The organism is Streptomyces sp. NPDC045998 (assembly GCF_056430285.1).
Genome location: NZ_JBWKLJ010000005.1, coordinates 55,319 through 111,434, shown reverse-complemented (window position 1 = coordinate 111,434; position 56,116 = coordinate 55,319). Strand labels below are relative to the sequence as shown.

Here is a 56,116-nt window from a genome sequence, read left to right as displayed (position 1 = left end):
GCCGTACACGGAATCCCGCCACACCTCGTTCCCGTTCGTCAGGTCGTAGGCGACCACCTCGCCTCCGACGTGGGTGAAGAGCTTCCCGCCGTCGACGGCCACCCTTTCCGGGCTGCCCACCGGTATACCGGCGTTGTCGCCGACGGACTCGATCAGCGCCTGACGGCGGCCGTCCGGCCCGAAGGAGACGAAGGAGTCCGTGCCGCCGCGCGACTCCGGGACCTTGACGCCGAGCACCGCCGGTTCGGCGGACACGAAACCGACGGACACGTCCGCGCCGATGGGGCGCCGGTCACCGAGGGGGACCGTCCACCGGGCCGTGCCGTCGTCCGGGTCGAACGCGGCGAGCTTCATCTCCTCGCAGGCGAGGACCGCAAGGACGTGACGGCCCGAGACGGCGACCCCGTACGGGAGGCAGCCCTTCGGTACGGTGGCCTGCCAACGCTTGGCGCCGGTACGCAGGTCGAAGGCGCCCACGGCCCGGTCGGCGGGGCCACCGAGCACGGCGAGTCCGCCGCCGACCGCGACGACGTCCTCCTTGACGACCACCGGGCCGCCGCCCGGCGTGCGGGCGGTCCGCCACAGCTCGCGGCCGTTCTTCAGATCGATCGCGGCGACGGTGGCGCAGCCCTTGCCCACGTCGCCATAGGAGATCAGCACGACGGAGTCGGCCGCGACGCGGCTGGCCGCGCAGATCTCCGCCGTCCTGGGCGGGGTGTACTCCCAGCGCCTCTTCCCCGACCCGGCGTCGAAGGCCGTGACGGCGTCGTAGCGGCTGCGGACGACGGTGTCCCCGACGAGCCAGGCGGCGTTGCCGTGCCCGGCGGCCGCGCGGTCGTGCGGGGTGTTCCAGACGCGCTCCATGGAGTCGCCGGGCATGTAGCCCAGTTCGGAGGCGATCCAGGAGGCGAGACCCGCCAAGAGGCCGAGCGGCACCACGATCACCACCGCGAGGGCGATCGCCCTCCTCCACCACCCTGGTACCGCGTCATCGGCCGTGCGCGTCGCCATACGGATCCCCACCCCTGGTCCAGCAGTTCGAAGGCCTCAGGGTAGGGGGCGGCCTACGCGCCGGCGGACGCCTCCCGCGCGACGAGGGCGCGCCAGGAGGGGGCGGGGCGCGGGGCCGCTGCCGCCGCGGCGGCCTGTCGGCAGCGCCCGCACTGCGTCTCGTCGCCGACCGGCCGGAACAGGTGCTCGTCGCCCGGCCCCTCACAGACGACCATCCGGCGCGGCCCCGCGGCGGCTTCCGCGGCGACGGGCAGCTTCTCCACCAGGCGGTGCCGCAGGAATCCCACCGCCGAGCGGACGCCACCGGGCGGCAGCCCGGACGTCAGCGCCCGGTGCAGTTCGGACGCCGACAGGCCGCGCCGCAGCCACTCGGCCGCCGCGTCGGCGAGGCCGCGTGCCTCGCGGACGCCGAGCAGCAGGTCGGGGTGCGTATGCCGCAGCGAGAGAAGTACGCGCTCGGCCTGGGTGAGCTCCGGCGCCGAGGCCGGGGCCGGGGCTTTGGGTGGGTGGTGGGGATCGTTCTTCTCTCCGTCTTCGTCTTCCGGAGGGGAGCCACCGACCACCCGGGGTGCCGATTCACCGACCGCCGGTTTCGGCGCACTCGGCGGCGCACCCGGAGGCACTTCCTCCGGAACGCCGTCCCGCACTCGCGCCGCCTCCTCCCTCGTGAGGGTGACGTTCGAGCAGAGCTGCTCCGTGGCCCACCGGCCCCGGTGGTCCTGGAACTGCCACTCGTGGACGAAACCGCCCTCGACCAGCAGCCGCTTGGCCTTCTGGTACGCCCGGGGCTTCAGCCCCAACTCGGCTGCATGCTCGCTCAGCGGCTTGCCGACCTTGCCGTCGGGGAGCCCCTGGATGTGAATGAGCAGGATCTTCGCGTCGCTGTTGAGGTGCGAATGCCGTACGACGTCGTGCGAGACCTTGGTGTAGCGCCGAACAGGCGCGATAACATGCCGAAGCATTTTCGGTGGCTGCTTCCACTGGGAGTGAAGGTCCTCGGATCGGTGTTGGCGCACCGCCGGGGACCGCTCCATTTATCCACGGAGCGTGATGACGCGGTCACCGTACCGCATCAGCCGCCATTTCGTACAACAAGTCCTTTTCGGCGGACGGCACTTCACTCCACAGCTCAGCGGACGGTCTACGCGAACTGCCCGGGCTGGTAGTCGCCGGCCGGGTTGCGGACGATGACGTTCAGGCGGTTGAAGGCGTTGATGAGGGCGATGGCCGCCACCAGCGCGGTGAGCTGCTCCTCGTCGTAGTGCTTCGCGGCGTTCGCCCACGCCTCGTCCGTGACGCCACCGGCCGCGTCGGCGATGCGCGTGCCCTGCTCGACGAGCTCCAGCGCGGCGCGCTCGGCGTCGGTGAAGACGGTGGCCTCCCGCCAGGCCGCGACCATGTTCAGGCGCAGCGGGTCCTCCCCGGCGTGGAGGGCGTCCTTGGTGTGCATGTCGACGCAGAAACCGCAGCCGTTGATCTGGCTCGCGCGGAGGGTGATCAGGTGCTGGGTCTCAGTGGGCACGGACGCGCCCTCCAGGACCTTTCCGGCCGTGGCGAGGTGCTTGACGAAGGTGGCGGCGACCGGGCTGGCGAAGAGGTTCAGTCGGGCTTCCATGGTGTGCTCCTTGGCCGTTGCTGGCGGATACACCTCTGGGACGAGTCGGCCCGGGGCGACTGTGACATGGACGGGTGTGACGTGCGTCTCCCCCGCCGGGGGCGCCGCCGCCGATGACTTTCCCCGTGACCGACGGTCGAATGACCGAGACCGACACGGAACACCGGAGGAGCCCGCCATGCGCACCCTGATCAGCACCGCCTTCGTCTCCCTCGACGGCGTCGTGGAAGCCCCGGGCGGCGAGCCCGGTTACCGGAACTCCGGCTGGACCTTCAAGCACGTCGAGTTCCTGCCCGAGGCCTTCGAGATCAAGGGCCGCGAGCAGAAGGAGGCCACCGCGATGCTGATGGGCCGCACCAGCTACGAGGCGTTCAGCGGGGTGTGGCCCGACATGGAGGACTTCGCCGACTACAAGGCGATGCCCAAGTACGTCGTCTCCACCACCCTCACCGAGGACGCCCTGGTCCCCCACTGGGGCGAGACGACGATCCTGCGCTCCGTCGACGACGTGGCCGCCCTCAAGCAGACCGAGGGCGGCCCGATCATCGTCCACGGCAGCGCGACCCTGAACCACGCCCTATCGGACGCGGGCCTGATCGACCGCTACCACCTGCTCGTCTTCCCGCTCCTCCTCGGCGCGGGCAAGCGCCTCTTCAGCGCCACGGACAAGGACGTCCAGAAGCTGGAGCTGGTCGAGCACGAGGCGTACGCCAACGGCCTCCAGAAGCAGGTCTTCGACGTCGTCCGCTGATCACCCCTAGGACGCGCGGCGGCCCGTCGTCGAGGCGAAGCCCAGCCAGGTGTGGCGGTTGCCCCACCAGCACCAGCCCACCTTCGGGGCGTCGCGCCGCTCGCGGCCGTCGCGGCCCGTGCCGTTGCTGATCCAGACGGCCGGGGTGCGGGCGTCGAAGGTGCCGTTGGCCTTGCGCAGCCGCGAACCGATCGTCATGAAGCAGTGGTTGCGCTCCAGGGCCTCGGGCTGCTGGAGCACCCAGTGGATGCCCTCGGTGAGGACCAGCGGGGTGCGGTCCTTCGCGGTGAGGGCGGGCAGGGCTTCCTCGGGGCTCCAGTTGGCCATGTCGTCGCCCCGGTCCGGGGCGGTGACGAGGTAGAGGGGCGTGTCGGGCAGCTGGACGGTGTCGAGCGGGGCGAAGTCGTCGACGTCGGGCATGTCGACCACGACGAACCCGGGCTTGTCCGCGCGGCGGAGCAGCGGCGCGAGCGCCGAGGCGGGGACGCGGCTCGGGTGGACGGCGAGCAGGACGTCACCGTCGCCGCCCACCCGGTGGGCGCCTTCGGCGTAGGCGCGCAGCTCCTCGGCGGACATCCCCGCGAGCTCGTGCACCCCGAGCTCGATCAGGCGCTCCGCCTGGGCGGCGAGCGGCGGGAGTGGCGGGAGCGTGGTCACGGTGGCGGCGGTGGCAGCGGGTACGGTTTCGGGCACAGCACTCCCTCAGTCGGCTGTTCGAAGCGGTGGCCCCGGGTCAACGACGCGCCTGCCTCGCGTGTTCCCGCCCATCCGCCGCGTGGCGCGTTCACATCACCCGGCGGGCCATGAAGAGCGCCTGTTCACCGGCCGACTGCGTACCGTCGTACAGCGTGGTGTCCAGCCCGCAGAAGGTGAAGCCCATCTTGAGGTAGGCGTGGATGGCGGGAGCGTTGATGTTGCTGACCTCAAGCCACAGGTGCCCCGCTCCGCACTCCCTCGCGAAGTCGACGGCGTGGTCCATCAGGGTGCGGCCCACACCTTTCCCCCGCCACGCGGGCGCGACCTCGATGTCGCGGATGGTCAGCCTCGCGTTCCAGGGGTCGAAGGAGGTCTCCACGAACCCGCAGAGCTCGTCTCCGTCACAGGCGACCACCGTCCGGCTCAGCTCGGGGCCGCCGCCGTCGTCCTCGTCCTCGTCCTCGTCCGGGAACACTTTGTGCAGGGGCTCCGCCAGCGGTGTCCGACGGATACCGAACCCACCTTCGGTGACGGTCACTTCGTAGACGGCGTCCGTCGTGAACGACCCGTCGAGCTCCGCCAGGGCCGCGTCGTCCTCGGGACGCGCCAGTCGGTAGACCACGGTGCCGGCCGCCGCGCCGGGCCCTCGTGCTGCGTCTGCGGTCATCTTCATGAGCCGACCGTACGTCCGATGCACCGCTGTGCCCGCCCCGCGAGGTGCCGTCGCTCAGGGGCGCTCGTCGTACGGCGTGCGGCCTCCCGGTACGCGGCCGCCGCGGACTCCCGGTCGCCGAGCAGCTCCAGCAGGTGCGCCCGCGTCGCGTACAGCCGGTGGTGGCGGGCCAGGCGGCCGTCGGCCTCCAGCTCCGCGAGCAGGTCGAGCCCGGCGCCGGGGCCGTGGACCATGGCGACGGCGACCGCGCGGTTCAGCGTCACCACCGGGTTGGGCCCGAAGTGCTCCAGCAGCTCGTACAGCGCGAGGATCTGCGGCCAGTCGGTCGCGTCGGTGTCCCGCGCCTCGTCGTGCACCGCCGCGATGGCGGCCTGCAGCTGGTACGGGCCCACCTGCCCGCGCGGCAGGGTCCGGCTGATCAGGCCGACACCCTCCTCGATGAGCCGCCCGTCCCACCGCTCCCGGTCCTGTTCCGCCAGCGGTACCAGCTCCCCGGACGGCCCGGTGCGCGCGGGCCGGCGCGCGTCGGTCAGCAGCATCAGCGCCAGCAGCCCGGCGGTCTCCGTGTCGTCGGGCACCAGCCGGTGCAGCAGCCGGGTGAGCCGGATCGCCTCCGTGGACAGCTCGGGCGCGGTCAGGTCGGCCCCGCCGGTGGCGGTGTAGCCCTCGTTGAACACCAGGTACAGCACGTGCCGCACCTCGCCCAGCCGCTCCGCGAACGCCGCCCCCTCCGGCATCGCCAACGACGCCTCCCCGGCCGCCTTGATCGCCTGCTTGGCGCGGCTAATGCGCTGCGCCATGGTCGCCTCCGGCACCAGGAACGCCGCCGCGATCTGTGCCGTGGTCAGCCCGCCGACCGCGCGCAGCGTCAGCGCGATCCGGCTCGCCGACGACAGCGCCGGATGGCAGCACAGGAACAGCAGCGCCAGCGAGTCGTCCCGGTCCCCGGCCGGTACGGCGTCGGCGGCGTGACTCAGCAGCTCCGCCTGCGGCGTGGCCAGCGCGAGGCTCTCCTCGCGGCGCCGCCGGGCGCTCTCGCCGCGTACCTGGTCCACCAGCTTCCGCGAGGCGACCGTCACCAGCCAGCCACGCGGATTCGACGGCACCCCCGCTTCCGGCCACTGCACCGCCGCCGCGAGCAGCGCCTCCTGCACGGCGTCCTCGCACGTGTCGAAGCCGCCGTACCGCCGTACGAGCGCGCCGAGGACCTGCGGCGCCAGCTCGCGCAGCAGGTCCTCGACCCCGTGGTGCCCGGTGCTCACACGTCCGCCGAAGCCGTGGACTCGTGCAGCACCGGCCACAGCTCCACCGGCTCCACGTCCGCGAACGGCATGTCCGCCGCGATCTCCTGCGCCCGCTCCAGGCTGTCGCAGTCCAGCATGTAGAAGCTGGCCAGGTACTCCTTCGTCTCCAGGTACGGCCCGTCCGTGACCGCCGGAACCCCGCCCTCACCGCGCCGCACCAACTGCGCGGCCGCCGCGTCCGCCAGCCCGTACGCCCCCAGCAGCTCCCCGCTCGCGCGGTACTTCGCGTTGAACGCCTCCTGCTTGGCGATCGCCTCCGGCCACGCCTCGGCCGGGAAGGAGTCCCACTTGGCCTGGTTGCCGTAGATCATCGCGACGTACTTCATCTCGGGTGTCCTCCCCGTCCCGCGCGCCCCGTCGGCGCGCTGTCACCCCTTGGTCGGAGCGGGGAGCGGGTCCTCGACATCCGACGACGACTTCTTTCAAGATTTTTTCGTAGGGGTGGGACGGGCAAGGCAGGCGGGCCCGGTGCGAGCGGTCTAACCCAGCGCGTCCGGCTTCCACTCCTCGGCGAGGAGCCCGAACACCACCTCGTCGAGGAACTCGCCCATCGCCCAGTGCGAGGAACGCAGCAGGCCCTCGCGGACGAAGCCGTTGCGCTCCGCCGCGCGCAGCATCGGCGTGTTGTCCACCAGCGTCTCTATCTGCAGCCGCCGCAGCCCGCGCACGACGAAGCCGTAGTGGCACAGCACGGCCACCACGTCAGTGCTGTACCCCTTGCCGCGCGCGGACGGCAGCAGCCCGAGCCCCAGGTGCGCGGACCGATGGTGGTTGTCGATGCCCCACAGCGCGGCGGTGCCGATCAGCGCGCCGCCCCGCAGCTCCACCACGGAGAACTGGACGCGCCCCTGCTCCTTGTCGTCCACGACGAGCCGCGGGTCGTTCGACCCGGGCGTGATCGGCCGCCACGGGACTCCCTCGGCCCGCGAGGCACCGGCCACGTCGTCGTAGAGCTCGGTCCGCAGGACCGGGATGTCCGCCTCGTACCGGGCCCTGAGCCCGATCTTGCCGCCTCGTAGCATGCGAATTTCCTATCCGGCCGGGCCGACCGTCGGCAAACAAGTAATCGGACACCTCGCGTTCGACGTGCCACACTTCCCCGTCGACGAAGGGGTGGGGCTGTGCAGAAGTGCAACAGGGCGGGAGGCGCCGTGGCGGCGGCGACCGTACTGATGCTCGCGGGCTGTGGGGGCGGCGACACCGACAAGGCCGCGCCGCCGGCTCCGAAGGCGAAGCCGTCGGCGTCCGCCGCCGCGTCGCCCCGAGCGGCAGAGAAGACCAGTGACGACGTGGTGGAGGACTTCCGGTACGCCACCCAGGGCCTCGCACGGGACTACCGGGAGGTACCGGTGGACCCGCGGAACCAGCACTGCGTCATGCACCTCGCCGTACTGACCCGTGCCGTTCCCGAGCGTGCGGACCTCGTGACGGTCGTCCACAAACTCCAAGAGCGCGGGTGGAGGCTGTCGATGCTCGAGAGCGAGATCCGCGCCGACGGCACCGAGATCTACCTCCGCGCGAGCCCCTGGCGGGCCATCATCGCTGGAGGGCCTGTCCCGCCGGAGCTCAAGGCCCAGGCGGCCGACAATCTCGGCGGGATCGCCCTGTCGGGCCTCGGTCGGTGCCGGCACCCCAAGCCGGTCCATCAACCTCCCACCCAGCCCAGCCACCCGTAGGCACGCCATGGGCACCTCGGGGCCGGTTGGACCGGTCAGGACCGGCTTCAGGCGACTGTGCCCGTCACCGCCCGGACCACCGTCTCATGCAGCAGGTCCGGCTCCACGAACGGCGCCTCCGCCGTGGGACGCGACCGCCAGTCCAGCGGCCACGTCAGCCCGTCGAGCGCGGGCACCCCGACGAACGCGGACTCCCGCCCGTTCCGGCTCAGCGCCCTCGCCCCCGCCGGCCAGGCGTACGCGCGTGCCGTCTGCGGCGGCAGGAGGAAGTAGAGGTTCTGCTCCCCGGCGAGCTCCCGGACGATGGGCCCCGCCTCGAAGTCGGTGAACTGCATGAGCTCGTACGCGATCTCCTCGCCGAGCATCCCGCCGATGCGTACGGCGTCGAAGTGGATGCCCGCGTGCCGCAGGGCGTGCCCGGAAGCAGGTACCCAAGAAGGCACCCTGTCAAGCGAATTGCGCTGATTCATGCGGCCAGCTTGGCCTTCCGGTTCTACTGTGACCAGCACCACAGGCGGTCTGTGAGGGGCTGTGTGAACAGGGAGGACGTACGTGAAAGTCGGGAACAAGGGAACCCCAGGCGCCGCGAAGGCGTTCGGCAGGCTGCTCCGCTTCTACCGGGAGCGAGCGAAGGTCTCGCAGGAGGCGCTGGGCCGCCACACCGGTTACTCCAAGTCCCAAGTGGCCATGATCGAGCGCGGGGAGCGGCGCCCGAGGGGCAATTTCGTGGCGCTGTCGGACGAGTTCCTGGGTGCACAAGGTGCACTGATCGAGGTGGCGCAGGAGCTGAAGGCGAGCGGCGTGGCCGCTTGGTTCGAGGACTACTTGGAGGAAGAGGCGAAGGCTGCGGGGGTTCACAAGTACGAGAACCAAGTGATCCCAGGGCTGCTTCAGACCGAGCCCTACGCTCGCGCGGTCTTCGGCTGCGCATGTCCTCCCCTGGACGACGAAGAGATCGAGGCCGGCGTCGCAGCGCGGTTGGCGCGTCAGGCGCTGTTCCACCGCAAGCCCACGCCGCTCATCAGTTTCGTCCTGGAGAAGGCAGCACTGACGAAACCGCTCGGTGGTGCGGCGGTCCTGCGAGACAACCTGCTGCACATCCTGAAGATCGGGCAGCTACGGAATGTGCAAATCCAAGTGATGCCGGAGGACCGGCAGACCCATGCCGGCCTGAACGGCCCCTTCACGTTGCTGGATACAGCCGAGCGGCGGGGACAACTGGTCTATGTCGAAGGACAGGGCGGACGGTACTTTCTCAGCGAACAACCGGACCTTGGAGACGTGTTCGCTCGGTACAGCTCCCTGCGGGCACAAGCCCTCAACCCGGAAGACTCGGCAGAACTCATCGAACAGGTGGCACGAACGCTATGAACAGCGACCTCAACTGGGTCAAGAGCAGCTACAGCGGCCCGCAGGGTGGCGACTGCGTCGAGGTCGCTCTCTGCTGGACCAAGTCCTCCTACAGCGGCGACCAAGGCGGCGACTGCGTCGAGGTCGCCGCCTGCCCCCACACCATCCACGTTCGCGACTCCAAGGACACCACCCTCCCCGCCCTCACCGTCTCCCCCACCGCCTGGTCCGCGTTCCTCGCCGCCGCCCAGGACAGCTGAGGCGAAGGCGCTCCTGACAGGGTCCGGGGCGCGCCCACATGATGCGGGCATGACCCACATCGGAGACGCGCTCTGGAACGCCACCGTCCGTCCCGCCGCGTACGCGCCCGGATACGAGCCTGGGGGTGAGCAGTACCAGGCCGCCGTACTGGAGCAGTACAAGCTGTGCGTGGAGATGGCCGACCGCACCAGCTCACGCCGCAACCTCACCAACACCTTCTTCCTCTCCCTCAACAGCGTCATCGCCGCGATGCTGACCGGCTTGGGCGGCGGGGGCCTCACCCACGCACCGCTCTGGGCGCTGCTGGGCGGGTTGGCGATCCTGTTCGCCCAGTGTGTCGCCTGGTTCGTCACCATCCGCTCCTACCGCCTGCTCACCGCGGCGAAGTACGCGGTGATCGGCGCGTTCGAGGAGCGCTTACCGGCGTACGCGTACTCCCGCGCCGAGTGGCAGGCCCTCGGCGAGGGGAGGGACTGGCGCAAGTACCTGCCGCTGACCCACGTCGAGCAGTGGGTGCCGTTCGCGTTCGCGCTGACGTACTTGCTGGGGTTCGCGGCGGCCGTCGCCTGACGCCGGACGACGGCGCTGTCAGTGGCCCCTGCCATGATGCGCGGCACCAGCGAGAGCACGGGAGCGGTCGGTCATGGTGGAGCAGGCAGTACGGGCGATAGTCGAGGCGATCGTCGCGGAAGTGCCGAGCGGCTGGGCGCACGCCGTGATGCACGGGCGGGTCGGCCGGGGTGGCATCACGGTGACCGGCGGCTACACCCCGCGGGGCAACCCCTGGGAAAACCCCATGCCCCATCCCCTGGTGGAGCTCATGATGCTGGGCGAGGCGCTGCGGCAGGAGCGGGGGTGGGAGTCCGCGAGCGTGGAGGTCCGGTGCCTGCCGACCGGCGCGTACCGGTTCGCCGCCTTCGACGACTCCGTGACGTGGGTGACGGGGTCGGCTGGCGGCTACCAGGTGGTCCTGGACCCCGACTACCGGCTTCCTCAGCCCGGCGCGCACCAGGAGTCCGGCACGGCGGCTCCGGCGGGGGAACCGGAGCTGGCCGTAACCCGCTTCCGTACGTACCTCGCACGGCGTGCCGCGATCCTCGGGCACCCGGAGGAGCTGCCCCCGCCCGCCACCGAGGCGGAGATCGCGGAGGCGGAGGGCCGCCTCGGCCGCCGCCTGCCCGCCGACCTGCGGGCGCTGTACGCGCTCGCCGACGGCGACAAGCACGTCGGGCTGTTCCGGGGCCACACCTGGCTGCCCCTGAAGAGCCTCGTCGCCGAGAGCACCGGCCGGTACGCGGTCGAGCGGCCCTGGTTCGGCTGGGACCTGGAGTGGGACGGCGTCGTCTTCGACACCACCCCCGCCGACACCGTCCGCCGCTGCGGCGCCCATCCGGGCTGGCTGCGCTTCGCCACCGCGTACGACGGCAACTACCTGGCCGTCGACACGGTCCCGGCCCGGGACGGGCGTCCCGGCCAGGTCGTCCGCACCGGCCGCGACTACGACAGGGGTCCCTCCTACGTCGCCGACTCGGTCACCTCGCTCCTCGGCCAGTACCTGGACCTGCTGGAGCAGGGCGCGTACGAGCTGCGCGGTGACAGCATCGCCCTGCTCGACACCGGCCGCGAAGCGGCACCGCGGGACATCGTCGGGGGCATCCCGGACGAGGTCCCGCCCAGCCTCCAGGTGCTCCACATCAACGACGCCCCCGGCGTCGTCGACCTCGCCCCGCTGACCGCGGCGCCCCGGCTGCGCCGTCTGCACCTGAACCGCTCCACCACCGGTGACCTGACCCCGGTGCGCGACCTGCCTGTCGAGTCCCTGCGCGTCACGCTCGCCCACGGCGATCTCGCGCCGCTCGCCGGGCACGCGCACCTCACGTCGCTCGACCTGACCACCACGGCCCCGGTCGACCTCACCCCGCTGCGTACCGTGCCCCACCTACGCGGCCTCGACCTCTCCAGGGCGGACACCCCCGACCTGACCGCGCTGGCCGGCCTGCCGGAGCTGCGCTACCTCGCGCTCACCGGTCGCCAGTGGACCGCCCTGCTGGACGCGGGCGCGGTGCCTCCCGGCCTCGCGGCCGCACGTCTCGCCGACGAGGACGCCGTCCTGGACGACGCCTTGGCCTGGGCGGCCCGCCTGGGGCTCGACACCGCGAACGCCCTCCGCGTCACGGGCACGCTCACGCCTTGACCTCAAGTGGACTTGAGTTTCTACGGTGAGTGCCACCGAACGCGAACCAACCGCGTACCACCGGGAGGGACCAGCCATGCAGTACACGCACAGCGACGCCGAACTGATCAAGCAGCCCATCGGGTACTGGAGTTGGGCCGCCTACAAGGCCGTCGTCACCCGCACCCGCGCCGCGCTCGACGAGATCGGCACCACGCAGCCCCAGTGGTGGGTGCTCGCCCAAGTGGCCCGGGCCGACAGCCCCAAGACCCGCACCGAGGTCTCGCGTCTCCTCCGGGACTACCTGGACACGGGCGCGGCGGCCATGGATGCGGAGATCGACACCACCATCACCCAGGGCTGGATCACCGAGGACCCCGAGGGCCACCTCGCCCTCACTCCGGAAGGCAGCGCCTTCTACGCCAAGGCCGCTGCCCTGCAAGACGAGTTGTGGGCGGAACGGCACGCGGACATCTCCGACGAGGAGTACCTGACGACCATGAAGGTGCTCCAGCGCTTCATCCACAACACGGGCGGCCGCTTCTGGCACCACTAGCGAGAAAGGTAGTAGGTGTCTCGCACATCCGGGTCCGAGGTGAGGAAGAACAGTGCCAGGCGTCCGGCCTTGTCCTTGGTGACCCCGAGGTCCCAGGAGGCCGCCTCAGGCGGCGGGGCGGTACGCGTTGCCGCATCGGTCGGAATCGGGGACGGGGATCCCGTCGGCTTAACGAGCTTCCCGGATGTGACGGACCTCTCGGGCTTCACATTGACGCGCACCACAGAGCCGGCGCCCACCGTATTGCCACCCTTGTAAGTGCCGGGCGCCGACAGCGACCAGGTTCCCGCTCCTGTCATGCGCCAGCCATCGTCGAAACGGAACTCCTGACCATCAAGGTCTGTGACTTCCGCGGCACCACCAGGACGCAGTGTCAGTGAGCTGCCCGCCCACCCCTTCCAAGTGCCGTACAGGTCGGCCGCCGTCACCTCGACTGGTGGAGGCGGCGGGGCGGTACGGCTGTCGACGCACGCGGATGTCCCGGTGAGGACTGCGGTGGCGAAGGCCGCGGCGGCCAGGACGCGTCGGATCGGGGTGGGCATACGCAACCTCTCTGACAGGGCAGACCGGGCGGGCGGAGACATCCTCCACCCGCCCGGCTGTACCACTCGTGCTATGGCCCGACGCTATTCAGCCGGCGGCCGTATCCGCATGGTCTCACTCCATCGGACGGTGAACTGCAGGTCCCGCTGACCGTTCGGGAAGATGGCCTTGGCGCTCTCATGCAGAGCCATGGCATTCGGGTCCTTCGCCCCGCTCTCGTACCCTTGCGGGGACACGTCACGGGTCAGCGACTCGACAGTCATCTTTTGGGTGAGCTCGTACTCGACCGTGCCAGTCCTGGTCAGGGAGTTGTAACTGGTTACGGTGGCCTTCAGGTTGAAGGAGCCGAGAGCGGCGCGGGTCGCGCCCTCCTCCGTGGCCGCGTCGGTTTTGCCGAGGAAGAACTGCGAGATCGCCGAGGACAGCTCTCCGGCCACCATGCCCTTCAGGGGCAGGTCGTACATCGCTGCACCGTTTGTCGTCTTGTAGTCGAGGCCAATAAGCGTCTCCCCCACCTTGTTCTTGCGCTGCTGCAGCACCTTGCGCACCACGTCAAGCCAAATGTGCTTCTGTACGCCGGCAGTAAACTTGTCCTCTGGGCCGAAGTGATACGCGGGCGGCGTGGCGCCCATGAACCACATCGCGACCACCTGGGTGGCGTTGGGGTTCAGATGGGTCTGGGTGATCCCAGGTGCCCCGGCGCGGTACGCCGCCGTGGCACGGCGGCCCAACTCCTGCTGACGCCGGTTCTGCTGGGAGTTCTTCTGGTAGTACTCGGCGTTCCGCTTCTCCTGCGCGACGATGGAGTCGTAGCTGTTGCCCTTGCCGACGACCTTCGTGCCGCCCTGACAGCGGTACATCCCGTTCGCGCACTCCGCCAGGGCCTCGCCCGTGGGGTCGGAGAAGGTGATCGGGTTGTTGGCGGCGTAACCGTAGCCGTTCATCGTCTGCGGCTTGTCGGCCTCCAGGATCGGGTCCACGGAGATGAAACGACCGGTAGAGGGGTCGTACTCCCGAGCACCGATGTGGGTCAGGCCCGTGTCGGTGTCCCGGATGCCGCCGATGAACCCCTTGTCCCCCGTCCAGCCGGTCGGCTGGGCGCCACGAGGTCCCCCGAAGATCGAGGTCTTGCGACGGGTGACCGTCTGCGCGGCGTCCGCGCTGATCTGCGTCGTACCGGTTCCGTGGTGGTCGGTGAAGGTGAAGCTGAGCTTGCCCTGGGTACGGACGGCCACTTGCTTTTCGCCCGCGAAGTAGTAGCGGGTGCCCGTGGCTGTGCCGGCCTTGTCGAGCTTCAGCTCGTTGCCGTTCGGCAGGTACAGGGTCGTGCCGGTGGAGTCCCTGCGGACCAGGCGCTCCCCTTCCGTGTCGTACAGGTACGCGTTGGTGGTGGTGCCTTGGGTGGTGGACTTCAGACGGCCCTCCGCGTCCCACTCCAGCGTCTGCAGGGCCGAGGTGCCGATCTTGCGGGTCTTGGTGTTGCCCGTCTCGTCGTAAGTGAAGAGCTCCTCACGCGGGTCGGCTCCGGTCTGGGTGACCTTCGGCAGCCCATGCTTGCCGGCGGCCGGCTCGGCGTAGGCACGGACGGAGTCCGTGGCCGGGCCTGAGGCGGTCTTGTGCTTCGTCTCGGTCTTACGGTTGCCGACCGCGTCGTAGGTGTACGTCGTCCAGTAGGCGTCCTGACCACCTACCGCCGAAGCCGTGGGCGCGTCGGCGCACTGGTCGGCGGTGCTGCTGGTCCAGGCCTCGGTGATCCGGCGCAGGGCGTCGGTGGTGAAGCACTGGGTGTCGGTGGTACGGGCCGCGTCCTGGCCGTAGGACGTGGAGATCGACGTGATGTTCCCGGCAGGGTCGTATCGGTAGTGGGTGTCATCCACACGCTGCGGTGCCGTGTCCCGGTCCAGGTAGCTGTCTGTCACCGCGCCGGTGTGCTCGTCATAGACGTTGGTCGTCCACACACTCTGACCGAACGCGCCGAACTGACGGCGCGCCTCGCGCCCGTAGTGGTCGTAGGTGGACCCTGAGACGAGCGGGTCGGTGCCCGCACCCACGGTGTTCAGCAGTCCGCTGACCGGGGTGTAGGTATTGGTGACCTTCTCCGCCGGCAGCCCGCCCATGGCGGGGTGCTGGACCCACATCACCTGGCCGGTGTGGAGGTTGTACGAGGTGATCCACTTGTAGACGCCCGCCAGCGTGCCCTCGCTGTCCGGGATGGTGATCTGCGTCCCGACCGGCTGGTAGAGGCTGTTGTACGAGGTGACGGCCGTCTCGTACGCCTTGCCGTCCGCGTACCGAACCGACTTGCTCAGCTGTCCCTTGGCAACCGTGTCGTACTCCCACGTGGCGAGCGTAGTCGTGCCCGACTTCAGCGCCGTGCGACGACCCAGCTCGTCGTAATCGGTGTGCAGCGTGATGTTCCGCGCGTCCGTACTGTCGGTGGGGCGATCCGCCTTGTCGAAGACGGTGCGTGTGGTTCCCTTGTCCGGGTCGTCCGTCTGGACGCGTCGGCCGCGGATGTCGTAGCCGTACGTCCACGTGACGCCGGACGGGTCGGTGATCCGCTGCAGGCGGCCGTGCCGGTCGAAACCGTAGGAGGTGGTCTGCGCCGCGGTCCGCGCGGAGTCCGTGTACTCCTTGTACTCGACGGTGCGGCCGACGGCGTCCTTGACCGTGGTGGTGGCGGTGCCGCCGCGTGGCGGGACCACGGTCGTGGTGTCGCCGGTGTAGCTGGTGGTGGTGCGCTTGACCTCGTCCCCGAAGCGCTTGGAGATGACGGCGGTGACGCGGCCGGCGCCGTCGTACTGTGTGTCGGCGGAAGCCGGGTAGTTCAGCTCCTGCCCGGTCACCAGCACCGGTTCCGCAGGGCCCTCGGCGTAGTACGTGCCCGAGGAGCGCCACGCCAGGCCACGGGTGTCGTAGAACGTCTCGCTGATGAGGCGGCCCGCGCCGTCCGCGGAGTTCTCCTGGGTCTGCCGCGGACGCAGCATGCCGTCCTGGAAGGAGTGGCTGACCTCGTACTTACTGTCGTGGGAGAGCGTCTTGGACGTCACCACGGTGGGCCCGTCGTTGCGGACGAGGTACTCGAAGACGTAGTTCGGCGAATCGGGGTAGGTGGTCGCCGAACGAGTCGGCAGCCACACCTTGGTGACCCGGCCCAGCGGGTCGTACACCGTCTTCGTGACCTTGCCGTTCGGGTCGGCAACCTGCACGGCCTGTGCCCGCAGGGGATCCACCGTCGTGGTGGTCGTGTGACCCTTCGGGTCGGTGACCTGCATCGTCGTCGGCGCCTCACCGGTGGCCGGTGTGTGAACCGTCGTCGTCACCTTCCCGAACGCGTCGGCTCCGGCGAGGGCCCGGCCGTAGCTGTCGTAGCAGAGTTGTGTGCCCGTGGACCCGCAGGTGCTGGGAACGCTGGTCTGGACGTCGTAACCAGTCCCAGTGCCGTTGATCCGCTCGGTCTTGGTGACGAGACCCGCTCCGGGGACCGCGCCCAGGGATCCGTTGTCGTAGTACGTACGGACATCGTCGATCACGTCGGCCGGGCGGGCGACGGTGGCACCGCACGGGACGGCGACCGTTTCCACGCGGCTTACCTTGTCGAGGATCCACGAGGTCGTGTTACGGGCGTAGCTGGTCGTGGTGCACTTCTCGTCGCCGGTTTTGGCGGTGTCGCCGGTCTCGGAGACCCAGTCGACCATGCCGTGGCCGTCGAAGTGATGGATCCTCTCGATGGTGCGGGTGCCACCGGTGACGGTGGTGCGGGTGGACTCCTTCTCCGTGCCCGTCTTGTACGACACCAGGTCGGGCAGTCCGGAGCGCGTGCGGGTGGCGACGGCGGCCGACCGCCACGGCGTGTAGGAGGTCGCCGAGACGAGCTTGCTCGTGTCGTCCCCGTTGTAGGTGGCCGTCTCCCGCTGCATGCCGGCGAACTGCTCACGGTCAGTGACCGCCACACCCGCGCTGTTCTGGACGGCGGCGCCATCGATACCGCGGAAGTACCGGGCCTCGGTCAGCGTCTTGAGGTCGCTCGCCGCACCGGTGCGGGTCTGGACGCGGTAGTACCCACGCGCGACGGAGTGCACGCGGTTCTCCGCCTTGGTGAACTCGTCGGTGCTCTTGGCCCAGGCGGCGCCGCCGAGGTATGAGTACGAGGTCACCTTGTCCGGCGACTCCACCAGGTTGTCACCCTCGACGACCTGCGTGACGACATACGAGTTGAACCAGTCCTGCTTAGCGGTGTCGCCCTCGTAGGCCCACTTCACGGGGTAACAGCGCGTGGTGTTCGTACCGTCAGCCGGGGGCAGGGTGGTGGCGGTGCAGTCGGGCTGCGAGTACGTCACGCCGATGGTGCCGCCGGTCTCCGTGGTGATCTGGTACAGGCGGAGGCGCACGAAGGGCGCGAGACCGTCACCCAGCTTGTCGACGCGGTTGGCCCGCTGCTCCCCCGCGAACGTCACGGCCGGCGTCTGCGCCGTGCCGCCGACCTTGCCGGTGTGCTGGATGGCCTTCAGCCACATCGGGGTGGAGATGCCGTCCCCGGAGGCCGGGAAGTCCTGCCCGAGGGTCCAGGTGTCGACGTCCTTGTAGACGCCGCCGGTCAGCACCTTTGTAGTGATCGAGGTGAGGCGCTTGCGGGACCAGAAGGTCGGAGAGTACTGATCCTTGCACTCGGTCGCACCCTCCTTGCAGTACCGGTCGAAGGGGACATCCGGCCAGTTCTTGGCGTTGGTCGCATCGAAGGTGCCGCAGTTGGACAGGCACCGTTCGTCCACGCCGAAGTGGACCTGGCCCATCGGCTTGCCGCTGTAGACGGCGTCCTTGCGCAGACCGTAGTCGATGCGCTCCAGGTAGCCGCCCCGGTCGTACGAGGTCACCGTGGCCTTGCCGGTGGTCTCACTGACGTTGCGACCGTAGTTGTTGGCCTCGGACTTCCAGTAGTACGCCATGGCGTTGCCGGTCGGCGCGACAACGTGGTCCAGCTGCCAGCGCCACGCCTGCTGGCACCAGGCCGAAGCGAAGGAAGCGGTGTAGCAGGGCTCACCGGACTGGTTACCGAAGACCGGCACGGTCCACGCCGAGTTGGTTACCGGGTCGTCGGTGGCGGTTCCGTTGTCCTTCCACCCCGGCAGTCGGTTCAGGCCGAAGAAGTACTGGGTGCCGTCGGTTGTGGTGACCTTCCAGTGCTCACCGTTGTTGTCCCCGTTGGTGGCGCCGGTGAGCTTCTCAATCTTCTCACCGGAGTCGGATGCGGGGTGCCACCCCTTGCCCTCCTCGTAGACGAGCTCGGTGCTTTTGCCGCCGAGCGAGAGGGTGGCGTTGTCGTTGAACCAGCACAGGTCGCCGACCCTGGTGGTGTTCGTGCTGTCGGTCTTGTCGTCGTTGCACAACTTGTACTTGCGCTCGATGAAGCCGGGCTCCCAGCTCCAGCCGTCACCGATCCACGAGGGCTGGTTGTTGGAGACGGCCGTACGGCCGTCCACCGACTGGGAGTTGTAGTCCAGCGAAATCTTCGGGTCCAGGCCGCCGGGGACGGTCGGAACGCTGATCGGGTGCGACCACGTGAACGCGCCGGCCGAGCCACCCGCGTTCCAAGATCCTGCCGCCGGAAGGGACGTGGCCTTGTAGTCACCCGTCGGGCCTGCCGCGTCGGCGGTCGTCGCGAGGACCATTGCGGTGCGCGCCGTCGGTGCCTGGGCCGTCACTGTGCCGCCGCGGGTGTCGTTCGTCGTCTTCAACGGCTTCTGGACCCGGCACTCGGCCAGCTGCGGTGTCGTGAGCGCGCAGGCCGGCAGCTGAACCAGGCGCAGCCGGGCCGCCCAGTCACCGCCGTACGCGCCGCGGAACGACGAGTAGTCGACCGTGACACGAGCTGGAACGGCCCCGGCGCCGCCATCTGTGCGGCGCACCGACAGCAGCAGCCCCTCGACGCCCGCCTTGCTAGCGTCCGCACGGTTCGCGACCGCCACCTTGAGTTTCGCCGGAGCGGTGTCCTTGGCTGGGCCTGCGGTCTTGCGGGCGCCCTTCGCAGTCGGGACCGCGCTGACCGACACGGGCAGCGAACCCGCACGCCCGCCCTTGTCCAGCGATATGTCAGCTGTACCCGCACCGGGCCAGCTGACCTTCGGCGTCTTCTTCCGCCACGAGTTGGCAGCAGCCGCATCGGGCCGCTTCGCACCCCCTGCGGCGACCTTCTCCACCGGAACCGCCTTCGGCTGCTTCAACTTCGGAAGCGTCACCGAATCGTCCGGCCCCGCAGCGACCGCGACACCTGGCAACACCCCGGCAAGAACCGCGGTGGCCAAGAGCGTCGGCAGGCCGCGCACGCCGAAACGTCTCACCCTGTACCCCCTCATAAAAACGCACTCAAAAAAACCAGCGCAGGCTAGCAGTACGCGCTCCCCCCACAAACGGATTTTTTCATTCCGGCCCAATCGACACGACTCATCGATGCAGGAGCCGAAATCAAATGCCGCCATGGCGCATAATTCGGACTTAGAGCTCAAGATCGACGCAAAAGCGCAGCTCACGCATGGTGGTTCCACTAAGAGGCGGATAGAGTCACGCCGCTTATCCGTCCCTGAGAGGTTTTGCGTGACACAGGAAAGACCTATTCGAAAGAGGCCGCGGGAACGCCTCGCCGCCCGGGCGATTTCCCTCGCCTTGGCAAGTGCAATTTCAGCAACCACCTTTGTGATACTGCCCTCCACTACGGCGATGGCCGTCGGCACATCGCCCGATCCTGTCGCCGAAGGCTCCAAGAGCGAAGAAGAATTCGCGCTCGAACAGGCAAAGGCAACCGGCCAGCCCTACGAACTGACCTCCGCCCGCACCGAGTCGACCGACACCTGGGCCCTGCCCGACGGCAAGTGGTCGGTCAAGCGGTACGGCACGGCCGTGCGGGTGCTGCGGGGCGGTGCCTGGGTGTCGACCGACCCGACGCTGGGCTTCACGGCCACCGGCACAGTCGCACCCAAAGCTTCCACCGTCGACGTGACGTTCTCCGGCGGTGGCACCGGTCCGCTGCTCACGGGCGTCAAAGACGGGCGCACGCTGTCGATGACGTGGCCGAACCCGCTGCCAAAGCCCACCCTCGCCGAGAACGTGGCCACCTATGCCGAGGTGCTGCCCGGTGTGGACCTGCAGCTGAAGGCGGAGGTCGAGGCCTTCTCCCAGCTGCTGGTCGTCAAGACCGCGGAGGCCGCGAAGAATCCGGCGCTCGCATCGCTCAAGTACAAGCTGGACACGGTCGGCCTCGACGTGTCGACCGACCCGGAGACGGGCAGCGTCAGCGCGGTCAACCCGGCCGGACAGACGGTCTTCACCAGTCCGTCGCCGCTGATGTGGGACTCCTCCACCAACAACGCCGGCCCAGCGCCCGCGACCACCACGTTCAGCACGGCGACCACGTCGGGCGACAACCCGGCCGGCGCGTTCGAGCCGCCGCCCGGTTCGCAGGACGCCCAGATGCCGACCACGGTGTCCGGCGACACACTGGAGATCAAGCCGGACCAAGCGCTGCTGACCGGCGCGGAGACGAAGTACCCCGTCTTCATCGACCCGTCCATGGCCTGGGGTGAGCAGCAGAACTGGACTCGGGTGTACAAGTACTACCCGAACATGTCCTTCTGGAACACCAAGGACCCCATCCGCGTCGGATACGAGGCGGAGACCGGAGGCTCCAACCGCATTAGCCGCTCCTTCGTCCAGCTCAACACGAGCGACGTTACGGACGCACAGGTCATCAGTTCTGTCTTCCGGATCCACAACATGTGGTCGTGGTCCTGCGAGCACAGGCCCGTCGAGCTGTGGCATGTGGGTCCCATCAGCAAGAAGACCACCTGGAACAACCAGCCGGCCAAGAAGGCACAACTCGCCACCGTGAACGACGCCAAGGGCTGGAGCAACACCACCCCGGGCTGCGAGGCCGGCCACCTCGAGTTCGACACCACCGACAAGATCCGCGAGGCGGCGCGCAAGGGGTGGGCGAAGATCACCCTCGGCCTGTATGCGTCAGACGAGACCGACACCTTCGGCTGGAAGAAGTTCGACGCCAAGAGCGCGACCCTGGAGACCACCTACAACAACCCGCCCAAGACGCCGGAGCGCCTGGGCACCAACCCGCGGACGCAGTGCACCGCCGGTGGTCTGATCGGCAACACGCGGGTCAGTCTCTACGCCACGTTCGACGACAAGGACGCCGGCAACCTCAGCGCCGAGTTCCAGCTGTACAAGGCGGGCACCACTACGCCCGCCGTCACGCAGATCCTCCCGGCCAACAAGGGCAAGGTGACCACGTGGGCCGTCCCGGACGCGAGCCTGCCGTCCGGTGACTGGACCTGGAAGGTCCGTGGCAAGGACCAGGACAACGCGTACTCCCCCTGGTCCACCACGTGCAAGTTCACCATCGACCGCACCCGGCCGAGCAAGCCACCGCTGATCGCGTCTGAGGGCAACAAGTTCCCGTCCGGTGAGAACGGCTGGCCGGCGGTGACCGGCAAGGCCCGCGAGACCGGCAGGTTCACGTTCTCGCCCAACGGCGTGACCGACGTGGACCACTACGTCTGGTGGACCGACTACGACCCGGACACCAACGACGCGCTGCCGGGCGTGCCGGCCTCGGTGACACCGCCCGGCTACGGCCCGCACTTCGTCTACGCGTACAGCGTGGACAAGGTCGGCAACCGGTCGGACACGACGTCCTACCTGTACTACGCGGGGCGGTCCCAGACGCGCGACGGGCCGACGGACCTCAACGGCGACGGCAACAGCGACATCTGGAGCACGGACTCCAACGGCACGCTGCTCACCTACGCCGGACAGGGCAACGGCGACTTCGCCGCGGCCACCAACGGCGGCAAGTACTTCCCCTCCACCAGTGTCGACTCGCGGGGTGACTGGGGCCAGGACGGCTACAACGATCTCGTCGCGCTGCAGTACGACAGCGTCGAGAAGAAGAAGCGGCTCTGGACCTACCCCAACAACGGCAGCGGCGTCATCAGCGACAGCTACACCGAGCTCACGGTGGCCTGCCCGGTCGTCAACGAGGAGCTGGGCTGCATCGGCGACGAGAAGTGGACCGGTGACGACCACTGGCACAACGCCGAGCAGATCGTCGCGGCCGGCGACCTCAACGGCGACTCCCAGCCCGACCTGCTGGTCAAGCAGGGCACCTTCCTGTGGGCCTACTACGGCAACCGTGCCGCGTACAGCCTCGACGTCCGCGAGCCCGTGCTCGTCGGCGGCGGCGACTGGAACAAGTTCACCGTGATCGCCCCCGGCGACCTCAACGGGGACGCCATCGCCGACCTGTGGCTGCGCGACAACGCCACCGGTGAGCTCTGGCGTTCGTACGGCAAGAAGGGCAGCAACGGCTACCTCGACCCCACGACCTGGGGCAACGTGGCGGGCCGGGTGAAGATCGGCACCGGCTTCACGGCGGCCTCCTACCCGGGCGTCGGCTCGGTCGGTGACATCACCGGGGACGGCCTCGCGGACCTGTGGGCCCGCAAGGCCGACAACACCATGGTGGGCTACCCCGGCAAGGTGCCGGCCACGGGCAGCACCATCGCCCTCGGTTCCCCCTTCGTCATCGACGGCATCGTCGGCGGCTCCCGCATCCCGTCCGGTACGACGCTGACCGGGGGGCAGTCGCTCACCTCGCGTTCCGCCAAGCTGACGATGCAGAACGACGGCAACCTCGTCGTCACCTCGAACGCCGGCAAGGTGCTGTGGTCCTCCAAGACCGCGGGCAACATCGGGGCCAAGGCCGTCATGCGCAGCGACGGCAACCTGGTGGTCTACAAGGCGGACGGCACCACCGTCGCCTGGGAGTCCAAGACCAGCGCGCCCGAGGGCTACGCCATGCTGCAGGACCGCGGCGATCTGGTCGTCTTCAACGTCAGAAGCCAGTCCCAGTGGTCCAGTGGCAGCTCGATCCGCCATGACTACAACGCCGACGGCCGCAGTGACATGGCCGACTGGTACGACTACGGCGACGGGCACGACTCGATCCACAGCTTCACCGCCGCCTCCGACGGCACGTTCCTGGCCCCAAACACCGCCTGGACCACCCCGGCCGGAAACATGACGGCCTCGGCGATGAAGCGGGTGACCGGCGATTACAACGGCGACGGCATAGGCGACGTCGCCAGTTTCTACGGTTACTCGGACGGCGCGGTCGCGCTGTTCACCTGGACCGGCAAGGGCGACGGAACCTTCAACGCGCCCTTCAAGTCCTGGAACGTCAAGGCCGGGTCGTGGACCTTCGCCCGCATGACGCCGTACAGCGGTGACTTCAACGGTGACGGGCGCGACGACGTGGCCGTCTGGTACGACTACGCCGACAAGCACGACACGATCTGGACATTCACCAGTGCGGTGAAGGGCGGCTTCAACAACCCGGTCAGCTACTGGACGGCGGTCAACAGCTGGGAGCAGTCCCGCGCCAAGACCGTCACCGGCGACTTCAACGGTGACGGCCGCGACGACCTGGCGTCGTTCTTCGGATACGGGGACGGCAGCGAGAAGATCTGGACGTTCAGCGCCACCGCCGACGGCAAGTTCGTCGCAGCAGCCTCCTGGTCGGCGACGAGCTGGGGCGAATGGGGCCGCACCTCGCTGCACGCGGGCGACTTCAACGGCGACGGCCGCGACGACCTCGCGGCCTGGTACGACTACGTGGACGGCCACGACGCCGTACACGTCTTCCCCAGCACGGCGACCGGCGCCTTCGCCTCGGTCTACGAGGCGTGGACCACTCCGGCCGGAAACTGGTGGCGGGAGAGCGTCAAGCTGGTCACCGGTGACTACAACGGCGACGGCCGCGACGACCTGGGCGCCATGTACGGGTACGACGACGGCGCGGTCCGCATGTGGACCTGGACGGCCAGGACCGACGGCAATCTGAACGGTCCCGTCGGAAGCTGGTCGGCTCCTACCGGTAACTGGACCTTCAGCAGGGTCGCGTTCCTGGAGCAGCAGAACTGACGATCACCGAGTGGTGACCGAATGAACGACTGTGGCCCGTCCTCACGTGAGGACGGGCCACGGTCGTCTTCGGGTCAGGCGCGGGACTGCAGCATCCGGTCGAAGAGATTGCTCGTCGCCGTGCGAATGCGCTGATCGACACGGCCCTCTGCACTCAGGGCGATGGGCCAGTTGAAGGTTCCCGCGGCGAACACCATGGTGCCGCGCCGGTCCACACACAGGCTGGTGTTCTGGATCTTCGTGCCCCTGCCCATGCTGTCGGGGTACGGGGAGTGGGACAGCAGGGTCTGCTCGACGTCTTGCGGCTTGGGCATCTTGGGGTCGAATCCGTCGGCCTCGATCGCCACCAGGTCGGGTATCTCATCGCCGTCACGCACACCGGTGCCCGCCCAGAGCCAGTGGCCGCTCTCCTTGACGACGAGAGGCACGGGGTCCTTCAGCATGCCGTTGTACTGGACGCCCAGCAGCCCCTGTTCGGCGCGGCGGTGGTCCTTGTCCAGGTGCCGCCATCGGATGGTGGGGCCTCCGGCGCCCGGGTTCGGGTCGGGCTCCTCCTTGTAGCAGGCGACCACGCGGCTCGCCTTGTCGCGGGTGGAGGGCTCCAGCCGGATATTGAAGTAGATGTTGTTCGCCCCCAGGAACGCCAGGTGCGTGCCCGCCTTCAAGGCCGCCTCGGTGTGGTCGCGCATCTCCTTGGACCAGTACTCGTCATGTCCCGGGAACACGATGGCCCTGTACCGGGACGGGGCTACGCGCCCCTCGTGCAGATCGACGCTGGTCGCGTAGGTGACGTCGTACCCGGACTCCTCTGCCCACCGAGCGAAGGACATGTCCATGTCGAAGACCATGGGCAGGCCGTCATGGGAGTACGGCCGGTCGAAGGAGACTTCGTAGGACCGCTCGGGGTTGGCGCCGAGCCCGCCAGTGGGCAGGTGCCCGCGATAGAGGTTCCTGCCCGTACGGCCGTCCCTGGGCCACAGGTTGTACGCCTGGTACGTCGTGAAGGGGGCCACCATCAGGATGTCCGAGGTGCGCTGCAGGTCACGGACGACGAACGGCGAGTAGCTGCGGTGGCCGTCGGCCGTGGTGAAGACGGCGAGGAAGAGGCCCGACACCCAGTCCTTCGGTATCTCGAAACTCCAGGACACCGGCCAGTCGCACGCGAGGACCCGTGAGCCCGCCGCGGCCTCGGGCGTGGGCCGCGGCTTGCCCTCGAGTCGGGGGCTCACCGCCAGACGCCGGGCACCAGCGCCGGAGTAATGGCCTATTCGGTAGAGGGACACATTGAACATGCCGGCCGGGCGAACCGACACGTGGAAGTCGATGGTCTCGCCGGGACTCACGGAGGTGGTGGAGGTGTATCCGTGTATCTGGCCGTTCGTGTCGTCCGCGGCCCGGATGCCGTCGATGCCGACCTTCCAGTCGGCCTTCCCTGCCAGTTTGTTCTCCAGGGCCACAGGGTTGTCACCGGTACGCACGGCCCGCCGCACGGGGGGCGGCCCGGCGGGCTCGCTCGCCGCCTGGCATCCGGTCATCGCCGCGGCGCCAAGGCCGATCACTCCCAGGGCAGCACGACGGGATACACCGGACATGGGGCAACCTCCGTTGAAGCCGACGGGCGGTCGCCCAACGCGCTACATGTGGGATCGGAAAGGCATGCGAGAGATACGAGGCATCTTCGAATATGCCGGGATGACTGTACTGGGAACGAACACTCCTTCGGAACGACGAGAAGGAAATGTGGGAGAAAGCACTCGCGCCTCAAAGGCAAAGGCATTCCGCCTCGGCCCCCGCCGCGGATCGTTACGACGGCCGTCCGGGTTCCCCGGGGCCGGCATCTGCCCCCGGTGCGCGACCCGCCCGTCGAGTCCCTGCGCGGCACACTGACCCGCGACGTCCCCGGCCCTCACCACGGCCCGCCTCGCCGGCGAGGACATCGACCTCGACGACGCCCCGGCCCGAGCCGCCTCAGCACCAGATCGGCTCCTGCGCGGAGTCCCCGGCCGGCTGCTGCGCGGCGGCCACGGAGACACGGGGGGCCGGGTCGCGGAGTACCTGGTCGGCGGGGCCCGCCGTCAGGGCGGCGAGCAGGGCGGCGGCGGTGACGGCGACGAGCTTCGTAACGGCCTTACGGCGCATGGGACAGCCTCTTCATCTGGGAAGGGAGAGCGGGGAGTTGGCCGGTTCTTTCCGTCCCGGCGCATCGCCATCGTGCCGAGCCGCAGAGGCGGCTGTCGCTTGATTCCGCTGGCACAAAGCTCCCCGACACATCCGTGCCAGCGCGTCCGCCGCCCCCGGACATGCACATGAGGGGGGCACGCTCCTGACACGGTTCGTCCACGTAATGGACACTGTTTGTGCAGGCAGCGATGGATGTGGACAATCCACGTGCAAGATCGCCTCTGAGGGCCCGCCTTGCCGCCAGCGTTGTCGGCCGACCATGCGCGCCGCTCCGTTCCGCGACCTGGGGGGACTTCCCGTGCTCGTTGCTCTCGGGCTGACAGAGCGGTCCGACACGCTCTACCGGTTCATCCTCAAACGGCCTGATCTCACCGTCGCCCACCTCGCCGAAGCACTGGGCCGGCCCCAGGAGGACATCTGCGAGGACCTGGAGGAGCTGACGCGGCTCTCCCTCCTCGCACCGTCCTGGCGCGGTGACGGCCGCCTGCGGGTGGTCAACCCGAAGGCGGCGCTCGACGCCCTGCTCGCCCACCAGCAGGCGGAGATCGCCGAGCGGCACCGGGCGCTGGCCGAGAGCCAGGCGGCGGCGGGCGCACTGCTGTCGCAGTACGCCGAGCTGCATCCGGCGGGCGAGACCCACGAGGCGGAGCGCCTCCAGGGGATCGATGCCGTATGGGCGAAGATGGAGCAGCTGAACGACAGCACCCGGTCCGAATCCATGGCGTTCGCGCCCGGCGGGGCGCAGACCTCGGAGGCCTACAAGGCCAGCGAGCCGCTCTCGGAGGCGCTGCTCGCGCGAGGCGTGCGGATCAGGACCATCTACCTCGACTCCATCCGCAACGATCCCGCGAGCGTCGAGCACGCCCGCTGGCTGACCGAGCGCGGCGGGCAGGTGCGGACCGTCTCCGCCCTGCCGATGCGGATGTACATCGCCGACCGGAAGTCGGCGATGGTCCCCATCAACCCGGCCGACAGCGCGAAGGGCGCGGTGCTGCTGCGCGAGCCGGGGGCCGTGGCCGCGTTCTGCGCGCTGTTCGAGGCGGTGTGGGCGACCGCGACGCCGTTCGGCGAGCCGCCCCGGCGCAGCCTCGACGACCCGGGCTCGCAGCCCCGGGAGCTGCTGCGCCTGCTCGCCCAGGGGTACACCGACGAGGCCGCCGCCCGCCGGCTGGGCATCTCCCTGCGCAGCGAACGGCGGCTGATCTCGGAGCTGATGGAGAAACTGGACGCGCAGAGCCGCTTCCAGCTGGGACAGCGGGCCGCCGAACACGGCCTGCTGTGACGCCTGTTGGTCAGCAGGCGCAGGACGCGCCCGTGACGGGAGCCGTCAGCGGGTCCGGGGCGGACCGGCGCACGCCCTGGGCGTCCTCGACCGGGAAGCCCTCGCGGGACCAGTACTCGAAGCCGCCGAGCATCTCCTTGACCCGGTAACCGGCGGTGGCGAAGGCGTGCGCGGCGCGGGTCGCGCCGTTGCAGCCGGGGCCCCAGCAGTAGGTGACGACCACGCTGCCGGGCGGGACCAGCTCGGCAGCGCGGTCCGCGATGTCGTCGGTGGGCAGGTGTACGGCGCCGGGGATACGGCCCTGGGCCCACGCCTCGGGGCCGCGGGTGTCCACGAGGACGAAGGAGGCGGCGCCGGACTCGATGTCGGCGTGCACGTCGGAGGCGTCGGCCTCGAAGGTGAAGCGGCGGTGGAAGTGCGCGGCGGCGGTGGCCGGGTCAGCCGGCGGGACGCGCAGCACCTTCGAGGGAGCGGTGGTCGTGGTCATGGTCTTCCTCCGTGGGATGGGTGACGGGGCGGCGCAGGGCCGCGAGGGCGAGCAGGGCGTAGAGGGCGGCGGTGGCGGCGCCCGGGCCGAGCAGCAGCGCGGGCACGCCCCACCGGGCGGTGTGGGCGAGGCCGAGGACGGCCAGGGCGACGAGCGCGGCGACGACCGCCCCGCGCCGGCCGCCGGAGGCGGACCCGGACGCTGAGGCGGAGGCGGAGGCGCCGTCGCCCCTCCCGCGCCCTCCGCCGGGCCCGGCGGCCGAGGCGCCGTCGGCCGCCCCGCGACCGGACGTGAGCTCCACCCAACGGGCGCCCGTCACGCGCAGGTTGGTCCGGCAGTACGTCCAGCAGACGAGCGCCGAGACCAGGGCGAGCGGGGGGAACAGCAGCGCGGAGACGGCCGGGGGCGCCGGGGCGGGGGGTGTGAGCAGCAGGGCGTACAGCGCGGCGGCGAGGCCCACGCCCAGCAGGGTTCCGGCCAGCACGCGGCGCTGGGCGCGGGCGGCCGGTACGGCGGACTCCAGGCCGACCCAGCCGAAGAGCAGGGGCACGGCGAGCAGCGCGGGGTGGGCGCTCGGCGCGTGGCCGGCCGGCGCCGGGAGCCCGCCCAGCGCCCACCACGCACCGGCCAGGACCAGGACCGCGGCCAACCGGACCCGGCGGAGCAGGTACGCGCCCGACCGGGCGGCCACGGCGGCGGTGACGAGGACGACCGCGGCCACGGCGTACGGCACCGGCGCGCCCACCGGCCCCCAGGCCCGGGCCGCGAACTCGCCCGCCGACAGCGCCACCGCCGCCTGGCCCGTGGCGAAGCCGCCGAAGTACAGCGCGGTGACGGTGCGTCCCGCCCCCGGACCGAGCCGGTCGCGGACGAAGGCCACCGGGCCCGCCGCCCGCGTCCCGCCGGAGGCGGCGAGCAGCAGGCACCAGCCGGCCAGGGCGGCGGCCAGCGCGACGGCGACGGCCGGGGCGTGCGGAGCGGAGGCCAGTGCCGCCGGGAGCAGGAGCGTCCCGGCGCCCAGCACCGCCGCCAGGGTCCGTACGGCCGCGGCACGGGCGGACGCGGCACCGGCCGACGCGGCACCGGCGGACGCGACACCCGCGGACGCGACACCGGCAGACGCCGCACCCGCGGACGCGACACCGGCCGACGCGACACCCGCGGACGCGACACCGGCAGACGCCGCACCCGCAGACGCAGCACCGCCGGACGCGGGACCTGCCACCGGATGGCCCTGCGTCACGACAACTCGTGGAAGTACAGCGGCACATCGGACGGCAGCACGGTGCCGGCAGGCACCAGGGCGCCGTCCAGCGCGGACCACTCGGGCATCCGCGTCCCGGCGTCCACCGCCACGCCCAGCTGCGCCGCGAGGAACGCCGACCAGCCCGGCATCAGCGGCGCGGCCGCCACCGCGACGGCGGCGAGCAGCTCCACCGAGGCGGCGAGCCGTCCCGCGTACCGCTCGCGCGGTCCGGCGGCGCCCAGCAGCGCCAGCTCCTGGAGGTCCGCGACGGCCCGGTCCACCACCGCGGCGATCACGGCGGCCGCGCGCTGCGGCGAGAAGGTCTCGGCGGCGAGCGCGTCGTCCACGAGGCCCGGCAGCGCGGCCCGTTCGGCGGCGAGAGGACCTTCGGGGGCGGCCGTGGGGACGGCCGAGTCGAAGTCCTTGGCGAGCAGGTCCAGCACGGTGTCGGTCCACGCCTCGAGGCCGCCCGCCAGCACCGTGCTGACCGTGTCGGTGAACTCCTTCATGGAGAAGTTGTTCTGCTCCCGCTCCGGTCCGGTCAGGCAGAGGTGGAAACGCAGCGCGTCCGCGTTGACCCGGCGCAGGAACTCGCCGCCCCAGATCGCGTGGCCCCGGCTGGTGGAGAACTTCTCCCCCTCCAGGCGGTAGAACTCGTTGATCACCACCTGGGCGGGCAGGGTCAGTTCACCCTGGGCCATCAGCAGCGCGGGCCAGAGCACGGCGTGCGAGAACGAGCAGTCGAAGCCGATGAAGTTCACGATCCGGGTCTCCGGGTCGGTCCACCGCCGCTGCCACGCGCCCTCGTCGCCGTCGGCCTCGCCGAGCCGGGCGGTGGCCGCCACGTACCCCCAGATGCCGCTGAACCAGGTGTCGAGGATGTGGCCCTCCCAGCCCGGGAGCGGGACCGGGATGCCGTACGACGCCTCACGGCTGATCGCGGTGTCGGGCAGCTCGCGCGAGAACAGGCCCTCCAGGTACGCGCGCAGCCGGGGCCGCCACTCGGCGCGGGACTGGGCGTCGTCGTAGTACTCCTGCAGCCGCTCGCGGTACTGCTCCAGCGGGAAGACGATGCGGCGCATGGTGCGCGTGCCCGGCGTGGTCCAGCAGGCGGTGCACCGGGGGTCGGCGAGCCCGGCGGGGTCCTGCGGCAGGCCGCACGCCTCGCAGTAGACGCCGTCGGAGGGCTCGGCGCAGAACTGGCAGGCGCCGCGCACCTCGGCCTCGTACAGGTAGCGGTCGCAGGGGGCGCAGTGGAAGACCGGCAGCTCCTGGACCTCCAGGGCGCCCGCCTCCCACAGCTCCAGGAAGAACCGCTGCACGAACAGGGTGTGCGCCTCGTCGGTGAGCGGGCGGGTGAACCAGTCGTGGTGCATGGCGCCCAGCGAGAGGGTCTCCTCCATGCGGTCCCCGAACATGCGGGCGGTGCGGTGGGCGGTGGAGCCGATCTCGGCGGCCCGGCGCGGGACGTAGCAGGAGTGCTCGTCGGAGTAGCCGACGTACTGCACGTCGTGGCCGCGGCGGCGCAGGTGGCGGGTGAGGACGTCGGCGCCGAGGAACGGGCCCGAGAGGTGACCGAGGTGGAGGTCGCCGTTGGGGTTCGGCGGCGCGCTGGTGACGACGTACGAGGTCATGAGGTGGGGGTTCCTTCGGAGAGGCCCTCGGGGAGGACGAGAGGAGCGGTGTCGAGCGGGGGCAGGGCGTCGGAGGTGGCGGCGACGACCCGGGTGCGCGGCGGCAGGTCGTCCAGGACGACCGAGTGCGCGCCGATGCGGGAGTCCTCGCCCACGGTGACCGGGCCGAGGACGCTGGCCCCGGTGCCGATGACCACCCGGTCGCCGATGACGGGGTGGCGGCGGGCGCCGGCGGGCCGGCGCAGGTCCTTCCACCAGCCCACCGAGCCCAGCGTGACCTGGTGGTACAGCATCACGTCGTCGCCGATGACGACCGTCTCGCCGATGACGACGGCCGTGCCGTGGTCGACGAAGAACCGGCGGCCGATGCGCGCGCCCGGGTGGATCTCGATCCCGGAGACCGCGCGGGCCAGCAGCGACAGGGCGCGGGCGGTGACCCGGTGGCCGCGCCGCCACAGCCGGTGCGCGACCCGGTACGTCCACAGGGCGTGGATGTGCGGGTAGAGCAGCACTTCGGCGCGGGAGGTCGCGGCCGGGTCCTTGGCGAGGACGGTCTCGACGTCCTCCCGCAGCACCGACCGGACGTGCCTGAAGGTGGTCCGTCTACATGTGGTCATAGGGGGCCTCCGGGCGGATCGGGTGGCCGGCGAGGAAACGCTGCGGCCGGTACGGCTCCAGGAGCTCCTGGACGGCCTTGCCAGGTACGGCGCCGCCCTCCACGATCTCCTTGGCGGCGAGTTCGGCGACGGCCGGCGCCAGCTTGAAGCCGCCGCCGCTGAAGCCGAGCGCCAGGTAGAGGCCGTCGGGTCCGGCCGCGCCGACCACCGGCCGCTTGTCGGGCGTGTAGCCGTCGAGGCCGGAGCGGGTGCCGGCGAGCGGCGCGGTGGCGGCGGCGGGGACGCGGTCGGCGATGGCGTCGATGGCCTGCTCCAGCTCGGCGGAGGTGAGCGGCTCGACGTCCCGGCCCAGCACGGTGTCGGGCTTGCTCGGCACGCCGAAGTAGAAGCGGTCGAGGCCGTCGGGCCGGAAGTAGCTGCCGGTGGTGTCGTCGATGCAGGTCGGCACGGAGGCACCGGAGCCGCGCCGCCCGGCGCCCGGCAGTTCGGCCTGCGCAAGGCCGATGCGGCGGGCGGTGACCGGGATGTGGATGCCGAGGTACTCGGCGGGCGCCGAGCCCCAGGCCCCGCCGGCCAGCACGACGAGCGGCGCGTCGATCCGGCCGATGGAGGTCAGCACGCCGGTGACGGTGCCCGCGTGCTCCAGGACCTTCACGGCCCGGATGCCCTCCGAGGGCGAGACGCCGAGCCGGTACGCGGCCGTCAGCAGCGACGCGGAGGCGGCCATGGGGTCGGCGTAGCCGCCCTCCGGCTCGTACGCGGCGAGCGCCACGCCTTCGGTGCGCAGCCCGGGGTAGAGCTCCTTGAGCTCGGACCGGCCGATGACCTCGACGCGCCGGTAGCCGGCCGCCTCGGTGGCGACGGCGGCGTTCTGGCGCAGGTCGTCGGCGTGGTCCTCGCCGACGATCATGACGAAGCCGGTGCGGCGGTATCCGCAGTCGCCGCCGATGGCGTCCGACCACTGCTCGAAGACGGGCAGGCTGCGGGCGGCGAGCCGGGTGTCGCAGGCGGCGGTGTGGTGCAGCCGCAGCAGGCCGCCGGAGCGCGAGGTGGCGCCCTGGGCGTTGACCCGGCCCTGGTCGCACAGCACGATCCGGCCGATCCCCGCGAGGGCGAGCTGGTGGGCGATGGCCGCCCCGATCACCCCGCCGCCGACGATGACGGCGTCGGCGTGGGCGTGCACGATGGGACTCATCCCCACACCGCCTCGCCGGCGATCGGGGAGGCGTCGTCGATGCCGAACCGGGCGGCCCACTTGGCGCGTTCACGGGCTATGGCCTCGGCGCCGCCCCACCAGATGGTGACGAACCGCAGCCGCGTGTCGCCGTCGTTGGTCAGGTCGTGGTCCTGGAACGGCGTGATGAAGACCGTCTCGCCGGCGCGCACGCGGCGCGTCTCGTCGCCGATGCGCATGACGCCGCTGCCCTCGACGATGAAGAACATCTCGTTCTCGTCGTGGTGGTGCGGGGTGGAGGTGGCGCCGGGCGCCACGTCGACCCAGGCGCCGCCCCAGCCCGGCGTCTCGACGGCCTCGGGCCAGGGGAAGATGCGCCGGCCGCTGACGTTGTAGGCCTCCTCGAAGACCATGTCGTCGTCGCCGGTGGTGAAGACGTGCATGTGCGGGTGTCCAATCAGGCGGCGACCGGCGCGCGGAGCCGGCTGCGCAGGTCGCGGTGGATGGTGTCGGCCTTGGCGGCCATCTGGCTGAAGGAGGTGGCGCTTCCGATGCCGTGCCGCCACTCGGTGAGGCCGTCGAGGTAGATGCCGACCTCGCACTCCTCGGTGGTCTCGGCGCGGTAGGCGCGGGTCACCTCCGGGCGTCCGGCGGCGTCCAGCCGCAGGTACGGGGAGAAGGCGGTGAGCTGGCGCGGGAAGGCGGGCTCCCGGTAACCGGTGCACAGCACCACCGCGTCGGCCTCGATCAGACCGCGCTCGCCGGTGAAGACCTCCTCGGTGCGCAGCCGCACCGCGCCGTCGTCGGTCCGCTCGACGGCGGTGACCTCGGTGCGCCGGTGCATGCGGAGGCGGTCGCGGCCGCTGAGCCGGTCCTCGTACACCGCCTGGTAGAGCGCGGTGGACACATCGGGGTCCACGGCCGCGTAGTTGGTGGCGCGGGCCTGGTCCAGGGCGCGTGCGCGCTGCTCGTCCTCGAGGCCGTAGAAGTAGTCGGTCTCGGCGGGGAAGTAGACCTCGTTGGAGAAGTGGCCCAGCTCGTACATCCGGAAGCCGGCGTGCCGGACCACCGAGTGGATGCGGGTGCCGGGGTCGGCGGCCGCCAGGTGCAGGACGATCTCGCCCGCGGTCTGCCCGGCACCGATCACCGCGACGCTGCGCAGGGGCTTCTCGCCCAGCGCGGCGAGGCTCGGCAGCAGGCGGCTCGCGTGGAACACCCGCTCGCCCAGGTGCGGGCGGAAGGTGTCGGGGACGTACGCCTCGTGGCCGGTGGCCAGGGCGACGTTGCGGGTGTGGAAGGTGTGGGTGGCGCCGTCGCGGGTGTCGCGGGCGACGACCCGGGCGGTGCGCACCCGGCCGTCGGCGTCGGTGACGGGTTCGACGGCGAGGACCTCGCGGTGGTAGTCGACGGGGCCGCGCACCTGCCCGGCCGCCCACTGCACGTAGTCCGACCATTCCAGCCGGCTGACGTACCCGCCCATCAGCGTGAACGGGTAGAAGCGCCCGCTCTGCTGCAGGTAGTTGGGGAAGGTGAAGCGGCTGCGCGGGTCGCGCGGGGTGGCGAAGTCGCGCAGGAAGTGGTGCTGGATGTCGGTCCCGGGCAGGACCAGGTTGGGCTGCCAGGCCGAGTCGGCGGCCTTCTCCAGGTAGCGGGCGGCCAGCGGCCCGGACCCGGTGGCGTCGTCGTGGTCCTCGACGGCCGCGGCGAGCGCGATGCCGGAGGGGCCGAAGCCCGCCACCACCAGGTCGTGGACCCGTGCGTCGGTGTACGTCATCGGGCGCTCCCCGTGATCGGCTCCAGCGGCTCCAGCGCCGCGGACAGGGCCTCCCGCAGGATCAGCCCGGCGGTGTCTATCTCCTCGGCGGTGCAGTTCAGCGGCGGCAGCATGCGCACCACGCAGTCGTCCCGGCCGCCCAGCTCCAGGATCAGGCCGCGGCTGACGGCCTCCCACTGGACGCGCTTGGCGAGCGCGGTGGCGGGCAGCCCGGTGACCGGGTCGGCCAGCTCGACGCCGGCCATCAGGCCCAGGCCGCGCACGTCGGCGACGTACGGGCTGAGCGCGCGCAGGCCCTGGAGGTGCACCATCAGCTGGTCGGCCCGGGCGCGGACGTTCTCCAGGACCCGGTCGCGCCGGACGACCTTGAGGGTGGCGACGCCGGCGGCGAAGGCCGGCTGGTTGCCGCGGAAGGTGCCGGTGTGGGCGCCCGGTTTCCAGGTGTCGAGCTTCTCGTCGTAGAGGATCACGGCGGCCGGCAGGCCCATGCCGCTGAGCGCCTTGGACACGCACACCACGTCCGGCTCGATGCCGTACTGCTCGAAGGCGAACCAGGTGCCGGTGCGGCCGCAGCCGCTCTGCACCTCGTCGACGATCAGCGGGATGCCCAGCTCGCGGGTGACCTCGCGGACGCGCTGCACGAACTCCACCTCGGCGGGGATCACCCCGCCCTCGCCCTGGACCAGCTCCATCAGCACGGCCGCCGGCAGGGTGATGCCGCCGTTGACGTCGGTGAGGGCGCGCTCCAGGAAGGCGGCGCAGTTGACCTCGCAGCTGTCCCGCTTGAGGCCGAGGGGGCAGTTGTGGCAGTTCGAGTACGGGAAGAAGTGCACGCCCGGCATCCGGCCGCGTACCGGTTCCTTCTGCTCGACCAGGCCGGTGACGCTCATCGCGGCCAGCGTCGCGCCGTGGAAGCCGCCCTGGAAGGTGATGACCTCCTCGCGGCCCGTGGCGGTCTTGCACAGCTTGAGCGCCGCGTCGACGGCGTTGGCGCCGGTCGGGCCGCAGAAGTGGATGCGGGTGCGCTCCCGCATCGGCTCCGGCAGCATCCCGATGGTCAGCTCGGTGAACTCGTCCTTGACGGGCGTGGGGAAGTCCAGGCCGTGGACGAACTCGTCGAGCTGCCGGTGGGCGGCGGCGAGCGGCTCGGGGTGGTTGTGGCCGAGGGAGAGCACCCCCGCGCCGCTGAGGAAGTCGAGGAAGACGTTGCCGTCGAGGTCCTCGACGTAACTGCCCCGGGCGCGGCGGATGGCGAGGGGGAGCTTGCGGGGGTACGAGCGCGAGTTGGACTCGCGCCGCTCCTGGCGGGCGAGGAGCTCGGCGCTGCGCGGGCCCGGCAGGGCGCCGGTCACGCGCGGCCCGGCGTAGCGGGGTGCCGCGGCCTCCGCGGGGGACGCGTGGCCGACGGTGGGGGCGGTCATGGTGGTGGGGACCTCTCGTGTCAGGCGGCGGCGAGGGCGGCGGCGCGGTCGGTACGGGTGGGGGCGGTACGGCCGGGGGCGGACGCCAGGCGGCCGGCCAGCGCGTCGGCCAGGGTCGCGGCGCGCAGCGACAGCAGGCTGAAGGACCCCGCGTCGCCGATGCCGTGGCTGGACTCGCACAGGCCGTTCAGGAACAGCGGCGGAATGCCGTCGGCGACCGGCCGCAGCGCGTAGTCGGCGTCGACCTCCAGGCGGCCGTCCGGCTCGGTGGCGAACCGGTCGGCGAGCGACGCCATCAGCGGCGGGCACAGCTCCTCGTCCGGGCCCGGGCCCATGTTGCGGAAGCCCGTGGCGAGGACGGCGAAGTCCACGGTGTCGGTGATCGTCTCCCCGGTGTGGCGCTCCAGGAAGTCCAGCGCGATCCGGCCGTCGCCGGTCTCGGCGACCCGTACGGCCTCGTGGTTGCCGCGGACGAACACCCGCTGGTCGCCGTCGAGTTCCTGCTCGTACATGGTCAGGTAGAGCTCGCGCAGCACGTCGCCGTCCGCCGACGAGTAGTTGGTGGGGTGCATGTAGGCGTCGAGGGCGCGCTTGCCCTCGCGGGAGGCACGGAAGTAGTAGTCGGTGAACTCGGGGAAGTACCCCTCCTCGCTGAAGGGGCTGGTGTCCTTCAGCCGCAGCGAGTGGGAGCGGGTGTAGGTGGTCACGCGGGTGCGCGGGAAGCGGCGGCTGAGGTCGAGGGCGAGCTCGACGGCGCTCTGGCTGCCGCCGATGACGGCCACCGACTCCGGCTCGCGCCCCTCGCCGGTGCCGCCGGTCAGCTCGGCGAGGCGCGGCAGGTACTGGGTGAGGTGGAAGACGCGCCGGCTGCGCGCGGTGTCGTACGGGGCGGGGACGTACGGGGTGCGGCCGGGGCCCATCACGAGCGTGCGGCCCAGGTAGCGGCGGCCGGACACGGTGGTCACCTCGTACAGCGACTCGCCCGCCACCTCGGTGATCCGGACGCGGTCGGCCCGCTGGTCGCAGTCCACCAGGTGCGAGAAGAAGCCGGCCGCCCAGCGGATGTAGCCGGCGTACTCCTTGCGCAGCGGGAACTCCGAGGGGAGGTTGAGGTGGCGCAGCAGCCGGCCCTGCTCGTGCAGGTAGTTGAGGAAGCTGTAGCGGCTGCGCGGGTTGCGCAGGGTCACCAGGTCGCGGCTGGGGTGGTTCTGGATGTCGGAGCCGTCGAGCAGCATGCCGGGCTGCCACTCGGGGCTGGGCCGGGCCTCCAGGAATCTGGCGGTGAGCGGCGAGTCGCGTTCCTCCAGGGCGATGGCGAGGGCGAGGTTGGCAGGTCCGAAGCCGATGCCGAGGATGTCGTGGACGTCGGGCGTGCCGGGCGTGGTGGTCTCGCTCATCGTGCGGTGCTCCTTGCGATCGCGGGGGCGGTGGTCGTCGTGGCGGTGGTGGCGGTGGTGGTGGCGGTCACCGTGGTCAGGGTCGGGTTGCCGTCGAAGTCGATGCGCAGGCCGCTGATCCGGTCGGCGGCGTACACCCGCTGGTCGGTGCGGTACCAGAGGGGGATCAGGGCGAGGTCGGCCATGGCGGCGCGGTCGGCGCGCCGCCAGGCGTCCGCGCGCTCGGCCGGGTCGGTGGAGGCGCGGGCCCGGGCGACGAGGGCGTCGAACTCCGGGTTGTCGTAACGGCCCTCGTTGTCGCCGTGGGCCGTGCCCCGCTCGTCGGGCGCCGTGCAGGACGAGTGCAGCAGCGGGAAGAGCATGTTGTCGGGCGTGGGGTAGTCGCAGGCCCAGCCGGCCCGGCACAGGCCGGCCGCGGCGATCGAGGTGCGGTGGTCGACCAGGCCGCGCCCGTCGGTGCGCAGCAGGTCGACGTGCCAGCCGAGGACGTCCTCCAGCCCGCGGGCCAGGGCGTGCACCCAGTCGTCGTGGCCCGCCCCGGTGTTGTAGGCGAGGTCGACGCGGGTGCCGGGCGGCAGGCCGGCCCGCAGGGCGGCGGCCCTGGCCCGTCCCGGCGCGTACGCGGTCCAGTCCTCCTCCCACTCCCCGCGCGGGGTGTGCGCCGTCCCGAACCAGGGCGACAGCAGGGAGTGGGCGGCGGTGCGCCGGCCGTGGAAGTACGTGTCGATCAGGGCATGCCGGTCGATGGCGGCGGAGACGGCGCGGCGGGCGTCCACCGAGTCCATCGGCGCCTGGTGGCAGAAGGGGATCAGGTAGAACAGCCCGGCGCCGTCCCTCTCCAGGAACCCGTCCAGTCGCGCCGCCTCGGCCGTGCGGGACGGCGGGACGCGGGCGTAGTCGTACGTGCCGGCCAGGAACCGCTCGTACTCGTCGTCCAGCGCAGTGACCGGGTCGAGGATGTCGATGTGGACCTCGCGCACCTCGGGTGCGGGGCCGGACCAGCGCTCGTTACGGCGCAGCCGGATGGACTCGCCGTGCCGCCACGGACCGTCCATCACGAACGGCCCGTTGCCGATCGGCAGGTCGTTGTACGCGGGGTTCAGGGCCGGGCCCGCGCAGGAGGGGACCGGGCTGAAGATCGGCTGGAGGGTCTTCAGGTCGAACTGGACGTCCGGCTCGGACAGTTCCACGACGAGCGTGGCGTCGTCGACCGCGGTGAAGGACCGCACGCCCGCCAGGTGGTAGGCGGTCTCGGTGTTGGCCTCCGGGTCCAGCGCACGCGCCCAGCCCCGGACGAAGCTGTGCGCGGTGACCGGCTCGCCGTCGCTGAAGACGGTGTCGGTGCGCAGCGTGAAGGTCCAGGTGAGCGCGGCGTCGTCGGTCCACCAGCGGGTGGCGGTGGCGGGGACGAGCGCGCCGTCGTCGTCCAGCGCCAGCAGGCCGGTGAACAGGGCCTTGCAGACGAGGATGCCTTCGCCCTCCTGGGCCTTGTAGGGGTCGATCGCGGTCGGTTCGGTGATGCCCATGCGGAACACGGGGTCGTCGGTGTGCACAGTGATCGTTCTCGCTTCGGCTCTCAGGCGGGTACGACGACGACGTCGAGGCGTTCGTCGAGTTCGGCGGCGATCCGCTCCACCCGGTCGATGTCGGCCGGCTCCCGGTACGGCGCGGCGACCGCCAGCGAGCCGGCGATCTCGTACCAGCCCTCCGGTGCGCGCCGCAGCCGGTCGCCGGGGCGGGAGGCGGGGATGTACGAGCGGAAGTACGGCGAGTGGAAGGCGTCCCCCGGGTTGTTGCGCACCAGCCTCCCGGTCCGGTACGCGAACTTGATGCAGGTGGCGGCGCGGGGCGCGGCCGCGCGCCGGACCTCGCCGTCGAGGACCGCGGCCCGGGCGGCCGTGTCGTCGCCGGCGAGCACGGCCTTGGCGTACAGCCGGACCGCGTCGATGCCGTGGACCTCGCGCAGGTTGCGGTAGTTCTGCCCGCCGCTCATCCGGGTGGCGAACTCGACCACCCGGTAGCGGCCCTGGTCGTCCTGCCGGAACTCGGCGTTGAACAGGCAGTGCTCGACGCCGAGCGCGGCGACGATGCCCTCGGCGACCGCGACGAGCTCCGGCTCCTCCTCCGGGGTGCGGAAGGGCAGCGTGTAGAAGTCCTCCTCGAAGTACGGGCCGGGCATCTGCATCTTGTTGGTGACGCCGACCAGGTGGAACCGGCCGGAGAGGACCACGCCGTCGAGGGTGACCTCCTTGCCCGGCAGGAACTCCTCGAGGAGCGCGATGTCCGGGCCGTCGCTGGGGAAGTAGCCGCCCCACTCCTCCACCAGCCGGGCCACGTCCTCCAGCGCCGCGCGCAGCGCGTCGCGGTCGTGGACGAGCGTGACGCCCATGCTGGCCGCCAGCGCGCTGGGCTTGACGATGAACGGGTAGCGGAACCCCTCGGCGGCGGCGAGCCCCTCCTCGACGCCGGTAACGGCGACCGCGCGCGGCCCGGGCAGGCCGTGCTCCTCCAGGAACTCCCGCTGGAGCCGCTTGTCGCGCGAGATCTCGTCGGCCTCGGGGCGCGGCCAGGCGTGCCCGAGGAGCCGGTTGGCGAGCGAGGTAACCACGATGTCGGAGTCGTAGAAGGTGATCGCGGTGGCGATGCCCAGCCGGCGCGCGGCGTCCGCGCAGAACTCGGCCAGTCCGGTCGTGTCCAGGTCCTCCGGCAGACGGACCACGGAGGCGAACCGGCCGTCCTCCTCGGCCCGGGCGACCTGGGTGGCCAGGTGGATCTCCAGGCCCATGCGCTCCAGCGTCTCGATGTGCTCGCGGTGCCACGCGTACGTGTTCCGCATGATCAGCAGGATCTTCATGCCGCTTCCTCCTCCTGCCGCCGCCCGGGGGCGCGGGTGACGACGGTGACCTTCTCGGTGAGCCGCTCCGCGGTGGCGACGGCGGCGGCGGTGTCGGCACCGGTGGCCAGCACCTGGCCGACGCGGTCCCAGTTGCCGCGCAGCTCGCCCACGGTGTCGCCGGGCGCGACCGTGGTCTCCACGTCCAGGACGCTGTCGAGGGCCCTGGCCTCCTCGGCGCCCTGGATCTCCACGACCGTGCCGGGGCGGGCGGACAGGAAGCGGGTGGCGGCCGAGCGGCGGGGGACGGGCCGCTCGGTCAGCGCCGGGATCAGCTTGAACTGCCAGGCCACGATCCACTCTTCGACGTCGATGCCGTACGCGGCGTCCAGCAGGTCGAAGATCCGGTCGCCTCCCATCCGGTTGTGGCCCTCGATGATCTGGGGCCCCGTCGGGGTCAGGCGCAGCTCGGTGTGGGCGGCGCCGTCGGTCAGGCCGACCGCGTCGAGGAAGCGGCTCACGCTCTCCTCCACGCGCCGCTCGTCGGCCGGTGCGAGCCGGGCCGGCAGCGCGTGCCCGAGCTCGATGAAGCCCTCGCCCGCGCCCGGTGCGCGGTCCGGGCCGGCGTCCGGGCCGGCGTCCGGGCCGTCACCGCCGGTGAGCTTCTCCGTCACCGCGAGCACGATGTGCCGCCCCGCGAAGGAGAACGTCTCGACGCTGTACTCCGGACCGGAGATGTACTGCTCGGCGATGAACCGCCCGATCGTGAAGAACGACCCCCACTGGAGGTCGGTGCGGGCGCGCAGCGCCTCCACCTCGGCCCACGCGGCCGCGGCCTGCTCGGGCCCGTCGATCCGTACGACGCCGAGGCTGGCGGTGGCGTCCACGGGCTTGAGCACGAACGGGTAGCCGTGCGCCGCCCCGAAGGCGACCAGGTCGTCGGCGTCGGCGACCTCGGCGGCGGCCACCGACAGCTCCCGCACCAGCGGGTCGGGGTGCGCGCCGAGGTGGCGGCGCATCGCGTGCTTGTCGCGGAGGAGTTCGGCGGTGTGCTCGGTGGTTCCGCCGAGCCCCAGGTGGTCGCTGATGCGGGCGGCCGGCACGAGACCCGGCTCCGTGATGGACACGACGCGGGTGAACCCGTACGCCTGGTGGGCCGCCTCGACGAGCGGGCGGGTGGTGTTCCAGTCGGTGTAGTCGGCGATGATCACGGCCGCGGCGAGCCGGGCGGCCTCCGGCACGAACTGGTCCGGGTGCTGGATCAGTACGAACCGGATTCCGAGCGCCGCGGCTTTGCGCAGCGTCTGTATGCGGCCGCCGACGACGAGAAGCGTTTTGTCGGTCAGGTGAGCGGTCATGGATATGACTCTGCGACATCGAATGGGGCCCCGGAATACGTTTCCGGTGGCACAAGAATGCCCCGGCACGAAATACCGCCGAGGTCACCGGCGGGCCCGGTTCCGGCACGTTCGTGCCAGGCACAACCGTGCATCCGCACCGCCATTGCGCCGCACCGGACGCGCCCCCATGCTCGGCGCCATGCCTCGGATCGCCTTCACCACCTTCGCGGTGCTCAAACAGCCCTACCCGCACCTTTCCAACACCGATTTCAACGAGCTGGAACCGCTGGCCTTCGGCGCCTCGGAAAGCAGCCCGGGATTCATCGGCCGGGCCGAGGCCGTCGATTCGGCGGACACCAAGTGGACGAACTTCGGCCGCGATTACGGTGCCTGGGGGAAATTCGAGGCCCCCTCCTTCTACACCGGCGGCAGGGACGACGACACCGACACCCGGGCCTCCACCCTCTCGCTGTGGACCGACCTGTCATCGGTACGGGCCTACGCCTACAGCGGCATCCACCGGCAGGCGCTGCGCGACCGGCGGCGCTGGTTCGTCTCCCTCCCCCACCGGCTCTACGCGGCCTGGTGGGTCGCGGACGACGTGGTCCCGACCTGGCGCGAGGCCTGCCTGCGCCTCGAGATCCTCAACGAGTTCGGGCCCACCGCGCACGCCTTCGACTTCAAGCACCCCTTCGACCCCGACGGCAACCCCCTCTCCCCCTCCGAGGCCTCCCATGCCTAGACCCGCGTCCCGCCCCGCCGCCACGACCGCCGGCGCCGCCCACGGCCCCTCGCCGAACGCCAAGGTGCTGCTGATCGTCCTCAGCGCGGCCGCCTTCCTGCTGACCCTGGCCGGATCGGCGCTGAAGAACACCGTCCAGGTGTACTTCGTGCCCATGGCCGACACCTTCGGCGGCTCCCGGGGCGCGCTCGCCTGGGCCACCACGCTCTTCGCCGTCACCGTCGCCGTGGCGTCCCCGCTCGTCGGCGCCCTGGCGGACCGGCTGGGCGGCGCGGCCACGCTCGCACTGGGCACCGCGCTGTCGGGCGTGGCGCTGATCGGCTGCGCGCTCGCCGGCGAACTGTGGCTGTTCGTCGCGGTGTACGCGCTCATCGCCGCGCTGGCCTCGACCATGCTGTCGTACGTACCGCTGGGCGTCCTGGTGGACGAGCTGTTCCGGGACGGCCGCAAGGGCCTGATGTACGCGCTGCTCACCAACGGCGCGGCGGTCGGCTTCGTGGTGCTGGTGCCGCTCTGGTCCTGGCTGGGCACGTGGTCGTCGTGGCAGGACGTGCTGCTCGTGGTGGGCCTGGTCTTCCTGTGCGTCCTGGCCCCGCTGGCCATGCTGGTGGCCCGGGGGTCGAACCGGGTCGCCGCGCGGCCGGAGGCGGAGGACACCGCCTCGTCCGATCCCGGACCGCGGGCGCTCCGGCGGCTGTCGTTCGGCGAGCGGCTGCGGCTGACGGCCGGGAACCCGGACATGCGGCGCCTCTCGCTGGCGCTGTTCGCCTGCGGGGCCACGATGGCCTTCATCGACGTGCACTTCATGCCGCTCATGCACGACCACGGCCTCGGACACACGGTCAGCTCCACGGCCGTGGCGCTGCTCGGCGTCTTCGAGATCGCGGGCGGCCTGCTGGCCGGCTGGCTGTGCGACCGGGGCTGGATCAAGGGCGTCCTGCTCAGCGCGTACGCGGTGCGCTGCGTGGCGATGGTGCTGGTGGCGCTGAACCCCACCGGTGCGGTCGTCATCGCCTTCGGCGTGGTCTTCGGCGTGAGCTACCTGGCGACCGTCATCGCCACCACCATGTGGGCCGCCCGCGTCCTGCCCGTGGAGGTGCGGGGCTTCGGCATGGGCCTGGTGTGGACGGTGCACGCCCTGGGCACGGCGCTGACCAGCGAGGTCGGCGCGGTCATGGCCGACGCGACGCACGACTACTCGGTGGTGGCGCTGGGCTGCGCCGGCCTCGCCGCGGCGGCCTGCGTCCTGGTGCTGGCCGGCCGGGTCCCCGAGGCGGCGCAGACCGGCGAAGCCGACGCGACCGATACCGACCCCTCCGGCCCCGATGCCGGCTCGTCCGGTCCCGGCGGCGGTACCGGTACCGCCGCCGCCTCCGAGGCCGACGCCCCCGCCGACGCGGACACCGCCCACCGGGCGGAGCCCGCGGGGGCCCGCTGACGGCCGTACCCCTCACCCCTTTCTCCAAGGAGCAACAGTCATGGCGGATTCCGCCCCGCTGCACAGACGGCTGCGGGAACTTCCCCGGAGCGCCTGGGTCATCTTCTCGGGCATGTTCCTGATCAAGTTCGGGAACTTCCTCAACGTCTTCCTCGTGCTCTTCCTCGTCTCGCGCGGTTTCTCCGCGTTCCAGGCCGGTGCCGCCCTCGGCCTGGTGGGGGTCGGCGCGTTCATCGGAAACGCCGTCGGTGGCACGGTCGCCGACCGGTTCGGCCGGCGGACCACCATCGCCGTGTCGATGTTCGGCAGCAGCGCCGCGACGGTCGCCGTCCCGCTGACGGACGGCCTGCTGTCGACCACCCTGCTGGTGACGCTGGTCGGCGTCTTCGCCCAGTTGTACCGGCCGGCGGCCGGCGCGCTGCTGGTGGACGTGGTGCCGGAGGCGCAACGCGTCATGGCGTTCGCCGTGCTGCGCCTCGCCATCAACGTGGGCATGGCGATCGGCCCGCTCGTCGGCGGTCTGCTCAGCGGCCACTCGTACACGTACGTCTTCATCGGCGACGCCCTGTTCTCCTTCGCCTTCGGCGTGCTGGCGCTGCTCACCCTCCCGGGCGGCCGTCCGGCGCCGGCCCCGGTCCCCGGGGCGGCGGCCCCGTCCCGCAAGGGCGGGTACCGCGAGGTCTTCTCCGACCGGCCGTACCTGCTCTTCCTCGGCTCGATGGTCGCCGCGACCTTCGTCTACGGGCAGTCCACCGCGACCCTGCCGCTCCACGTGCGGGACGCGGGCTTCGACAACAGCGTCTACGGTCTGCTGCTGGGCCTCAACGCGCTGCTCTGCGTGGTGATCGAGCTCCCGCTCACCAAGCACACCGAGCACCGCACCCCGCGCCGGGTGATCGCGGCGGGGCTGCTGCTGCTCGGCGTCGGCATGGGTCTCACCGGTGCGGTGGACGCGGTGTGGCTGCTGGCCCTGACGGTGGTGGTGTGGACGGTCGCGGAGACCGTCTACACGCCGATCGCCAACGCCTACCCCGCCGAGTTCTCCCCCGCCCACCTGCGCGGCCGCTACCAGGGCGCGGAGGGTCTCGCGCACACCCTGGGCGGCGCGCTCGGCCCGGCGGTCGGCGGTCTGCTCTACGGGATCTCGGCCCCGCTCCACTGGGTGGTCTGCGCGGCCGTCGCCGTACTGGGCGCGCTGCTGGTCCTGGGAGCGAAGCCCCGCACCCCCGCGCCCGCCCCGGCCGATTCCGCACCCGCTCGGCCCGCGCCCGCCGCGACCGAGCCCGCACAGGCCCGGCCCGCTGCCGCCGCCCCGACCACCGTCCCCGTGGAGCCCGCCACCGCGCCCACGGGCCCCGCGTAGCCGCCGGACCACCGGCCGCCGCATCCTCCGCACCCGAGCCACCACCGCCCCGACGCGGCAGGCGCTCCCCCACCACCGAAAGGTATGCCAGCACATGAGCACGACCACCACACTCGACAGCGTCCTCGGCGACGCGGACGTCCACCGGATCGACATCCCGTCGGCCACCGAGGACCCCGCGGCGTACGTCACCGCGCTCCTCGAAGTCGCCGGTGAACGCGACCCGTTCGAGGTCCTCGCCAAGACGCCCGTCTGGGCCCGGCAGCTCTTCGCGGACCTGCCCACCGAGCTCGCCGAGACGGCCCCGGAGCCCGGCGAGTGGCCCGCCGCCTTCACCGTCGGCCACCTCTTCGACGTGGACATCGTCTACGGCTTCCGCTGGCGGCTGGTGGCCACCGAGGACAACCCCGTCTACCCCGGGTACGACGAGCAGCTCTGGGCGCCGCTGCCGCGCCTTCCGTTCCGTCAGATGCTCGACGCGTGGACCGGGCTGCGCGCCTCCAACGTCGCCCTGCTGGGGGCCCTCCCGCCGGAGGCCTGGCAGCGCACCGGCCGCCACGGCGAGCAGGGCGGCGAGACGATGGAGGTCATGATCCGCAAGGTCGTCGGCCACGACATCGCGCACATCAACCAGATCTACCGGGCGATCCGCATGGTCCGCCGCGCGGCCGGCCTGGACGTGGCGGAGCTGGACGCCACCTACCTCTCCCTCGGCCTGGCGTAGCCCCACGCCCCTCACCGCACCCGCCTCCCCGTGTCCGGCGCCCCACCGCGCCGGCCGCGGGGAGGCCTCGTCATCGGGCTTCCCGATAATACTTGATACCTTCCCGAAGGAATGCTTTCCTGTCGAGGAACCGACACGCGAGAGACGGGGGATCCATGGTTGCGCGCACACGGTGGCAGCCTCTCGCCGACGAGTCCCGGAGCGGGGCCCCGACGGCGCACGGGGTGGGGGAGCTGCTGCGGGAGGCCTCGCGGATTCCCTCACTGGCCGTCAAGTACCGGTCCTTCCTGGACGAACCGGGGGCGGAGCCGGCGCTCGACGCACTGCCGGTGCTGCGGCGGGAGGAGCTGTCGCGGGCGGTCGAGGAGGTCATCGCCCTGAACAAGCTCGGCCGCACCTGGGGCGAGGCGTCGTCGCTCTGGGCCGTCGGGGGCTCCCTGGGCTCCCCGGGGCTGAGCCTGCTCCCGGAGGACCTGTACGTCGCACAGGTGCGGCGCGGCTGGAGCCCGGTCGGCCCCGCGGACGTGGTGGCCAATCTGCACCCGCTGGAACGGATGCGCCCCGACCACCAGTTCTTCCACCGGTTCACCACCGAGTCGGGCGCCACCGCCCTGCCGTTCGGCCGCCTGCCGAGCGGGAAGCACGACGACTGGCCCGACCTCTTCGCCCGGCTCGGCGTCACCGCCATCGCCGCGCCCGCGGAATCGGTGTGCCGGCTGCTCGGGGACGCGGTCGCCGGGCGCCCGCTGCCCTGGCTGCGGACGCTGCTGCTCGGCGGCGCGGGGCTCGACCGGACGCCGGACCGGGCCGTCGCCGACTGCTTCCCCTACACCGAGGTCTGGCGGCTGTACGGCTCTCCGGCCACCGGGCCGATCGGGCAGCGGGGGCCGCTCTGCCTGGCCGACGTCTACCATCCGCTGGACCACCAGCACGTGGAGGTCGCGGACGGCCGGGTCCTGGTGACGACGTTCGACCCGGGCCGGAAACCGCCGCTCATCCGGTACGACACCGGCGACCGGGGCGAGTACGCGCGCTGCGTCTGCGGCCGGCCCGGCCCGGCGGTGCGCCTGTTCGACCCCTCGTCGCCCTTCTTCCGGCTCCACGGCCGCACCGTGTCGGCCCAGGAGCTGGTCGAACTCGCCCTCGGCACGGGGGACGTGGTGGCGGCGCACGTCGCCGTCGACCGGGCGGGGCACGAGGAGCGGGCGCAGCTGCGGGTGCGGCTGGCGCCGGGCGTACCGGACGACTCCTACACCCTCGACTGGATCCGCTACCAGGTGCTGGAGAACCACCTCGTCATGTCGGGCTGCGTGCTGGAGCACCCGGACGCGTTCGAGGTCGTCACCGCCGACGAGTCCACCGGCGCTTCCGCCGGGTCCGCCCTCGTCCACGAGACGTTCTGACCCACCACACACCACGCCGCCTGGCAGCCCTACGAAAGGAACCAAGCATGTCCGAACACAGCACGCGTACGCAGCAGTCGCCCCTCGCGCAGGCCGATGACGAGATCCTCGTCGCCGTGCGGGCGGTCGCCCCCGAGCACGACGAGGTGATCAGGGCGGAGCCGCTGCCCGAGGGCTGGATGCCGGGCTGGGACGTCGCGGGCGTCGTGCTGCGGGCGGCTCCGGAGGGCTTCGGCCCCAAGCCCGGCGACCGGGTGGTCGGCCTGGCCACCGGCGCCGAGTGGGCCCCGTGCATGGCGCTCGCCACCGAGTACGCGGTCGTGCTGCCCGATCACGTGAGCTTCGAGCAGGCGGCGGCGCTGCGGGTCGCGGTGCTGACGGCCCTGCGCCTGGTGCGCGGTGCCGGTCCGCTGGCGGGCCGGCGGGTCCTGGTCACCGGCGCCGAGCACGGCATCGGGCGCCTGCTCGTCGAGCTGGCGGCGGCCGTGCGGGCCGAGGTGACGGCGGTCGTGCAGGACCCCGCCACGGCGGGGCCGGTCGCCTCGCTCGGCGCCGCGCGGGTCGTGACCGACGCCGCCGACGCGCAGGGCGTCTTCGACGTGGTGTACGAAGCCGTCTCCGGTGACGTGACGGCCGTGGAACAGGGCCTGGTGGCGGGGGGCGGTGTGGTCTTCCTCTACGAGAGCTTCGCCGCGAACGGCGCCGACATCGGCTTCTTCCGGTTCTTCGGCGGCCCGGAGCAGGCGGGCCTGCGGCACTTCGTCCTCCGCACCGCCACCCCCGGCGACCGGGAGCTGGCCCAGCTGCTCGACCTGCTGACGACGGGCGAGCTGTCCTTCGGGCCCGCCCCGGTGAGGGTGAAGGCGATGGCGGAGGCGACACCCGCGGCCTGAGCCGCCGCGGGTCAGGAGGACGACGGCTTGGCCGGCGCGCCCGGGAGGGTGGCCAGGGCCTTGGAGCAGCGGGACAGCTGCTCCAGGAAGCGTTCGGCCTCGTCCGGCTCGAAGTGGTCCGTGAGCGCCCGCTCCACCTCCTCCACCGCCGCGTCCGCGCGCTGGAGGAGGGAGCGGCCGGTACGGGTGAGCCGGGCCTCCAGGATGTGGCTGTGGATCGGGTGCGGCTTCCGCTCGACCAGGCCGCGCCCCTCCAGCGTGGAGAGCACGGAGGACATGGTCTGCGGTGTGACCATGCAGCGGCGGGCGAGCACCGAGCCGGACAGACCGGGCTCCTGGAGCAGCGCGTAGAGCACGCTGTACTGCGGGACGTTGATCTTGAAGGGGCGCAGCACCGCGTGTTTGGCGGAGGTCAGTTCCTGCTCCACTCGCTTGATGTGCTGCCCCAGGCGCTCATGCTTCGACGGGTCCATGGGCTGAGATTACCTGTAGACGTCTTACTTCCCTAGGCCCTCTTACCCACTGAGCAGTAAGTCATCTTGCATCCATAAGACATCTTACTAATACTGGGGGTGAAGGGCCGGCTACGCCGCCGGCCCGTGAACCGAGGAGCCCCCATGCCCACCACGCCACCGTCCGTGCTCGACCGCGACCCCGCCTTCGCCCTCCATCGCGGCGGCAAGCTGGCCGTCCGCTCCACCGTCGAGGTGACCGACGCGGAGCAGCTCTCCCTCGCGTACACCCCCGGCGTCGCCCGGGTGTGCACGGCGATCGCGGAGGACCCCGACCTGGCCGCCGACTACACCTGGGCCGCGCGCACGGTCGCCGTGGTCTCCGACGGCACCGCCGTCCTCGGTCTCGGCGACATCGGCCCGGCCGCGGCCATGCCGGTGATGGAGGGCAAGGCCCTGCTCTTCAAGGAGTTCGCGGACGTCGACGCCGTACCGATCTGCCTGGCCACCACCGACGTCGACGACCTGGTCGAGACCGTCGTACGGCTCGCGCCCTCCTTCGGCGGCATCAACCTGGAGGACATCAGCGCGCCCCGCTGCTTCGAGATCGAGGACCGGCTCCGGGAGGCCCTCGACATCCCCGTCTTCCACGACGACCAGCACGGCACCGCCGTCGTCGTCCTCGCCGCGCTGCGCAACGCCGCCCGGCTCACCGGCCGCTCGCTGTCCGACCTGCGCGCCGTGGTCGCGGGCGCCGGCGCCTCCGGCATCGCCGTGAGCCGGATCCTGCTGGAGGCGGGCATCGGCGACCTCGCCGCGGCCGACAGCAAGGGGATGCTGCACACCGGACGCGAGGACCTCAACCCCGTCAAGGCCCGCCTGGCCCGGGACGGCAACAAGGCCGGTTACGCCGGCTCGGTCGAGCAGGCGCTCAAGGGCGCCGACGTCTTCATCGGCCTGTCCGGCGCCACCGTGAGCGAGGACGCCATCGCCGCGATGGCCCCCGACTCCATCGTCTTCGCCCTCTCCAACCCCACCCCCGAGATCGCGCCGGACGCCGCCGCCCGCCACGCCCGGGTGGTCGCCACGGGCCGCAGCGACTTCCCCAACCAGATCAACAACGTGCTGGCGTTCCCCGGCATCTTCCGCGGCGCCTTCGACGTCCGCTCGACCGCCGTCACCGAAGGCATGAAGCTGGCCGCGGCCGAGGCCATCGCCGCCGTCGTCGGCGACGACGAGCTGAGCGCCGACCACATCGTGCCGAGCCCCTTCGACCCCCGGGTCGCCCCCGCCGTCGCCGCGGCCGTCGCCGAGCAGGCGCGCCGGGACGGTGTGGCGCGGCTCTGACCCGCATCGATCCCCGACCACACCACTCACAACGAAAGGGACATCCCACGCTATGAGGCTGCCCGCCCAGCCCCTGGGCTCCACCGGCATCGACATCTCGCGCACGGGCTTCGGCGCCTGGGCCATCGGCGGCGACGGATGGCGCTACGGCTGGGGCGCACAGGACGACATCGCGTCGATCGCCGCCATCCACCACGCCGTCGACAGCGGCATCAACTGGATCGACACGGCCGCCGTCTACGGACTGGGCCACTCCGAGGAGATCATCGGGAAGGCACTCGCCTCCCTGCCGCCGCACGCGCGCCCCCACGTCTTCACCAAGTGCGGCCTGGTATGGGACGCGTCGAACCCGGCCGCGCCCCCGCACCGGATCATGAAGCCCGCAAGCGTGCGCCGGGAGGTGGAGGACTCGCTGCGCAGGCTGAACGTCGAGCAGATCGGCCTCTACCAGGTGCACTGGCCGGACACCGGCGAGTCGCTCGAGTACGGCGGGCCCGAGGGGGAGGTCTCCCCCAACGCCACACCGCTCGAGGAGTACTGGCAGGTGATGGCCGACCTCAAGGCCGAGGGGAAGGTACGGGCGATCGGCCTGTCCAACCACTCCGTCGCACAGCTCGAAGCCGCCGAGCGCATCGCGCACGTCGACGTGATCCAGCCGCCGTTCTCCGCGATCAACCGCTCGGCCGCCGAGGAGATCGCCTGGGCCGCCGCGCACGGCACCGGTGTGATCGCCTACTCGCCGATGCAGTCGGGCCTGCTCAGCGGCGCCTTCTCGGCCGAGCGCGCGACGGCCCTGCCGGCCGACGACTGGCGCTCGGGCCACCCCGACTTCACGACGGGCCTGTCGGCGAACCTGCGCCTGGCCGACGCCCTGCGGCCCGTGGCCGAACGGCACGGGGTGAGCACGGGCGCGGTCGCCGTCGCCTGGGTACTGGCGTGGCCGGGTGTCAGCGGCGCCATCGTCGGCGCCCGCACGCCGCAGCAGGTCGGCGGCTGGATCGCCGCGGCCTCCCTGGAGCTGACGGACGCCGACCTCGCCGAGATCGCGGCGGCCATCGAGGCGACGGGGGCCGGGTCCGGTCCCGTCCGGCCCTGACCCGCGCGCCCCCCGCTTCCCCCTTGCCCCCAACGCACCTGACCTGCCACGTACCTGAGGAGCCGTCATGTACCACATCGCCGTCGCCTTCGACGTACCGGCCGAGCGGCGCGCGGAGTTCATCGCCGCCGCCCTCGCGGACGGCCGCGACTCCCTCGCCGACGAGCCGGGCACCCGGCGGTTCGAGCTGATCACCGACGCGGAGGACCCCAACCGCTTCTACCTCAACGAGGCGTACGAGGACGAGGCCGCGTTCGACGAGCACTGCGCCGGCGAGCACTTCGCCCGCTTCTTCGCGGTGATCGAGGAGTTCGCGGAGGGCCCGGCGTGGCTCATCCGCGGCACACGGGTCGACGACCACGCCGTTGCGGCGGCCTGATGGCGCACCCCGCCCCGTACGACGCGAGTCCGTACGGGGCGGGGGCGTACGACGCGAGGGGGCGGTCCCGGTATCCGTACCGGGACCGCCCCCTCGTACCGCTCCCCCGCGGGGCCGCGGCTCAGGACGCCAGCAGCAGCACGGCGCCCACCGCCAGGGCGGGGACCGTCGTCAGGACCGTCGTCAGGAACGCCGCGCGGGCGTCCCGGGCGATCAGGGGCAGCAGGGCGTCACCGTCCTGGCTGACGGCGTTGGCCACCAGAGTGGGCAGCGGAACCCCGCCGGCGAGGTAGAGCGTGGTGAACGCGATCTGCACCGCGCAGCCCGGTATCAGCCCGATGCACGCCCCGACCACGACGCCGAGCCAGCCGTGCAGCGGCAGTTGGCTCCCGTCGAACCCGGTGAGCGTCTCCACCAGGGTCCAGGCCAGGTAGATGACCGAGACCCACACCACGATCAAGGCCAGTTCGCGGGCGCCCGCGGCGAGCGCGATCGAGGGGCGCTGCGGCGAGATGCCGTCGTCGTGCTGGGCCGTGCCGCGGTGCGCGACCAGGACCATGGCGCACAGCACGGTGCCGAGGGCGCCGAGGACGAGGTACGGGTCCCAGCCCCCGGCGATCCGGGTCAGCGTCGCCGCGTCGACCAGCTGGAACGCCACGGGGACGGCGACGAGCGCGGAGAGCCCGGCGACGACCCACAGGGCGAGCCTCAAGGCACCCGCGGCGGTGGCCGCCGGAGCCGCGCCACCGGCCACGGCACCCGACGTGGCACCCGGCGCGGCACCGGGGACACCGCCGGGCGTCCACGCGCCGGCGCCGCCCTTGAGCGACCCGCCCGCGGACGCCTGCGCGCCGACCGTCCGCCGTGCGCCGCCGCCCACCAGGACCAACTCCCGTACTTCGGCGGGCGCGTGGTCGCCCGCGCCCCGGGAGGAGAGGCGCTCCGGGGTCAGGCGCAGCGCGTCCACGGCGTAACCGGTGACCACGCCCGTGGCGAAGAGCAGCGCGTGCACCTTGAGCGCCATCAGCGGCTGCGCCGCGAAGATCACCCAGGAGGAGTCGCCCATCGTGGCGGCCACACCGGCGACCACCGTGCCGAACGAGATGGCGCCCCGGGTGTAGAGCGGGGTCAGCAGCAGCGCGCCCGCGCAGCCGGGCGAGACCCCGAGGAGGGCGCCCACCACGGGCCCGAAGCCGCGCCGCCGCTCCAGCAGGGCGAGCAGGCGGTCACCGTACCGCCAGCGCAACCAGGCGAAGGCTCCCACCAGGAGGGCCACGAACACACCCACCTGCATGAAGCCGTCCGCCAGCGGGCGGACCAGGGTCTCGATCACGTCTGTGCTCCTTGGAGAGGCCGTACGGGGAGTGCGGCGCGCGGGTACGTCGCGGGGCGTCCGGTGGCGCGGCAGCACCAGAACTATACGATCTCTTATGGTTATTCGTAGCCGGAAGTTTGATCGATCCCTGAATCTCGGCTACGGTTCCACCGTTCCCCCTCGCCAACTCGACTTCGGGTACCGGCCTTTGGCTGCCCGCAGCATTTGAGAGGAGATCCCCATGTGCGGACCTCAGATCATGAACGCCGTCTATGGCGATGACTTCAGAGCCGAGCACGATCTGATCCCCACCCGCCAGGCGGGTAGCGAGCAGACCATCCAGACCGCGCAGGAGGCCCGCAAGGCCGGCTTCGGTGCCAACTCCAGCCGCCGCAAGCTGCTCGGCGTCGGTGGCGCGCTCGCCGCCACCGTCGCGGGCATGGGCCTGTTCGGCACCAAGCCGGCCGTCGCCGCGAGCTCCGCCGCGGGCAACGTGGACAAGCTGTTCTCCCGCCGCCGCAAGGTCGTGGACATGAGCCACCCGTGGGGCGAGGACTTCCCCGTCTACCAGCCGTACGTCGCCCCGCCGAAGATCTGGCAGGTGGCCTCGGTGGACAAGGAGGGTTACAACACCAACCTGATGACCATCGACGAGCACAGCGGCACCCACATGGACGGCCCGAAGCACTTCGCCAACGGCCAGATCACCACGGACCAGATCGGCGCCGAGGACCTCATCGCCCCGATGGTCATCATCCGGCTGGAGGAGCGCGCCAAGCAGGACCCGGACGCGCTGCTCACCTACGACGACCTGAAGAAGTGGGAGGCGCGCTACGGCCGCATCCCCAAGGGCGCCATCGTCTGCCTGGACAGCGGCTGGTACAAGCGGCTGCACACCCCGGAGCTGATCTTCAACCGGGACGCGGACGGACACCCGCACTTCCCGGGCATCGGCTGGGACGCGGCGGAGTTCCTGGAGTCGCAGCGCGACGTCGTCGGCATCGCCACGGACGCCCCGAGCATGGACTCCGGCGCCCACGACGTCGTCGACCCGCGCAGCCACAAGATCCTGCTGCCCACGGGCCACTACGGCATCGAGTGGGCCGCCAACATGGACCAGCTGCCGGACAACGGCGCCATCGCCGTCATCGGCCTGCTCAAGCACATCGGCGGCTTCAGCGGCCCGGTCCGCATGTTCGGCATCTACTGAGCCGGACCGCACCCCGGTCGTACGGCGCGCACGGCGTCGCGGTGCCCGCGGGCTTCGGCCCGCGGGCGCCGCGGGCCCGCCACCCACCGCGGCCGCCCGGACGCGTCGTCCACCCGGCCGCGTCACCCACCCGGCCGTGCCGTCCACCCGGCCGTGGCGTCCGCACGCCGCGTCGCCCGCACGCCGGCCCCGCTCCGGGCGGCCGGCTCCGCTCTCCCCCGTTCCGGAAGGAGCCCCCGATGTTCGGAAAGATCGGCGCCCCCGAGATCCTCCTCATCCTCATCGTCGTCCTGCTGCTGTTCGGCGCGAAGAAGATGCCGGAGATGGCCCGTGCGCTGGGCCGCTCCGCCCGCATCCTCAAGCGCGAGGCCGAGGCGATGAAGTCCGACGTCACCGCGCATGCGGCCTCGACCCCCGCCACGGCGACGGCCCCCGCCACGGCGACGGGCCCCGCCACGACCCCGGCGCCCGGCCCGGTCACGGCCCCGCAGGCCGCCGTCGTCCGCACGCCCGTCGAGTCCGCCGCCCCGGCCGGCCTCCAGCACTGACGGACCCGGCACCCTCCACCACTCCACCACACGAGACGAGGACGAGATGCTGAAGTCGGCCCGCCTGCACACGCAGCCCCCCGGGGACGTGTCCACGGAGCGGCCCGCTCAGGCGGCGGGCACCGGCGACCCGCGTGGCGGTGACGGGAGGATGTCGCTCGTCGAGCACCTGCGCGAGCTGCGCAAGCGCCTCGCCATCGCCGTCGCCGCCATCCTGGTCGTCACCGTCACCGCGGCCTTCTTCTACGAGGCCATCACCGACTTCGCCACCCGGCCCATCCTCGACGCCGTCGGCTGCCGCTCCGCCTTCGCCGAGCTGGCGCGGGGCGAGGACAAGACCTGCGCGCGTCTCGTGCTCAACGGCCTGATCGCCCCGTTCTCCCTCGCCCTGAAGGTCTCGCTGGCCACCGGCCTGGTGGTCGCCGCGCCCGTCTGGCTCTACCAGCTGTGGGCCTTCATCGCCCCGGGTCTGCACCGCCACGAGCGCAAGTACACGCTGCTCTTCGTCGGCGCGGGCGTCCCGCTGTTCCTGGCCGGCGGCTTCCTGGCGTACCGCACGCTGCCCGTCATGGCGCGGGTGCTGCTGGACTTCTCCCCGGCCCAGGTGGACAACCAGCTGCCGCTCGACGAGCTGCTGGACCTGATCGTCCGCATGGTCGTCGTCTTCGGGTTCGCCTTCGAACTCCCCCTGCTGCTGGTCATGCTGAACGTGTGCGGCGTGGTCTCCGGCCGGAAGATGCTCGGCTGGTGGCGCTGGATGATCATGGGCGTCACGCTCTTCTCCGCCATCGCGACGCCGAGCACCGACCCGCTGTCGATGCTGGCGCTCGCCGCGCCGCTGTGGCTGCTCTACGCCCTCGCCACGGTGGTGGCACTGCTCCTGGACCGGCGCCGGGCCCGGTCCGCCGCGGGCGGCCCGTCCGACGACGAGGCGTCAGCCCTGGACTTCGCCCCCGAGGAGATCGAGGAGCCGGAACCGGAGCCGGTCCCCGCGGGACGGCACGCGTGACCCGCCGGGAGGCACACCGCGGCGGAGGCTCACACGCCCACCGGCTCGGGCACCGTACGCCGGTAGCGGCCCGGCGCGATGCCGCGCTGGCGGGAGAAGGCCCGGGAGAACGCGAACTCCGAGGCGTACCCCACCGCCTGCGCGATGTCGCCGACCAGCTCGTCGGTGTCGCGCAGCATCCTCGCGGCCCGGTCGATCCGCAGCCGCGCCAGATACGCCAGCGGGGAGCTGCCGACCAGCGCCTTGAACTGCCGGGCGAAGGCCGGGCGGGACATCGCCGCGGCCCGTGCCAGGCTCTCCACCGTCCAGGGGCGCTGCGGTTCCTCGTGCATGAGGGACAGCGCCGTCCCGATGCGCGGGTCGCGCAGCGCCGTCAGCCAGGACGGGCCGGGGCCCTCCCCGCCGTCCCCACCACCGTCCCCGCCGCCGTCCTCGTGGAGTTCGAGCCAGGCGCGGACCACCTGCACGAACAGCACGTCGGTCAGGCGGGTCGCCACGGCGCGTGCCCCGGGCCGGTTCCTGCCGGTCTCGGCGGCGAGCAGCCGGATGGTTCCCTGCAGATCCGGGTCGGCGCTCATCCCGGGTACGTGGATGACCTCGGGCAGTACGGACAGCACCGGGTGCCGGCCCGCCTCCCCCTCGTAGGAGAACTTGCCGCAGACGATGCGGACGGCCGCACCGGCGCCGCCCAGGTCCATGACGCCGTCGCGGCCCGGCGGATGGGCGGATTCGAGATCGGCGTACCGCACCGCCGTCGCGTCGGGGGCGCCCGCGAGCTCGTGGGGCTCACCGCGCGGGAGCAGCACCACGTCCCCGGGCACCAGGTGCAGCGGCGGGCGGCCCCGCGTCCGCAGCCAGCAGGTGCCCTCGGCGACGAGGTGGAAGCCCGCCGTGGGCAGCTGTTCGAGCCCGCAGCCCCAGTCGGGGCGGCCGGCGCGCAACTGGGCCAGCAGCACTCCGCTGAACCGGGTGGTGGCCAGTACGTCGGCGAGTACGTCCATGTCGCACACCCTAGCGGGAAAACCACACATCCGAACGCGACATGAGACGCTCGGGCAATTTTTCTAGAGCTTCTGTCATGGAGCGTATACACAACGCTCCTTAACGTTAAAGCACCGCTTCGGCACCGCCACGGAGGAAGACACGTCATGAAGCTAGGCATCGCCATGTTCCCCGCGGACTTCGCGATCCGCCCCGACGAACTGGCCCGGGCAGT

Annotated in this window: 50 protein-coding genes (2 of these 50 cut by a window edge); 22 read left to right on the top strand and 28 right to left on the bottom strand. The window is 71.5% G+C overall.

The features are described from left to right. The 3 genes from AC07FJ_RS16975 to AC07FJ_RS16965 all read right to left on the bottom strand — a co-directional run. Positions 1 to 1,011, bottom strand: partial view of an outer membrane protein assembly factor BamB family protein gene (locus tag AC07FJ_RS16975; protein WP_479049669.1) — the 5' portion only. The gene continues 243 nt to the left of window position 1, outside the view; 1,011 of the gene's 1,254 nt are visible here — the first part of the coding sequence; its start codon is at positions 1,009 to 1,011; its stop codon lies off the left edge, out of view. A gap of 53 nt (positions 1,012 to 1,064) precedes the next feature. Continuing rightward, a complete protein-coding gene (locus tag AC07FJ_RS16970) occupies positions 1,065 to 1,973 on the bottom strand; it encodes a hypothetical protein (protein ID WP_479049667.1) in 909 nt (302 codons plus the stop codon). A 179-nt stretch (positions 1,974 to 2,152) separates the two neighbouring features. Then, complete coding sequence (locus tag AC07FJ_RS16965) at positions 2,153 to 2,626, bottom strand: carboxymuconolactone decarboxylase family protein (protein ID WP_479049665.1); 474 nt, start codon at positions 2,624 to 2,626, stop codon at positions 2,153 to 2,155. Positions 2,627 to 2,804: 178 nt separating this feature from the next. On the opposite strand from AC07FJ_RS16965, the gene AC07FJ_RS16960 reads away from it, so the two are divergent. Further along, positions 2,805 to 3,377 carry a dihydrofolate reductase family protein gene (locus AC07FJ_RS16960; protein WP_479049663.1) on the top strand — a complete coding sequence of 191 codons (573 nt, stop codon included), beginning with the start codon at positions 2,805 to 2,807 and terminating at the stop codon, positions 3,375 to 3,377. A 6-nt stretch (positions 3,378 to 3,383) separates the two neighbouring features. On the opposite strand, the gene AC07FJ_RS16955 is transcribed toward AC07FJ_RS16960, so the two are convergent. From AC07FJ_RS16955 to AC07FJ_RS16935, 5 genes are all read right to left on the bottom strand, one after another. Next, a complete protein-coding gene (locus tag AC07FJ_RS16955; RefSeq protein ID WP_479049662.1) occupies positions 3,384 to 4,070 on the bottom strand; it encodes a DUF5701 family protein in 687 nt (228 codons plus the stop codon). A gap of 91 nt (positions 4,071 to 4,161) precedes the next feature. Next, on the bottom strand, positions 4,162 to 4,746 hold the full coding sequence (locus AC07FJ_RS16950; RefSeq protein WP_479049660.1) for a GNAT family N-acetyltransferase: 585 nt from the start codon (positions 4,744 to 4,746) through the stop codon (positions 4,162 to 4,164). Continuing rightward, positions 4,743 to 6,008: an RNA polymerase sigma factor gene (locus AC07FJ_RS16945; RefSeq protein ID WP_479049659.1), complete on the bottom strand. Its 1,266-nt coding sequence runs from the start codon at positions 6,006 to 6,008 to the stop codon at positions 4,743 to 4,745. The genes AC07FJ_RS16950 and AC07FJ_RS16945 overlap by 4 nt, the downstream gene beginning before the upstream one ends. Continuing rightward, entirely contained in the window at positions 6,005 to 6,376 is a 372-nt protein-coding gene (locus AC07FJ_RS16940; protein WP_361417587.1) for a YciI family protein, read from the bottom strand. Before AC07FJ_RS16940 ends, AC07FJ_RS16945 begins: the two co-directional genes overlap by 4 nt. A 153-nt stretch (positions 6,377 to 6,529) precedes the next feature. Continuing rightward, positions 6,530 to 7,072: a GNAT family N-acetyltransferase gene (locus tag AC07FJ_RS16935; RefSeq protein ID WP_479049657.1), complete on the bottom strand. Its 543-nt coding sequence runs from the start codon at positions 7,070 to 7,072 to the stop codon at positions 6,530 to 6,532. A 99-nt stretch (positions 7,073 to 7,171) separates the two neighbouring features. On the opposite strand from AC07FJ_RS16935, the gene AC07FJ_RS16930 reads away from it, so the two are divergent. Then, entirely contained in the window at positions 7,172 to 7,726 is a 555-nt protein-coding gene (locus AC07FJ_RS16930) for a hypothetical protein (protein WP_479049655.1), read from the top strand. 47 nt (positions 7,727 to 7,773) lie between these two features. On the opposite strand, the gene AC07FJ_RS16925 is transcribed toward AC07FJ_RS16930, so the two are convergent. Beyond that, positions 7,774 to 8,196, bottom strand: coding sequence for a hypothetical protein (locus tag AC07FJ_RS16925; RefSeq protein ID WP_479049654.1), 423 nt, complete (start codon positions 8,194 to 8,196; stop codon positions 7,774 to 7,776). 82 nt (positions 8,197 to 8,278) lie between these two features. Between AC07FJ_RS16925 and AC07FJ_RS16920 the strand changes: the two genes are divergently transcribed. The 5 genes from AC07FJ_RS16920 (at position 8,279) to AC07FJ_RS16900 (ending at position 12,066) form a co-directional block, all read left to right on the top strand. Beyond that, positions 8,279 to 9,097 (top strand): helix-turn-helix domain-containing protein, encoded by an 819-nt coding sequence (locus AC07FJ_RS16920; RefSeq protein WP_479049652.1) that lies wholly within the window; start codon positions 8,279 to 8,281, stop codon positions 9,095 to 9,097. Further along, the gene (locus tag AC07FJ_RS16915; RefSeq protein ID WP_479049650.1) at positions 9,094 to 9,336 is read left to right on the top strand and encodes a DUF397 domain-containing protein; all 243 of its coding nucleotides are present in this window, start codon (positions 9,094 to 9,096) and stop codon (positions 9,334 to 9,336) included. Before AC07FJ_RS16920 ends, AC07FJ_RS16915 begins: the two co-directional genes overlap by 4 nt. Before the next feature lie 49 nt (positions 9,337 to 9,385). Then, on the top strand, positions 9,386 to 9,907 hold the full coding sequence (locus AC07FJ_RS16910) for a RipA family octameric membrane protein (protein ID WP_479049648.1): 522 nt from the start codon (positions 9,386 to 9,388) through the stop codon (positions 9,905 to 9,907). A 73-nt stretch (positions 9,908 to 9,980) separates the two neighbouring features. Then, positions 9,981 to 11,531: an SMI1/KNR4 family protein gene (locus AC07FJ_RS16905; protein ID WP_479049647.1), complete on the top strand. Its 1,551-nt coding sequence runs from the start codon at positions 9,981 to 9,983 to the stop codon at positions 11,529 to 11,531. Between the two features lie 76 nt (positions 11,532 to 11,607). Then, a complete protein-coding gene (locus AC07FJ_RS16900; protein ID WP_479049646.1) occupies positions 11,608 to 12,066 on the top strand; it encodes a MarR family winged helix-turn-helix transcriptional regulator in 459 nt (152 codons plus the stop codon). On the opposite strand, the gene AC07FJ_RS16895 is transcribed toward AC07FJ_RS16900, so the two are convergent. Beyond that, on the bottom strand, positions 12,063 to 12,608 hold the full coding sequence (locus tag AC07FJ_RS16895; protein WP_479049644.1) for a hypothetical protein: 546 nt from the start codon (positions 12,606 to 12,608) through the stop codon (positions 12,063 to 12,065). The genes AC07FJ_RS16900 and AC07FJ_RS16895 overlap by 4 nt on opposite strands. 84 nt (positions 12,609 to 12,692) lie before the next feature. Next, complete coding sequence (locus AC07FJ_RS16890; RefSeq protein WP_479049643.1) at positions 12,693 to 18,830, bottom strand: RHS repeat domain-containing protein; 6,138 nt, start codon at positions 18,828 to 18,830, stop codon at positions 12,693 to 12,695. Positions 18,831 to 19,323: 493 nt separating this feature from the next. On the opposite strand from AC07FJ_RS16890, the gene AC07FJ_RS16885 reads away from it, so the two are divergent. Further along, complete coding sequence (locus tag AC07FJ_RS16885; protein WP_479049641.1) at positions 19,324 to 23,595, top strand: FG-GAP-like repeat-containing protein; 4,272 nt, start codon at positions 19,324 to 19,326, stop codon at positions 23,593 to 23,595. Between the two features lie 74 nt (positions 23,596 to 23,669). On the opposite strand, the gene AC07FJ_RS16880 is transcribed toward AC07FJ_RS16885, so the two are convergent. Together AC07FJ_RS16880 and AC07FJ_RS16875 are read right to left on the bottom strand one after the other, a co-directional pair. After that, the gene (locus AC07FJ_RS16880) at positions 23,670 to 25,130 is read right to left on the bottom strand and encodes a N,N-dimethylformamidase beta subunit family domain-containing protein (protein WP_479049639.1); all 1,461 of its coding nucleotides are present in this window, start codon (positions 25,128 to 25,130) and stop codon (positions 23,670 to 23,672) included. A gap of 433 nt (positions 25,131 to 25,563) precedes the next feature. After that, the gene (locus tag AC07FJ_RS16875; protein ID WP_479049638.1) at positions 25,564 to 25,734 is read right to left on the bottom strand and encodes a hypothetical protein; all 171 of its coding nucleotides are present in this window, start codon (positions 25,732 to 25,734) and stop codon (positions 25,564 to 25,566) included. Positions 25,735 to 26,074: 340 nt separating this feature from the next. Between AC07FJ_RS16875 and AC07FJ_RS16870 the strand changes: the two genes are divergently transcribed. Beyond that, positions 26,075 to 27,058: a helix-turn-helix transcriptional regulator gene (locus AC07FJ_RS16870; protein WP_361417555.1), complete on the top strand. Its 984-nt coding sequence runs from the start codon at positions 26,075 to 26,077 to the stop codon at positions 27,056 to 27,058. A gap of 10 nt (positions 27,059 to 27,068) precedes the next feature. Here AC07FJ_RS16870 and AC07FJ_RS16865 read toward each other — a convergent pair whose 3' ends face one another. From AC07FJ_RS16865 to AC07FJ_RS16810, 12 genes are all read right to left on the bottom strand, one after another. Then, positions 27,069 to 27,545: a rhodanese-like domain-containing protein gene (locus AC07FJ_RS16865; protein WP_361417552.1), complete on the bottom strand. Its 477-nt coding sequence runs from the start codon at positions 27,543 to 27,545 to the stop codon at positions 27,069 to 27,071. Continuing rightward, positions 27,496 to 28,569, bottom strand: a complete 1,074-nt coding sequence (locus tag AC07FJ_RS16860; RefSeq protein WP_479049636.1) for a hypothetical protein — start codon at positions 28,567 to 28,569, stop codon at positions 27,496 to 27,498. The genes AC07FJ_RS16865 and AC07FJ_RS16860 overlap by 50 nt, the downstream gene beginning before the upstream one ends. Positions 28,570 to 28,784: 215 nt before the next feature. After that, positions 28,785 to 30,425 carry a methionine--tRNA ligase gene (locus tag AC07FJ_RS16855; protein ID WP_479049634.1) on the bottom strand — a complete coding sequence of 547 codons (1,641 nt, stop codon included), beginning with the start codon at positions 30,423 to 30,425 and terminating at the stop codon, positions 28,785 to 28,787. Beyond that, a complete protein-coding gene (gene epsC, locus AC07FJ_RS16850) occupies positions 30,422 to 31,042 on the bottom strand; it encodes a serine O-acetyltransferase EpsC (protein ID WP_361417543.1) in 621 nt (206 codons plus the stop codon). Before epsC ends, AC07FJ_RS16855 begins: the two co-directional genes overlap by 4 nt. After that, positions 31,029 to 32,237 (bottom strand): NAD(P)/FAD-dependent oxidoreductase, encoded by a 1,209-nt coding sequence (locus tag AC07FJ_RS16845; RefSeq protein ID WP_361417540.1) that lies wholly within the window; start codon positions 32,235 to 32,237, stop codon positions 31,029 to 31,031. Before AC07FJ_RS16845 ends, epsC begins: the two co-directional genes overlap by 14 nt. After that, a complete protein-coding gene (locus AC07FJ_RS16840) occupies positions 32,234 to 32,659 on the bottom strand; it encodes a cupin domain-containing protein (RefSeq protein WP_468293875.1) in 426 nt (141 codons plus the stop codon). Before AC07FJ_RS16840 ends, AC07FJ_RS16845 begins: the two co-directional genes overlap by 4 nt. A gap of 14 nt (positions 32,660 to 32,673) precedes the next feature. Next, positions 32,674 to 33,990 (bottom strand): SidA/IucD/PvdA family monooxygenase, encoded by a 1,317-nt coding sequence (locus tag AC07FJ_RS16835; RefSeq protein ID WP_479049631.1) that lies wholly within the window; start codon positions 33,988 to 33,990, stop codon positions 32,674 to 32,676. Further along, positions 33,987 to 35,411: a diaminobutyrate--2-oxoglutarate transaminase family protein gene (locus tag AC07FJ_RS16830; RefSeq protein ID WP_479049629.1), complete on the bottom strand. Its 1,425-nt coding sequence runs from the start codon at positions 35,409 to 35,411 to the stop codon at positions 33,987 to 33,989. Before AC07FJ_RS16830 ends, AC07FJ_RS16835 begins: the two co-directional genes overlap by 4 nt. A gap of 20 nt (positions 35,412 to 35,431) precedes the next feature. Then, complete coding sequence (locus AC07FJ_RS16825; RefSeq protein WP_479049628.1) at positions 35,432 to 36,808, bottom strand: lysine N(6)-hydroxylase/L-ornithine N(5)-oxygenase family protein; 1,377 nt, start codon at positions 36,806 to 36,808, stop codon at positions 35,432 to 35,434. Continuing rightward, positions 36,805 to 38,361, bottom strand: coding sequence for an ABC transporter substrate-binding protein (locus AC07FJ_RS16820; protein ID WP_479049627.1), 1,557 nt, complete (start codon positions 38,359 to 38,361; stop codon positions 36,805 to 36,807). The genes AC07FJ_RS16825 and AC07FJ_RS16820 overlap by 4 nt, the downstream gene beginning before the upstream one ends. Positions 38,362 to 38,384: 23 nt before the next feature. Beyond that, positions 38,385 to 39,662, bottom strand: a complete 1,278-nt coding sequence (locus tag AC07FJ_RS16815) for an ATP-grasp domain-containing protein (RefSeq protein ID WP_479049626.1) — start codon at positions 39,660 to 39,662, stop codon at positions 38,385 to 38,387. Next, entirely contained in the window at positions 39,659 to 40,999 is a 1,341-nt protein-coding gene (locus AC07FJ_RS16810; protein ID WP_479049624.1) for an ATP-grasp domain-containing protein, read from the bottom strand. Before AC07FJ_RS16810 ends, AC07FJ_RS16815 begins: the two co-directional genes overlap by 4 nt. 181 nt (positions 41,000 to 41,180) lie before the next feature. Here AC07FJ_RS16810 and AC07FJ_RS16805 point away from each other — a divergent pair, with 181 nt between their 5' ends. The 6 genes from AC07FJ_RS16805 (at position 41,181) to AC07FJ_RS16780 (ending at position 47,544) form a co-directional block, all read left to right on the top strand. Further along, positions 41,181 to 41,723, top strand: coding sequence for a DUF3291 domain-containing protein (locus tag AC07FJ_RS16805; RefSeq protein WP_479049623.1), 543 nt, complete (start codon positions 41,181 to 41,183; stop codon positions 41,721 to 41,723). Next, positions 41,716 to 43,161, top strand: coding sequence for an MFS transporter (locus AC07FJ_RS16800; RefSeq protein WP_479049621.1), 1,446 nt, complete (start codon positions 41,716 to 41,718; stop codon positions 43,159 to 43,161). Before AC07FJ_RS16805 ends, AC07FJ_RS16800 begins: the two co-directional genes overlap by 8 nt. Positions 43,162 to 43,201: 40 nt before the next feature. Further along, positions 43,202 to 44,524, top strand: a complete 1,323-nt coding sequence (locus tag AC07FJ_RS16795; RefSeq protein ID WP_479049619.1) for an MFS transporter — start codon at positions 43,202 to 43,204, stop codon at positions 44,522 to 44,524. A 94-nt stretch (positions 44,525 to 44,618) separates the two neighbouring features. Next, a complete protein-coding gene (locus AC07FJ_RS16790; protein ID WP_361417508.1) occupies positions 44,619 to 45,248 on the top strand; it encodes a DinB family protein in 630 nt (209 codons plus the stop codon). A 155-nt stretch (positions 45,249 to 45,403) separates the two neighbouring features. Then, a complete protein-coding gene (locus AC07FJ_RS16785; protein WP_479049617.1) occupies positions 45,404 to 46,651 on the top strand; it encodes a phenylacetate--CoA ligase family protein in 1,248 nt (415 codons plus the stop codon). 47 nt (positions 46,652 to 46,698) lie between these two features. Beyond that, positions 46,699 to 47,544 carry an MDR/zinc-dependent alcohol dehydrogenase-like family protein gene (locus AC07FJ_RS16780; protein ID WP_479049615.1) on the top strand — a complete coding sequence of 282 codons (846 nt, stop codon included), beginning with the start codon at positions 46,699 to 46,701 and terminating at the stop codon, positions 47,542 to 47,544. Between the two features lie 11 nt (positions 47,545 to 47,555). On the opposite strand, the gene AC07FJ_RS16775 is transcribed toward AC07FJ_RS16780, so the two are convergent. After that, a complete protein-coding gene (locus AC07FJ_RS16775) occupies positions 47,556 to 48,017 on the bottom strand; it encodes a MarR family winged helix-turn-helix transcriptional regulator (RefSeq protein ID WP_361417499.1) in 462 nt (153 codons plus the stop codon). A gap of 144 nt (positions 48,018 to 48,161) precedes the next feature. On the opposite strand from AC07FJ_RS16775, the gene AC07FJ_RS16770 reads away from it, so the two are divergent. The 3 genes from AC07FJ_RS16770 (at position 48,162) to AC07FJ_RS16760 (ending at position 50,818) form a co-directional block, all read left to right on the top strand. Further along, positions 48,162 to 49,343, top strand: a complete 1,182-nt coding sequence (locus AC07FJ_RS16770) for an NAD(P)-dependent malic enzyme (RefSeq protein ID WP_479049613.1) — start codon at positions 48,162 to 48,164, stop codon at positions 49,341 to 49,343. Positions 49,344 to 49,395: 52 nt separating this feature from the next. After that, on the top strand, positions 49,396 to 50,439 hold the full coding sequence (locus AC07FJ_RS16765) for an aldo/keto reductase (protein ID WP_479049612.1): 1,044 nt from the start codon (positions 49,396 to 49,398) through the stop codon (positions 50,437 to 50,439). A 67-nt stretch (positions 50,440 to 50,506) separates the two neighbouring features. Then, positions 50,507 to 50,818, top strand: coding sequence for a putative quinol monooxygenase (locus tag AC07FJ_RS16760; RefSeq protein ID WP_479049610.1), 312 nt, complete (start codon positions 50,507 to 50,509; stop codon positions 50,816 to 50,818). A 121-nt stretch (positions 50,819 to 50,939) separates the two neighbouring features. On the opposite strand, the gene AC07FJ_RS16755 is transcribed toward AC07FJ_RS16760, so the two are convergent. After that, positions 50,940 to 52,151 (bottom strand): putative manganese transporter, encoded by a 1,212-nt coding sequence (locus AC07FJ_RS16755; RefSeq protein WP_479049609.1) that lies wholly within the window; start codon positions 52,149 to 52,151, stop codon positions 50,940 to 50,942. A 223-nt stretch (positions 52,152 to 52,374) separates the two neighbouring features. Between AC07FJ_RS16755 and AC07FJ_RS16750 the strand changes: the two genes are divergently transcribed. The 3 genes from AC07FJ_RS16750 (at position 52,375) to tatC (ending at position 54,900) form a co-directional block, all read left to right on the top strand. Further along, the gene (locus tag AC07FJ_RS16750) at positions 52,375 to 53,343 is read left to right on the top strand and encodes a cyclase family protein (protein WP_479049608.1); all 969 of its coding nucleotides are present in this window, start codon (positions 52,375 to 52,377) and stop codon (positions 53,341 to 53,343) included. Positions 53,344 to 53,582: 239 nt separating this feature from the next. Further along, entirely contained in the window at positions 53,583 to 53,891 is a 309-nt protein-coding gene (gene tatA / locus AC07FJ_RS16745) for a Sec-independent protein translocase subunit TatA (RefSeq protein ID WP_479049606.1), read from the top strand. Positions 53,892 to 54,042: 151 nt separating this feature from the next. Next, positions 54,043 to 54,900, top strand: a complete 858-nt coding sequence (gene tatC, locus AC07FJ_RS16740; RefSeq protein WP_479050187.1) for a twin-arginine translocase subunit TatC — start codon at positions 54,043 to 54,045, stop codon at positions 54,898 to 54,900. A 29-nt stretch (positions 54,901 to 54,929) separates the two neighbouring features. On the opposite strand, the gene AC07FJ_RS16735 is transcribed toward tatC, so the two are convergent. Beyond that, positions 54,930 to 55,901, bottom strand: coding sequence for a cupin domain-containing protein (locus tag AC07FJ_RS16735; RefSeq protein ID WP_479049604.1), 972 nt, complete (start codon positions 55,899 to 55,901; stop codon positions 54,930 to 54,932). A 147-nt stretch (positions 55,902 to 56,048) separates the two neighbouring features. Between AC07FJ_RS16735 and AC07FJ_RS16730 the strand changes: the two genes are divergently transcribed. Further along, a protein-coding gene (locus tag AC07FJ_RS16730; protein ID WP_479049603.1) for an LLM class F420-dependent oxidoreductase crosses the window boundary here: on the top strand, positions 56,049 to 56,116 show its 5' end (the start). Its footprint extends 778 nt past the window's final position; only the first 68 of its 846 coding nucleotides appear in the window; its start codon is at positions 56,049 to 56,051; the stop codon falls past the right edge of the window.

Bases quoted from the DNA above. Each gene is read 5' to 3' on its own strand.
- AC07FJ_RS16970 (WP_479049667.1), bottom strand. From the start codon at position 1,973: ATGCTTCGGCATGTTATCGCGCCTGTTCGGCGCTACACCAAGGTCTCG.
- AC07FJ_RS16965 (WP_479049665.1), bottom strand. From the start codon at position 2,626: ATGGAAGCCCGACTGAACCTCTTCGCCAGCCCGGTCGCCGCCACCTTC.
- AC07FJ_RS16960 (WP_479049663.1), top strand. From the start codon at position 2,805: ATGCGCACCCTGATCAGCACCGCCTTCGTCTCCCTCGACGGCGTCGTG.
- AC07FJ_RS16950 (WP_479049660.1), bottom strand. From the start codon at position 4,746: ATGAAGATGACCGCAGACGCAGCACGAGGGCCCGGCGCGGCGGCCGGC.
- AC07FJ_RS16940 (WP_361417587.1), bottom strand. From the start codon at position 6,376: ATGAAGTACGTCGCGATGATCTACGGCAACCAGGCCAAGTGGGACTCC.
- AC07FJ_RS16935 (WP_479049657.1), bottom strand. From the start codon at position 7,072: ATGCTACGAGGCGGCAAGATCGGGCTCAGGGCCCGGTACGAGGCGGAC.
- AC07FJ_RS16925 (WP_479049654.1), bottom strand. From the start codon at position 8,196: ATGAATCAGCGCAATTCGCTTGACAGGGTGCCTTCTTGGGTACCTGCT.
- AC07FJ_RS16915 (WP_479049650.1), top strand. From the start codon at position 9,094: ATGAACAGCGACCTCAACTGGGTCAAGAGCAGCTACAGCGGCCCGCAG.
- AC07FJ_RS16910 (WP_479049648.1), top strand. From the start codon at position 9,386: ATGACCCACATCGGAGACGCGCTCTGGAACGCCACCGTCCGTCCCGCC.
- AC07FJ_RS16905 (WP_479049647.1), top strand. From the start codon at position 9,981: ATGGTGGAGCAGGCAGTACGGGCGATAGTCGAGGCGATCGTCGCGGAA.
- AC07FJ_RS16900 (WP_479049646.1), top strand. From the start codon at position 11,608: ATGCAGTACACGCACAGCGACGCCGAACTGATCAAGCAGCCCATCGGG.
- AC07FJ_RS16895 (WP_479049644.1), bottom strand. From the start codon at position 12,608: ATGCCCACCCCGATCCGACGCGTCCTGGCCGCCGCGGCCTTCGCCACC.
- AC07FJ_RS16885 (WP_479049641.1), top strand. From the start codon at position 19,324: ATGGCCGTCGGCACATCGCCCGATCCTGTCGCCGAAGGCTCCAAGAGC.
- AC07FJ_RS16880 (WP_479049639.1), bottom strand. From the start codon at position 25,130: ATGACCGGATGCCAGGCGGCGAGCGAGCCCGCCGGGCCGCCCCCCGTG.
- AC07FJ_RS16875 (WP_479049638.1), bottom strand. From the start codon at position 25,734: ATGCGCCGTAAGGCCGTTACGAAGCTCGTCGCCGTCACCGCCGCCGCC.
- AC07FJ_RS16865 (WP_361417552.1), bottom strand. From the start codon at position 27,545: ATGACCACGACCACCGCTCCCTCGAAGGTGCTGCGCGTCCCGCCGGCT.
- AC07FJ_RS16855 (WP_479049634.1), bottom strand. From the start codon at position 30,425: ATGACCTCGTACGTCGTCACCAGCGCGCCGCCGAACCCCAACGGCGAC.
- epsC (WP_361417543.1), bottom strand. From the start codon at position 31,042: ATGACCACATGTAGACGGACCACCTTCAGGCACGTCCGGTCGGTGCTG.
- AC07FJ_RS16845 (WP_361417540.1), bottom strand. From the start codon at position 32,237: ATGAGTCCCATCGTGCACGCCCACGCCGACGCCGTCATCGTCGGCGGC.
- AC07FJ_RS16840 (WP_468293875.1), bottom strand. From the start codon at position 32,659: ATGCACGTCTTCACCACCGGCGACGACGACATGGTCTTCGAGGAGGCC.
- AC07FJ_RS16835 (WP_479049631.1), bottom strand. From the start codon at position 33,990: ATGACGTACACCGACGCACGGGTCCACGACCTGGTGGTGGCGGGCTTC.
- AC07FJ_RS16830 (WP_479049629.1), bottom strand. From the start codon at position 35,411: ATGACCGCCCCCACCGTCGGCCACGCGTCCCCCGCGGAGGCCGCGGCA.
- AC07FJ_RS16825 (WP_479049628.1), bottom strand. From the start codon at position 36,808: ATGAGCGAGACCACCACGCCCGGCACGCCCGACGTCCACGACATCCTC.
- AC07FJ_RS16815 (WP_479049626.1), bottom strand. From the start codon at position 39,662: ATGAAGATCCTGCTGATCATGCGGAACACGTACGCGTGGCACCGCGAG.
- AC07FJ_RS16810 (WP_479049624.1), bottom strand. From the start codon at position 40,999: ATGACCGCTCACCTGACCGACAAAACGCTTCTCGTCGTCGGCGGCCGC.
- AC07FJ_RS16805 (WP_479049623.1), top strand. From the start codon at position 41,181: ATGCCTCGGATCGCCTTCACCACCTTCGCGGTGCTCAAACAGCCCTAC.
- AC07FJ_RS16800 (WP_479049621.1), top strand. From the start codon at position 41,716: ATGCCTAGACCCGCGTCCCGCCCCGCCGCCACGACCGCCGGCGCCGCC.
- AC07FJ_RS16795 (WP_479049619.1), top strand. From the start codon at position 43,202: ATGGCGGATTCCGCCCCGCTGCACAGACGGCTGCGGGAACTTCCCCGG.
- AC07FJ_RS16790 (WP_361417508.1), top strand. From the start codon at position 44,619: ATGAGCACGACCACCACACTCGACAGCGTCCTCGGCGACGCGGACGTC.
- AC07FJ_RS16785 (WP_479049617.1), top strand. From the start codon at position 45,404: ATGGTTGCGCGCACACGGTGGCAGCCTCTCGCCGACGAGTCCCGGAGC.
- AC07FJ_RS16780 (WP_479049615.1), top strand. From the start codon at position 46,699: ATGTCCGAACACAGCACGCGTACGCAGCAGTCGCCCCTCGCGCAGGCC.
- AC07FJ_RS16775 (WP_361417499.1), bottom strand. From the start codon at position 48,017: ATGGACCCGTCGAAGCATGAGCGCCTGGGGCAGCACATCAAGCGAGTG.
- AC07FJ_RS16770 (WP_479049613.1), top strand. From the start codon at position 48,162: ATGCCCACCACGCCACCGTCCGTGCTCGACCGCGACCCCGCCTTCGCC.
- AC07FJ_RS16765 (WP_479049612.1), top strand. From the start codon at position 49,396: ATGAGGCTGCCCGCCCAGCCCCTGGGCTCCACCGGCATCGACATCTCG.
- AC07FJ_RS16760 (WP_479049610.1), top strand. From the start codon at position 50,507: ATGTACCACATCGCCGTCGCCTTCGACGTACCGGCCGAGCGGCGCGCG.
- AC07FJ_RS16750 (WP_479049608.1), top strand. From the start codon at position 52,375: ATGTGCGGACCTCAGATCATGAACGCCGTCTATGGCGATGACTTCAGA.
- tatA (WP_479049606.1), top strand. From the start codon at position 53,583: ATGTTCGGAAAGATCGGCGCCCCCGAGATCCTCCTCATCCTCATCGTC.
- tatC (WP_479050187.1), top strand. From the start codon at position 54,043: ATGTCGCTCGTCGAGCACCTGCGCGAGCTGCGCAAGCGCCTCGCCATC.
- AC07FJ_RS16735 (WP_479049604.1), bottom strand. From the start codon at position 55,901: ATGGACGTACTCGCCGACGTACTGGCCACCACCCGGTTCAGCGGAGTG.